Annotated in this window: 53 protein-coding genes, 1 tRNA gene and 5 pseudogenes (2 of these 59 cut by a window edge); 27 read left to right on the top strand and 32 right to left on the bottom strand. The window is 50.3% G+C overall.

Features of this window, described 5'->3' with window-relative positions; genetic code table 11:
- Both SIB74_RS00555 and SIB74_RS00550 read right to left on the bottom strand, forming a co-directional pair.
- Positions 1–80, bottom strand: the beginning of a protein-coding gene (locus tag SIB74_RS00555; RefSeq protein WP_063395222.1) for a metallophosphoesterase. It extends 706 nt beyond the left edge of the window; only the first 80 of its 786 coding nucleotides appear in the window; it begins with the start codon at positions 78–80; the stop codon falls past the left edge of the window.
- A gap of 1,538 nt (positions 81–1,618) precedes the next feature.
- On the bottom strand, positions 1,619–4,429 hold the full coding sequence (locus SIB74_RS00550) for an FAD-dependent oxidoreductase (protein WP_197463255.1): 2,811 nt from the start codon (positions 4,427–4,429) through the stop codon (positions 1,619–1,621).
- 565 nt (positions 4,430–4,994) lie between these two features.
- Between SIB74_RS00550 and SIB74_RS00545 the strand changes: the two genes are divergently transcribed.
- The 4 genes from SIB74_RS00545 to SIB74_RS00530 all read left to right on the top strand — a co-directional run bounded on the left by SIB74_RS00545 (position 4,995) and on the right by SIB74_RS00530 (position 7,981).
- Positions 4,995–5,639, top strand: a complete 645-nt coding sequence (locus tag SIB74_RS00545; protein ID WP_063395224.1) for an SHOCT domain-containing protein — start codon at positions 4,995–4,997, stop codon at positions 5,637–5,639.
- Between the two features lie 719 nt (positions 5,640–6,358).
- Entirely contained in the window at positions 6,359–6,472 is a 114-nt protein-coding gene (locus tag SIB74_RS00540; protein ID WP_082818441.1) for a chlorophyll a/b-binding protein, read from the top strand.
- 1,023 nt (positions 6,473–7,495) lie between these two features.
- The gene (locus SIB74_RS00535) at positions 7,496–7,648 is read left to right on the top strand and encodes a hypothetical protein (protein ID WP_413681759.1); all 153 of its coding nucleotides are present in this window, start codon (positions 7,496–7,498) and stop codon (positions 7,646–7,648) included.
- A gap of 63 nt (positions 7,649–7,711) precedes the next feature.
- Entirely contained in the window at positions 7,712–7,981 is a 270-nt protein-coding gene (locus SIB74_RS00530; RefSeq protein WP_011825044.1) for a hypothetical protein, read from the top strand.
- Here SIB74_RS00530 and SIB74_RS00525 read toward each other — a convergent pair.
- Together SIB74_RS00525 and SIB74_RS00520 are read right to left on the bottom strand one after the other, a co-directional pair.
- Complete coding sequence (locus SIB74_RS00525) at positions 7,978–8,166, bottom strand: hypothetical protein (RefSeq protein WP_063395226.1); 189 nt, start codon at positions 8,164–8,166, stop codon at positions 7,978–7,980. The two genes, SIB74_RS00530 and SIB74_RS00525, sit on opposite strands and share 4 nt — an antisense overlap.
- A 196-nt stretch (positions 8,167–8,362) precedes the next feature.
- Positions 8,363–8,653 carry a hypothetical protein gene (locus SIB74_RS00520; protein WP_071817963.1) on the bottom strand — a complete coding sequence of 97 codons (291 nt, stop codon included), beginning with the start codon at positions 8,651–8,653 and terminating at the stop codon, positions 8,363–8,365.
- Positions 8,654–9,861: 1,208 nt separating this feature from the next.
- Here SIB74_RS00520 and SIB74_RS00515 point away from each other — a divergent pair.
- Positions 9,862–10,101 (top strand): hypothetical protein, encoded by a 240-nt coding sequence (locus SIB74_RS00515; protein ID WP_063395228.1) that lies wholly within the window; start codon positions 9,862–9,864, stop codon positions 10,099–10,101.
- A 910-nt stretch (positions 10,102–11,011) separates the two neighbouring features.
- On the opposite strand, the gene SIB74_RS00510 is transcribed toward SIB74_RS00515, so the two are convergent.
- Complete coding sequence (locus SIB74_RS00510; protein WP_063395230.1) at positions 11,012–11,479, bottom strand: thermonuclease family protein; 468 nt, start codon at positions 11,477–11,479, stop codon at positions 11,012–11,014.
- Positions 11,480–11,630: 151 nt separating this feature from the next.
- On the opposite strand from SIB74_RS00510, the gene SIB74_RS00505 reads away from it, so the two are divergent.
- Both SIB74_RS00505 and SIB74_RS00500 read left to right on the top strand, forming a co-directional pair.
- Positions 11,631–11,873, top strand: coding sequence for a hypothetical protein (locus SIB74_RS00505; protein ID WP_156486049.1), 243 nt, complete (start codon positions 11,631–11,633; stop codon positions 11,871–11,873).
- 352 nt (positions 11,874–12,225) lie between these two features.
- Positions 12,226–12,699, top strand: a complete 474-nt coding sequence (locus tag SIB74_RS00500) for a cupin domain-containing protein (RefSeq protein ID WP_063395232.1) — start codon at positions 12,226–12,228, stop codon at positions 12,697–12,699.
- 457 nt (positions 12,700–13,156) lie between these two features.
- On the opposite strand, the gene SIB74_RS00495 is transcribed toward SIB74_RS00500, so the two are convergent.
- Positions 13,157–13,438: a hypothetical protein gene (locus tag SIB74_RS00495; protein ID WP_063395233.1), complete on the bottom strand. Its 282-nt coding sequence runs from the start codon at positions 13,436–13,438 to the stop codon at positions 13,157–13,159.
- Positions 13,439–14,791: 1,353 nt separating this feature from the next.
- Here SIB74_RS00495 and SIB74_RS00490 point away from each other — a divergent pair.
- The 3 genes from SIB74_RS00490 (at position 14,792) to SIB74_RS00480 (ending at position 18,194) form a co-directional block, all read left to right on the top strand.
- Entirely contained in the window at positions 14,792–15,028 is a 237-nt protein-coding gene (locus tag SIB74_RS00490; RefSeq protein WP_063395235.1) for a hypothetical protein, read from the top strand.
- Positions 15,029–15,302: 274 nt separating this feature from the next.
- Positions 15,303–16,601 (top strand): cytochrome P450, encoded by a 1,299-nt coding sequence (locus SIB74_RS00485; protein ID WP_063395236.1) that lies wholly within the window; start codon positions 15,303–15,305, stop codon positions 16,599–16,601.
- A gap of 1,272 nt (positions 16,602–17,873) precedes the next feature.
- Positions 17,874–18,194: a DUF805 domain-containing protein gene (locus SIB74_RS00480; RefSeq protein ID WP_063395237.1), complete on the top strand. Its 321-nt coding sequence runs from the start codon at positions 17,874–17,876 to the stop codon at positions 18,192–18,194.
- Positions 18,195–18,552: 358 nt separating this feature from the next.
- Here SIB74_RS00480 and SIB74_RS00475 read toward each other — a convergent pair whose 3' ends face one another.
- The 4 genes and pseudogenes from SIB74_RS00475 to SIB74_RS00460 form a co-directional block, all read right to left on the bottom strand.
- Positions 18,553–18,975, bottom strand: a complete 423-nt coding sequence (locus SIB74_RS00475; protein ID WP_063395238.1) for a Nif11 family protein — start codon at positions 18,973–18,975, stop codon at positions 18,553–18,555.
- Positions 18,976–19,047: 72 nt separating this feature from the next.
- Positions 19,048–19,323: pseudogene (locus SIB74_RS00470) on the bottom strand (Nif11-like leader peptide family RiPP precursor).
- A 1,643-nt stretch (positions 19,324–20,966) separates the two neighbouring features.
- Positions 20,967–21,215 carry a hypothetical protein gene (locus SIB74_RS00465; RefSeq protein ID WP_063395240.1) on the bottom strand — a complete coding sequence of 83 codons (249 nt, stop codon included), beginning with the start codon at positions 21,213–21,215 and terminating at the stop codon, positions 20,967–20,969.
- Positions 21,216–21,299: 84 nt separating this feature from the next.
- Positions 21,300–22,157 (bottom strand): acid phosphatase, encoded by an 858-nt coding sequence (locus SIB74_RS00460; protein ID WP_231905999.1) that lies wholly within the window; start codon positions 22,155–22,157, stop codon positions 21,300–21,302.
- A 560-nt stretch (positions 22,158–22,717) separates the two neighbouring features.
- On the opposite strand from SIB74_RS00460, the gene SIB74_RS00455 reads away from it, so the two are divergent.
- Both SIB74_RS00455 and SIB74_RS00450 read left to right on the top strand, forming a co-directional pair.
- Positions 22,718–22,873: a hypothetical protein gene (locus tag SIB74_RS00455; RefSeq protein ID WP_011825022.1), complete on the top strand. Its 156-nt coding sequence runs from the start codon at positions 22,718–22,720 to the stop codon at positions 22,871–22,873.
- 23 nt (positions 22,874–22,896) lie between these two features.
- Entirely contained in the window at positions 22,897–23,358 is a 462-nt protein-coding gene (locus SIB74_RS00450) for a hypothetical protein (RefSeq protein WP_063395242.1), read from the top strand.
- On the opposite strand, the gene SIB74_RS00445 is transcribed toward SIB74_RS00450, so the two are convergent.
- Positions 23,330–23,575, bottom strand: a complete 246-nt coding sequence (locus SIB74_RS00445; RefSeq protein ID WP_011825020.1) for a hypothetical protein — start codon at positions 23,573–23,575, stop codon at positions 23,330–23,332. The two genes, SIB74_RS00450 and SIB74_RS00445, sit on opposite strands and share 29 nt — an antisense overlap.
- Between SIB74_RS00445 and SIB74_RS00440 the strand changes: the two are divergent.
- A pseudogene (locus SIB74_RS00440) lies at positions 23,565–23,755 on the top strand (nucleoside-diphosphate kinase); the annotation flags it as partial. The gene SIB74_RS00445 and the pseudogene SIB74_RS00440 overlap by 11 nt on opposite strands.
- 23 nt (positions 23,756–23,778) lie before the next feature.
- Here SIB74_RS00440 and SIB74_RS00435 read toward each other — a convergent pair.
- Entirely contained in the window at positions 23,779–25,035 is a 1,257-nt protein-coding gene (locus tag SIB74_RS00435) for a CHAT domain-containing protein (RefSeq protein ID WP_011825019.1), read from the bottom strand.
- 41 nt (positions 25,036–25,076) lie between these two features.
- On the opposite strand from SIB74_RS00435, the gene SIB74_RS00430 reads away from it, so the two are divergent.
- Positions 25,077–25,811, top strand: a complete 735-nt coding sequence (locus tag SIB74_RS00430) for a hypothetical protein (protein WP_011825018.1) — start codon at positions 25,077–25,079, stop codon at positions 25,809–25,811.
- On the opposite strand, the gene SIB74_RS00425 is transcribed toward SIB74_RS00430, so the two are convergent.
- The 4 genes and pseudogenes from SIB74_RS00425 to SIB74_RS00410 all read right to left on the bottom strand — a co-directional run bounded on the left by SIB74_RS00425 (position 25,747) and on the right by SIB74_RS00410 (position 29,120).
- Positions 25,747–27,684: a CHASE2 domain-containing protein gene (locus SIB74_RS00425; RefSeq protein WP_011825017.1), complete on the bottom strand. Its 1,938-nt coding sequence runs from the start codon at positions 27,682–27,684 to the stop codon at positions 25,747–25,749. The two genes, SIB74_RS00430 and SIB74_RS00425, sit on opposite strands and share 65 nt — an antisense overlap.
- A pseudogene (locus SIB74_RS00420) lies at positions 27,681–28,270 on the bottom strand (FAD-dependent oxidoreductase); the annotation flags it as partial. The gene SIB74_RS00425 and the pseudogene SIB74_RS00420, both read right to left, overlap by 4 nt.
- Positions 28,237–28,737, bottom strand: a pseudogene (locus SIB74_RS00415) (transposase); the annotation flags it as partial. The pseudogenes SIB74_RS00420 and SIB74_RS00415, both read right to left, overlap by 34 nt.
- Before the next feature lie 74 nt (positions 28,738–28,811).
- Positions 28,812–29,120 (bottom strand): hypothetical protein, encoded by a 309-nt coding sequence (locus SIB74_RS00410; RefSeq protein WP_041374679.1) that lies wholly within the window; start codon positions 29,118–29,120, stop codon positions 28,812–28,814.
- Between SIB74_RS00410 and SIB74_RS00405 the strand changes: the two genes are divergently transcribed.
- Together SIB74_RS00405 and SIB74_RS00400 are read left to right on the top strand one after the other, a co-directional pair.
- A complete protein-coding gene (locus SIB74_RS00405; RefSeq protein WP_063395244.1) occupies positions 29,110–29,463 on the top strand; it encodes a hypothetical protein in 354 nt (117 codons plus the stop codon). The two genes, SIB74_RS00410 and SIB74_RS00405, sit on opposite strands and share 11 nt — an antisense overlap.
- 471 nt (positions 29,464–29,934) lie before the next feature.
- Positions 29,935–31,059, top strand: coding sequence for a THUMP domain-containing class I SAM-dependent RNA methyltransferase (locus SIB74_RS00400; protein WP_011825013.1), 1,125 nt, complete (start codon positions 29,935–29,937; stop codon positions 31,057–31,059).
- A gap of 584 nt (positions 31,060–31,643) precedes the next feature.
- On the opposite strand, the gene SIB74_RS00395 is transcribed toward SIB74_RS00400, so the two are convergent.
- Complete coding sequence (locus tag SIB74_RS00395; protein WP_063395245.1) at positions 31,644–32,030, bottom strand: phage holin family protein; 387 nt, start codon at positions 32,028–32,030, stop codon at positions 31,644–31,646.
- Entirely contained in the window at positions 32,030–32,494 is a 465-nt protein-coding gene (locus SIB74_RS00390; protein ID WP_011825011.1) for a DUF883 family protein, read from the bottom strand. Before SIB74_RS00390 ends, SIB74_RS00395 begins: the two co-directional genes overlap by 1 nt.
- Before the next feature lie 378 nt (positions 32,495–32,872).
- Between SIB74_RS00390 and SIB74_RS00385 the strand changes: the two genes are divergently transcribed.
- The gene (locus SIB74_RS00385; protein ID WP_156486052.1) at positions 32,873–33,040 is read left to right on the top strand and encodes a hypothetical protein; all 168 of its coding nucleotides are present in this window, start codon (positions 32,873–32,875) and stop codon (positions 33,038–33,040) included.
- Positions 33,041–33,545: 505 nt separating this feature from the next.
- Here SIB74_RS00385 and SIB74_RS00380 read toward each other — a convergent pair.
- Positions 33,546–33,761 (bottom strand): Nif11-like leader peptide family natural product precursor, encoded by a 216-nt coding sequence (locus tag SIB74_RS00380; RefSeq protein ID WP_063395247.1) that lies wholly within the window; start codon positions 33,759–33,761, stop codon positions 33,546–33,548.
- 391 nt (positions 33,762–34,152) lie between these two features.
- Between SIB74_RS00380 and SIB74_RS00375 the strand changes: the two genes are divergently transcribed.
- From SIB74_RS00375 to SIB74_RS00365, 3 genes are all read left to right on the top strand, one after another.
- A complete protein-coding gene (locus SIB74_RS00375) occupies positions 34,153–34,509 on the top strand; it encodes a hypothetical protein (RefSeq protein ID WP_063395248.1) in 357 nt (118 codons plus the stop codon).
- Positions 34,510–34,560: 51 nt separating this feature from the next.
- On the top strand, positions 34,561–38,169 hold the full coding sequence (gene smc, locus SIB74_RS00370) for a chromosome segregation protein SMC (protein ID WP_063395306.1): 3,609 nt from the start codon (positions 34,561–34,563) through the stop codon (positions 38,167–38,169).
- Between the two features lie 61 nt (positions 38,170–38,230).
- Positions 38,231–39,340, top strand: a complete 1,110-nt coding sequence (locus SIB74_RS00365; protein WP_063395249.1) for a PRC-barrel domain-containing protein — start codon at positions 38,231–38,233, stop codon at positions 39,338–39,340.
- A gap of 13 nt (positions 39,341–39,353) precedes the next feature.
- Here SIB74_RS00365 and msrB read toward each other — a convergent pair whose 3' ends face one another.
- The 3 genes from msrB to SIB74_RS00350 all read right to left on the bottom strand — a co-directional run bounded on the left by msrB (position 39,354) and on the right by SIB74_RS00350 (position 41,235).
- Positions 39,354–39,788, bottom strand: coding sequence for a peptide-methionine (R)-S-oxide reductase MsrB (gene msrB, locus SIB74_RS00360; protein WP_063395250.1), 435 nt, complete (start codon positions 39,786–39,788; stop codon positions 39,354–39,356).
- 48 nt (positions 39,789–39,836) lie between these two features.
- Positions 39,837–41,114 (bottom strand): glycosyl transferase, encoded by a 1,278-nt coding sequence (locus SIB74_RS00355; RefSeq protein WP_156486053.1) that lies wholly within the window; start codon positions 41,112–41,114, stop codon positions 39,837–39,839.
- A gap of 39 nt (positions 41,115–41,153) precedes the next feature.
- Positions 41,154–41,235 (bottom strand) — tRNA-Leu (locus tag SIB74_RS00350).
- Between the two features lie 123 nt (positions 41,236–41,358).
- Between SIB74_RS00350 and accC the strand changes: the two genes are divergently transcribed.
- Complete coding sequence (accC, locus tag SIB74_RS00345; RefSeq protein ID WP_011825000.1) at positions 41,359–42,705, top strand: acetyl-CoA carboxylase biotin carboxylase subunit; 1,347 nt, start codon at positions 41,359–41,361, stop codon at positions 42,703–42,705.
- 17 nt (positions 42,706–42,722) lie between these two features.
- Here the strand turns inward: accC and SIB74_RS00340 are convergent, their stop codons facing one another.
- The gene (locus SIB74_RS00340; RefSeq protein WP_011130956.1) at positions 42,723–43,043 is read right to left on the bottom strand and encodes a YggT family protein; all 321 of its coding nucleotides are present in this window, start codon (positions 43,041–43,043) and stop codon (positions 42,723–42,725) included.
- Positions 43,044–43,131: 88 nt separating this feature from the next.
- Between SIB74_RS00340 and psbX the strand changes: the two genes are divergently transcribed.
- From psbX to SIB74_RS00320, 4 genes are all read left to right on the top strand, one after another.
- On the top strand, positions 43,132–43,251 hold the full coding sequence (psbX, locus tag SIB74_RS00335; protein ID WP_011130957.1) for a photosystem II reaction center X protein: 120 nt from the start codon (positions 43,132–43,134) through the stop codon (positions 43,249–43,251).
- Positions 43,252–43,355: 104 nt separating this feature from the next.
- Positions 43,356–44,336 carry a Ycf66 family protein gene (locus tag SIB74_RS00330; protein ID WP_063395252.1) on the top strand — a complete coding sequence of 327 codons (981 nt, stop codon included), beginning with the start codon at positions 43,356–43,358 and terminating at the stop codon, positions 44,334–44,336.
- 29 nt (positions 44,337–44,365) lie between these two features.
- Positions 44,366–44,881 carry a hypothetical protein gene (locus tag SIB74_RS00325; RefSeq protein ID WP_156486054.1) on the top strand — a complete coding sequence of 172 codons (516 nt, stop codon included), beginning with the start codon at positions 44,366–44,368 and terminating at the stop codon, positions 44,879–44,881.
- A complete protein-coding gene (locus tag SIB74_RS00320) occupies positions 44,878–45,384 on the top strand; it encodes a hypothetical protein (RefSeq protein WP_063395254.1) in 507 nt (168 codons plus the stop codon). The genes SIB74_RS00325 and SIB74_RS00320 overlap by 4 nt, the downstream gene beginning before the upstream one ends.
- Positions 45,385–45,401: 17 nt before the next feature.
- Here SIB74_RS00320 and SIB74_RS00315 read toward each other — a convergent pair.
- From SIB74_RS00315 to SIB74_RS00305, 3 genes and pseudogenes are all read right to left on the bottom strand, one after another.
- Positions 45,402–45,563: pseudogene (locus SIB74_RS00315) on the bottom strand (chlorophyll a/b-binding protein); the annotation flags it as partial.
- 104 nt (positions 45,564–45,667) lie between these two features.
- Complete coding sequence (locus SIB74_RS00310) at positions 45,668–47,671, bottom strand: ABC transporter ATP-binding protein/permease (RefSeq protein ID WP_063395255.1); 2,004 nt, start codon at positions 47,669–47,671, stop codon at positions 45,668–45,670.
- A gap of 25 nt (positions 47,672–47,696) precedes the next feature.
- Positions 47,697–48,038 (bottom strand): histidine triad nucleotide-binding protein, encoded by a 342-nt coding sequence (locus SIB74_RS00305; protein WP_063395256.1) that lies wholly within the window; start codon positions 48,036–48,038, stop codon positions 47,697–47,699.
- Between the two features lie 61 nt (positions 48,039–48,099).
- Here SIB74_RS00305 and SIB74_RS00300 point away from each other — a divergent pair, with 61 nt between their 5' ends.
- Entirely contained in the window at positions 48,100–49,674 is a 1,575-nt protein-coding gene (locus SIB74_RS00300; RefSeq protein WP_063395257.1) for a YifB family Mg chelatase-like AAA ATPase, read from the top strand.
- A 526-nt stretch (positions 49,675–50,200) separates the two neighbouring features.
- On the opposite strand, the gene SIB74_RS00295 is transcribed toward SIB74_RS00300, so the two are convergent.
- Entirely contained in the window at positions 50,201–50,944 is a 744-nt protein-coding gene (locus SIB74_RS00295; protein ID WP_413681758.1) for a DUF3747 domain-containing protein, read from the bottom strand.
- A gap of 255 nt (positions 50,945–51,199) precedes the next feature.
- Positions 51,200–51,805, bottom strand: a complete 606-nt coding sequence (gene def / locus SIB74_RS00290) for a peptide deformylase (RefSeq protein WP_063395258.1) — start codon at positions 51,803–51,805, stop codon at positions 51,200–51,202.
- A 66-nt stretch (positions 51,806–51,871) separates the two neighbouring features.
- Here def and SIB74_RS00285 point away from each other — a divergent pair, with 66 nt between their 5' ends.
- Entirely contained in the window at positions 51,872–53,830 is a 1,959-nt protein-coding gene (locus SIB74_RS00285) for an alpha/beta hydrolase family protein (RefSeq protein WP_063395259.1), read from the top strand.
- On the opposite strand, the gene SIB74_RS00280 is transcribed toward SIB74_RS00285, so the two are convergent.
- The 4 genes in view from SIB74_RS00280 to sufB are tightly spaced (at most 49 nt apart) and all read right to left on the bottom strand, a layout consistent with a single transcriptional unit that may run on beyond the window.
- Positions 53,827–55,131 carry a SufS family cysteine desulfurase gene (locus SIB74_RS00280; protein WP_063395308.1) on the bottom strand — a complete coding sequence of 435 codons (1,305 nt, stop codon included), beginning with the start codon at positions 55,129–55,131 and terminating at the stop codon, positions 53,827–53,829. The two genes, SIB74_RS00285 and SIB74_RS00280, sit on opposite strands and share 4 nt — an antisense overlap.
- Before the next feature lie 7 nt (positions 55,132–55,138).
- A complete protein-coding gene (locus SIB74_RS00275) occupies positions 55,139–56,389 on the bottom strand; it encodes a SufB/SufD family protein (RefSeq protein WP_063395260.1) in 1,251 nt (416 codons plus the stop codon).
- Positions 56,389–57,177, bottom strand: a complete 789-nt coding sequence (gene sufC, locus SIB74_RS00270; RefSeq protein WP_011824983.1) for a Fe-S cluster assembly ATPase SufC — start codon at positions 57,175–57,177, stop codon at positions 56,389–56,391. The genes SIB74_RS00275 and sufC overlap by 1 nt, the downstream gene beginning before the upstream one ends.
- Positions 57,178–57,226: 49 nt before the next feature.
- Positions 57,227–57,671, bottom strand: partial view of a Fe-S cluster assembly protein SufB gene (sufB, locus tag SIB74_RS00265; protein WP_063395261.1) — the 3' end only. It continues 998 nt past the right edge of the window; 445 of the gene's 1,443 nt are visible here — the last part of the coding sequence; its start codon lies beyond the right edge, outside the window; it ends in the stop codon at positions 57,227–57,229.

Genomic DNA, 57,671 nt, shown 5'->3' with positions numbered 1-57,671 from the left:
TTCAAAAGCGGATTGTGACCTCGCACCAATTGATCATTAAAGGCAACAAGGTGAGGATCACTAAGCTGTACTAAGCGCATTTCTTGTGGAGCGGATCTACGCAGAGGTTTGGTTTTGGAGGCTATCCCCCTTGTTCAAGCATGAAAAACAAACCATAAGCTGGTTTCTGCCTAATCATAAATAGCTTACGTAAAATATTTGAAGCAACTATCAGGGAGAAAGCACGGTTGACTGAAGATTTTTGGACTTCTAAATCATCAGAAATAACATGGTTCTACATTTACTTTCTTGCTATGCAATCATCATTTAATGAGCTAGAGTAAATTGGGAAACTGATGGTGGCCTTACCTTAAGGCGATGCTGCCAGATATGCCTGCAAGAATCGTAGGCAAGGATCACTAGAGTGACCATAATGGCCACGAGCTGAATCAGAAACAGACGGAGCGGACCATGCAGGTATCGCCAATAGAAGATGCCAAAGGTGCGCCCTGACACATAGCTGCCTCTCACCATCAAGCGCATCAGGCTCTTCAGGCTTGAAAGCAAAGCGAAGTCCGCTACAAGTGTCATGATCACCTTTGACAAGAAGACCATGCCAAGGACGACGATCAGAGCTGTTGAAACTTGAGTAAGAGGAATCATGATCAGTAGTCTAATATTCATCTTATTGCAAAGCGAGTCCGCAAGAGAAAATAAGCCATTTAGGCGGTTCTTCTATGGTGGTGGACTGGTGTGTGGACTGAATCATCTTCCAAAACCGCCTTGAGTGCTTTTTGTGGCCCTAACAAGGGCTTATTAACAGTTCGAGGCCTAGGCTGATTCAGTAGAACATCAAGGCCTTGCAAGTGAGCATATGAACATCCACAAAGTGCTTAATCTGATCTCTAAATCAAAGCCGCATCACATCGCGAAAGGTTTAGTACTTTCATACTAATATCAAAGCCATTCTCAGCCTATTGCAAAATCATTTTGTTTTAAAATTCATCTTATGGTTTATATTGCAATAGTGTTCCAGGTAGTGTCAGCAATTATGACTAAAGTTGCTTCAAAGGCACTCTAGGCAGCAGAAGACACATCGAAGAATGATTCAACATCGTAATGAACCTGACAAAAAAGACTTTAGGAAAGCCGACTTATCTCTGGTACTGTGAAGGAATATGATCATTTACATGAATTACTTATGGAAACATAGTTAGCAGAAAAGACATGAGATACGTTCAGCATTTCACGGAGACTCTCTATCCATTCGGCGCTTAACAAAGCTTCTTTATAATATCATTATTATCAATAATAAGCATCAAAACCCTTTAACCATTGGGAATGAGAAAAGATCTATGATGATCAGCCTCTTCTTCTGCTAGCTGCTTGAGCTCTACATCCAACTCAACCTCTGATTCGATCCGTATGCGCAATTGAAATAATTCCCTTTCAGCTCGGGAAAAGCGGTCTTGGCCTTCAAGCATCGTTACACTAATAACACTCATATCGGTGGTAATTAGAAAGATCGCGAAAAATTATTCAAGCCGAGGGGAGAATCGCTTCATGTTGATTGACCTCTACAACATACTCTCTTTTCAATGGTGCTATGAGTTGAAGTGTGAAATCTCTATTCTGAGAATCAAGCTTGATTCTTCATTAAGGCATGATTGATTTCTACTGCTGCCTTGCGACCGTCTCTAATTGATTCTTGCATACTAATGGAGCCTCTAATGATATCTCCACCCGCAAATACATTGACCTGACCCTGAACCTGAAGCGTCTCTAAGTCAACAAAGTCATCCATATCTACCACAAGGCTTGTACTTAGATGGTCCCTTAATTCAGACTGAATACGCTGTTGCTCCAAACCTGCCATGATCACCTGATGAGAAGAGCTACAGAGTTCAGATAAGGCGATTGGATCTATTCTGGAATGGATCTCTATTCCAAGTTCTTGCATTTCTTTTAAACGCTTAGCCTGAGATTTCGATTGAAGCTTAGCCTGTTCGTCTATAAGGTAAACCTTGCTTGCACCGTTTTGAATTGCCAACCTTGCTATATCAGTAGCAAGGTTGGTAGCACCAACTATTGTCAAGGTCTTATCTCTAACAATAGTTGGCTCATGAGTAAACTCGTCTAAAAACATCAGGCCATGAATCAAGTTACAAGCATGATCAATATCATTGGGCTGGATTCGCATCTCTCCTAGACCACAGGCTAAAAAGATTGCATCATATTGAAGTCTAAGCTCAGCAATTGTGATATCTTCACCTAAAGATTGATCAAAATAAATCCTAATAGAAGGCAATAATAGGTTTGATATTTCACGATGCAATACTGACTGAGGAATCCTTGATGCAAGAGTAATCCACTTCAAAATCCCTCCAGATTCGCTTTGCTTCTCGTAGATATCTATTTGGTAGCCTAAACGCGCCAAATAGTGAGCACATGTTAGACCAGCAGGCCCAGCCCCAACAATAGAAATTCGCTTACCATTATCCGGAGCTACATCTGGTATGTAATTGGGGACTTTCTCGCACACATAGCGATTTAATGACGTAATAGGAACAGAGGAGTCAGGACATAACAATTGGGAACATGAAGGACCACAAAAATCGTCTGATTGAGAAAGGTACGAGGTTATTTCTGAAAGTGGATTAACGGCTCGTAATGACTGGGCAGCACCAAGCCAATTACCGGCTTCGACAAGACGTGCAATATGGGCTTGATGAGTACTGTCTGGACCAGCACGAACGCAGCGAGGAGACAGACAAGCTCGGGGCTCTACTTCCACAGTTTTTATAATCTGACTGTCTGGGAACAAATCCGCAGAGTGTTGTTCTTGAGATAGAGAGGCTTTAGCAAAATGCACATAATTTTGAGGATAATGTTTTAATGGCAGATATTGAGGTTGACGAAGATCCTTTAAAATTGCATTGACTGCACTTATTGCGGACACAGTCACAGAGACTACGCCGATCCCTTGACTGGTGGAATCCCCTACACAATAAAGACCTTGCCAATCACTGCGAGCAGCCAGCCGACTCATATAGCTTTGGCTCATATTCACCTGTGGTCCACCAATAGAGCCATGACTTTTAAGGGTATAGCGCTGAATCGTCTGTGGGGTAGCTATTTCCTGAACCAAGATATGTTTTTTTAGTTCTGGGAAATAGTTCTTTTCTAAGTAATCAATAATTGCTGATGCTTTTTTCTGCTTTTGATCTCGATATGTACGGCTATGATATTTATCTTTACCATCTGTTGGCACTGTAATCTCTGGAGTAGATTCCGGTAGAAATATGCAGAGTGTATGGGTCCCTGGCGGAGAAGCGTCAGGATCCAACATCGACGTGACATAGACTGTCAGATAACTTGAAGAACCTTTGTCGTCATAGGGCAGTATTTGTGTAGGCTTAATCGTCAGAGGGACAGCTTCTGCTTTCACACCGAGATAAACACCAAATACACTATAACTTGGCCTAAATTTCTTTGCCCACTTTCTTTTTCTGCGGGAGATATGCTGGGGATCGATCAACTTACCATAGAGATTCCAGATCGTTGTGTTGGAGATTACTGTATGAGCTTTAATCTTAAGACCATTTTCAAGTTGACAGCCAATCGCCTTACCTTTCTCAATTAAGATCTTTTCAATGCGATTACGATATAATATTTGCCCACCATATTTATGAATAGCTTTTTCTAGTTTATTCGCCAAAATCTGAGGTGAGCCTTGAGCATAATAGCAACCACCTGTGTAAGATTCCACGTGGATCATTGGGCCGGCGATGGCAGGAGTCTGATCCAATCCACAAGTGGTCATATTTTGATTTAAAAGCGTAAATAGTTTGAGAATCTGCGGGTCTCGCGTAAAGCGGCGAAATAGCTGCTCTTGAGTTGAAAGCAGGTAATTGAGCAACCTTGCCAAATAGAACGGGCGCGTAAGCATCAAATTGATGCCATGTTGCGGTGGTGTTTCCGCTGGCGCAAAAAACTGACCACCATAGCTATCCAATGAGTCATGATAAAAAGATTCGAATTCCCTTAGTAATGCTTTGATTTGTTCTGATTGGTGTGGGAAACAAGAACACATTTCTTCCCAAAATCTTTCCCGTTGTGTATACATAGAGACTTTAGTTTTCTGATCTAGATGGATAGTAAAGGTTTCATCCATCGGCACAAGAGTAATGTCTTCCTCCAACTCATTCATCACAAATTGATGTGGGTTGTAGCCTTTTTCTCCAAACCCAAAAAAGAGAGAAGCTCCCACATCAAATGTAAACCCTTGACGGCGAAAGATACTCGCGCATCCACCAGGGAGATAATGCTGCTCTACTACCAAAACTCTGTAACCACGCTTAGCAAGAAGTGCTGCTGCTGTTAGTCCGCCAATCCCAGCGCCAACTACTAAGACATCATAAGAGGGCAACAAAATATCGCGGTCAAGCACGTGCATTAGCTATAGGATACACAAGCCAAGTAAATTATCTCACTATTTCATGAAACATTCAGGCTACAAGCGCAAAACGTTGCATGGAGCTTGCAAACAAAAGATGCATAAAATCCAAACCCTCTAACAAAATCATTTATTACTGCAAATTATAGAAAGCATGAGAGGCAAATCAAGGTCTTTATTTTATTCTAACTTCAGAAGTTGAGATGCTAATCAAACATGAAGAATGCGAATTTTTAACAACTACTGGATGAGGGAATGTATTGACGAGAATGTCATCCAAGACTGCGGGAATAGACTAAAGATGCAAGAACGTTGATTTCATTTTCTCAACAATAGTTGAATCGCATATATGCTTACAGCCAGAAACTTATTAACCACCCAAAGGGTTCAGGAGTGTTCAGCTAACAATTGAGCAAAGAGTTGAAACAAAGTTACACCATTATGAATAACAGTAACTGCGATTCAGCATCTACTGCCTGCTCTACTATTCTTGACTTGCTTCACTATGTAGCAAGACAATAAGGATATTGTGCTATTAAATAGTTCTTGATCAGGCTAAATGGTCCATCCAATCTCAGCACAAAAAATCCTAGCTTTCAGAAAGCGTCAACAAGACACTGGCTGGGGTTATGCATTGTCATCTGCTTGGGTTCCTCTTGTCCAGATACATTACGCCATATCAAGAAGATCTATCACCCCAATAATTTATGGGATTGCAGGAACAGCACTGATATGCATAATCATTGGAGCATGTATGAATACTTTCGGAGTCTCAGGACAAGGGCCTTCCTCAGAACAATGGATAGTAGTCTTCTATTTGACTACATATGTTGCTGGACCATTCCTGTACAAATTGGGAATCCGTCAAGCCAAACGAGAAGCGATGTCTATTCTGATGCGAAATGGAATTACTAATGGAAAGTTGCGTAGACCATGGAATCCATCAATGCTTCCTCTAAATCTAAAAGTAAAAGACGGGGTTCACGGCGACGCCATCGCCAAAACCAAAATACCAAAGAATGAGAAAGCAGAAACGCTTTTACCAGAGCGGTCGCAAAAATATTTGGTGCGATGCTGGCTCTTTGCAACTGGAGCCAAGCGGCCTTTTCAAAAGCTGGAAGAGCTAAAGCGGCTATATGAACAAGGCTTGATCAGCAAAGAAGAATATGAGAACTCGAAAGAAAGGACGATAAGAATCAAATAGGTCTTATTGTAAATTATATCCAAATAAATCGCTAAGAATTGATGATTTTCTTTAATAAGTCTAACTCGACTGTAAATAATTTGAATTTTCTTATTATAGAAGAATCGAATTAGTCATGCCAGAAATTTGCTAGAGATTACTTTAAATGCCTACTCATCTTGTGCAAAAGTTTAAAGACAAGAAGATATATTTTCTGGGATATATTTCTTAGCCTAACTTTCGACAAACTCTAGAATTATCACCGGAATTGACTGACCAGCTTTAATCACAATTTCTAGTTCTGATTTGGTTAGGATTTGTTCTTTTCTCAAAGCTCTCTATGCACTCGAACTCATCAAGTAAGGCACCTGCTCCGATCTCATTCGAATTCTAATTAGCTTTGGCGTTGATAGACTGTATCAAGAGGCTAGCAATTAACGGGTCAAGAGTCGACAACCTCTGCAGACCCCCAATTTTAAGTGCTGGATATGCGCAATCTTGCAAGAAGAAATCGGTTGAGTCGAATGAAAACAAGGTTGCAAGCCAGATCTAGCTGAAGCACGTTGGTGTTGGATACTTTTAATGCATTGCTGCACTAGACAAACGACCGGTCAAACTAATTGTCCAGTGCATTGACCTATTGACCCAGATTGAGAGACCTGTCTTTATGTAATGGAGATAAGCCGCCGCCTTTCTGCACCGACGGCTCTTCTCTTTGATCGTTAGGGGGGTTTTCCATCATGACTTTCGCCCGATTGAGCCAAGTTGAGATCTTGCACGGGAGATTTGCAATGGCGAGCCTGGCATCACTTGTGGTGATTGAAGTCATCAAGTTGCAATTGACCTCCTCCTAGCAATGCTCACTGAGTTGTTTTAACGCTGTCCCATCTGGACAAGAGGACCAACCCCAACCAATGGGTTGATAAAGCGATAAGTGAATGTGACTGGATCCATTCGCAGTGGATCCACATGAACGCAACTAACTCTAAGGTTTTGAACGAAAGCTAAATCCACACAAGGAGTATCACTGGTAGGCCAGATTGATGGATCTAATCGCCCTAGACAGAAGAGACGCACTAGAACATTCAGAAACACTTTCGATTGAGCAGCTACCAGAGGCTCTGGCTGAGCTGGGCGATTGGCCTTTTAACTGACTTTGTGTTCGCATTCATCCTCAACTGTGCAGTATGACTCCACACCTTTTAGCCCTCTACCACCTCCAACTTCAATCAAACTCTTTGCAAATTTGCAGATACTTGCCAACGCACTTATAAAGGAGAGAAGCAACGAGCAACTCAGAGTCGAGATATGCAAGTAGACCATTGCAATATTTTACTCAATACATATGAATAAAAGCCAAGTTGCCAGAAGACATGAATCCTGGTGTTGATCTTGCAAATTGGTGATCAGCTTTTGCAAGCACTTAATCCCATAACTAAATTAGTAGAGCCATCTTTCCACATTCAGATTTTGAATCCAATCTCAATGAGTAATTAACAAAGGTACCGGCCATGTCAATTCACATTTGAAACCATTGCAAAGTCATTGCATAAGACAAAAGCTTCCTCTATTCATTAAAAAAACCGACCTCCTCTAAAAAAGGGGCGGTCGGTTTTTAATGTCGTTTAGCGATTAAGCGAAGCTTCTGAGGATTGGCACCTGGGGCCATTTGTCCAGGTGTGTGGCTGTAAATACTCCTTTCAGGGCACCTAGAACGATGCAGAGAAGTATCGACTGGTTTGACGCACAAATGAACTTTGTCGCACCAGACGATTAGCCCACGATTTTTTGAGACTGTTGGAGCAGGGGCCAGAAGTCAGCTTGCTTCTTCTGCGTACTCAGGTGGCGTGTCGTCCAATTAGGCGCCTCCGTGTTCGATGGACTCACTTTGGCCCTGTCAGTCATTGATGGCAATCAGTCTTAATGCTGATTGCGGGGAGCTCGGATCCGGAGCAATATTAATTGTTTGGGCTTTTGCTTGTTGGTTGATCTCTAGATCAACACCAATCCCTATTAGCAGCAACCTCTGAGAGAAGAGGTTCCTCTTAAAAACTGCCACTCCCTTAGTCTCTTTGCTGGATCTAGAGGGAGAGATGCCGAGGAAGCGACGCAAACTCAACAAGGAGATGGAAGCAGAGATCGCTGCTGCGCAGAGAAAAGTGGAGCTGGTGATGGCGATGATCTACGACATCGCCGATGAAGAAACTCAGGGCGAATATTTATCTGGCTTCGAGCAGATCAACGCCGCAGCCTCTCACCTTTCAGAGAGCTATGTCTTGAAGGGCTTCTGCGAGGAGACAGAGGGGACCCTGGCCCTCTACAGGGGTCTGCTGGAACGTTTTGAGCAGGAGTATGAGCTCTAGGCCTTCTCCACTTCAACTACTGGCATCTGCGCAGGCCGAGCCAACTGACGTGGCTGATCAATTTTGACGGTCTGTGAACTGGTCAACTCCTTCCCATATCCCTTTACGGCTGAATTCTGACCTGGCGTGATCCATTCACCAAGAAATGGACAATGCAAAGAAATAGAAGCAGAAAGAACACCCACTCAGCAAGGCAGGTGAAGTTCATAGGCAGAAAAAACTTAATCAATGTTCGCTGCTAATCAATACTTGGCGCCTCCGACAGATGAATAATCGCAAACCTATGTCATTAGTGCATGAACATCAAAACAAGAAGAACATCTTCTTGTTTTGATGTTTCCCCCATAAACCACCCCAAACAAAAGAGATACTTAAAAGAATTCAACTTCGGTAAGACCAAATATCGACAGAAGCAGTCGAAGTAACAACTGCCATTGTAGACAAAGGACGCTTGAGCTTAGGGCGTTGCTGGTCTTGGATGAATACAAATACCATCAGCAGCAAGGGGGCAATGAATGCTGCAGCGGCTACTAAACCAACGATCTGTGTCGGCCTAATTAATGGAACCTTGACTAAGGGGTCACCACATTGGCCGCAGACCATAACACCATCCGCCCGTTGCTGATGAATCTGATAGCGATGTGAGCAGAAAGGGCAATGGTATCTAGTCATCTGAATCTGAATCTGAATCCACTCGAACCTGAAACTCAATCCCCACGCACACGCCAATCGCAATGAGCAAAAGACCTAACCAGACACTGAGCGGGGGGAAAGTCAATGCTTTTCTCAGGCATGCTAAGCCGCACAATACCCCGCTCAACAAATTGTCCCAGTAGCATCGCCCATAGAGGCCATGAAAAAGGAGTCTTGCCTGGAATGATGCTTGAAACCCGCTGAGCCTGACTCCATTCAGATCGCCCCCCGAGCAGATGCCCAAAAAGGATCCTGCATTTGAGGGCCTCCAACTCGGGGGGTCTTGATTATCTGCTAAACCTAGTTTGAGACTTGCTTAACTTCCAATCTTCACCATTCAGCGCAAGCAAAAGTCCTGTCCAACTTGTTGACTTGTAGTCACTGGCTGGTCTTGTCCAGCTTAAATAAACCAGTTCACGAAAGCAGAAAAGAGATCCATCATTGGTTATATCAAAGTTAATTCTTCAATTTTCACCTGTCCCTCGATTACCTAGACCTCAATACGTTTTAAATATGATGTAATGGGAACTGTAACTAGACATACGTTCTGACAATGCATTGAGTAGCAAGAACTACGTCTTAGAGCGTTTTATTCGGTTTTCAAGATACAACTATCGTCAAAGTGGTTTAATTAATGCATGCCTAACAAAAAAAAGAAGATCTCTTACCGCTTGGAAGTTGATCCACTAGACAGCGCACAACGGAAAAGATACTTAAAAGAGCTGAACTGTTCTCAAGCCCCAGCAGGTTATTCAGCTCCCAGGCGCAAACAATCAAAGCAAAAGGCTGATCTGATGCAACAGCCTTACTAAAACCTCGATTAGCACACTGGCGAGATCAGCTAACAGCTGATTTGCACCACCTAAGCATAGTGAATAAGCATTAATAGAAATCAGAGATTCCAGCAAGAAGGTTCGCCGGAGGATTTCATTTTAGAAAGTGCCAAGCATCAAAAAGCTTGAAGAACCAACTAGCAGAGTCTTTGGACACACTTTAAGAAGAAGAAGTTATCACAAAAGTAATATTCGCAATACTATAATAACGTAGAGATCAAAAAAGAAGGGATAAAGGCTGCTCATGATTCATGATAAGTAGCATGCTGGACTCCCTTTATATCTAGATGTGCTGACTATATCGAGCCCAAGCTAATGATAGTGCCTAGATTTTATCTATATATATAGTGCACCATGTACACCATTAAAGCGACGGCCCTTCCTTGCAACAGCGCAGACCTCACTAAACTTACAAAAGAGGAGCTGGTTTATGAGTACCAAGCCAAGATCATGGCAATACTGAGCAATCAACATTCTGAACTCGACTACCTAGATTTCGGATATCAACTCAATCAAGTCATCGAAGAAGCTCAGGATCGAGATATCTCTGAAAAGGATCTTAAGGTCGCCTCAGGACTCCTCAAGGTCGCCTAAAGGATTTCTATCATGCCTTAGGTAGAGGTTATCCAAGTTACACTCTTGAAAAACTTCGGGTTGGTTTTAGGCCCTAACACTATTTTTTTCGCGTTGCTACAGTTGACTGAAGCAGCGCTCATGGATCAGCCAGGTGAGTTGAGTCATGCAATGCCTAAGTTGACCACCTAAGCAAGACTTAGTTGAGATATGATCTCATTAATTTTTAACTTAGCCAAAATATCTCATTCAATTTTATGCCAGGCATGAAGCTCTATTTCACTGGAACTTTGAGGACAGAATGATACGCCAATTAGCAACAAGACAGAGCAAGGCAGCATTGACTTTTAAGCTGATTTTAAAATATCTCTTTCCAAGCCGAAAAGATTATATTGTCAATGTTTTAGAGACTGAAGTGATTACTAGCATCATTCACATCCATCATTGTTTTGGAGGTTACCTATTTACTGGGAAAGGGATGGTCGAGGTTCTCCTTTGTGGCTAGAGTTATTAACGAATAAAGTTTTTAAATCTGGGCACGTGGAGCGATCGTTATGGCTGTTGTTTCGCTAATTAAGTCTACAAACGATGATTTAAAAAAAGATTACATGCTTTCAAAGCTCTATCCCCAAGTTATTCAGTCGTTTATTCATGACAAAACCTGCTTATCCCAGATAGGATCTAGCCATTATCTGAAGTGTTTTCTTTAGAAAACACTTCATGAGTTTCTTGCTGAAAAGTGAGAGGGAGATTCAGCTGAACTTCATCCCAACAGCAAAGACCACAACTGCCCATGCAAGAACAATCCATAGGGCATCTTGCATCACTCAGAATAATCTCCGCCTAAAGGGTGACCTGTATGAGACGTGCTTGTGAGGAACTCAAGGACAAATGTTGCTTTCAACAATACGAATTTGCAGCGGATATTGATCTACCTGTTTTGCCTGTAATCCCATGGTCGCTGGATCCCGCCTGGGACAGACCACACCCCAGAGCCTTGTAAACGAGCCATGGTCTCTAAGCGAGCATAGTCCTGACGATCACACCCATTGATGTATTCCCAATAAACAAAAGAATCACCTGACTTAACCAAGAGTTTGTTGATGTTGTTGTCGTTGTGAAAAACTTCAGCAACAGTTCTGCCATAACGATCGTTTGGATTGATTCGTAAGATGACCTGAGAACCATTAGGTAAAAGATGCTTTAGTGCTTCTCGAGCTGATTTTCCATAGGAAGACTGGGAGATTTCTTGGGCATCAATGTAAGCAAGACGCACTTTAATTGCTCGAGTAGCTTCAATAACAGTGAGTGTGTCGCCATCCTCAATAGAGAGCACTTCTACTGTGTTTACAGGGTCTGTAAAGAGAGCGGCGAGGATGATGAGGAGTACCTTGCCCATATTCGATGCAGAGCTTATAAGGATCTCTTGCCAGCAAAAATTTGGCAAATCCGGATTCTTCTAATTCTAAATTCTCCTTGTCTAAGTGAAATTAAAAAGTTGTCGCTCAGGAGAGGTGTTTAATGATTAAATCTCCCATCCCAAAACTCTAATGGCCAACATAAGTCAATACGGACAAATCCAAGATTATTTCTTCAAATATCAGCAGTATTTTAATGACTTTTCATCGGTTCATAAAATTCCTTTCTTTGGCTTATCCTTAAATGGTTGGGCACCAATATTGGGGGGTACATTTTTACTCTTCTCAGACACAACTGCAGCTCCCATACCTCCCATTACTCCTTTGATCCAATTAATGAATCTTGCCAAGGGCGACTCCACATCGCGCTTTTGATCAGTCATCATAAATTTCCGACTGTTCAAATACTACACGATCACCCTTGCCCATGCAAAACCTTCTGAAGGATTCCTTATTCACTTCATGACTGAATTCTGAATGTGCATCTTTACCGTTATTCATCGAACAAGTTCTCTTGAGTACGTTCTTCTCATCATTATAAATCAACCCTACGACAAAGGGCCCTAATATCAAACTGATTCCGTGAGCATTAATTTCCTTCACCACACAGTCCAACACCTTCATTCTTATTGAAACAAGTGAAATGACTGACGAAAAGAAATAAAAAGGCCTACACCTCCTCCCACCAAGAACACTCTGCCTACTCTGAGGACATGCGAGAAATCTCTTGGATCAATTGAAAGACAACAGCATCTTGAGGCTAATTGACCAATTCCAGTTATCCCCACATCCAGAGGGAGGCTGGTACCGTGAAGTCATCCGAAGTGGTCTGACAATAAAACGAAGTGATGGTAATCAACGCAATGCCATCACAGGGATCATTTTTCTCTTAGGTAAGGATGATAAAAGTTGTTGGCATTGTGTCGATGGTGCAGATGAAATCTGGATTCACCTTCAGGGAGCACCACTCTCTCTTTGGCGACTAGATCCAAATAGCAATGAAATAATCAGATTAAAGCTGGATACAGCACAGCCAATGCAAATGATCCCCGCAGGATTTTGGCAAGCTGCTTGCAGCCAAGGTTCCTATACCTTGGTGAGCTGCTGTGTTAGCCCAGGTTTTGACTTCGAAGACTTCAAGATGCTTCGAGACATTCCCAAGGAATGCTGGCCAGAGGAAGCCCTTAGTGAACTGATTTAATGCTGCCGTATTCACCTAAGCGCCGATGCCTGAAGGCTAAAAATTAAGCGGTAATTCCATTCATAGGCGACCCTCTAGCACCTCTAAGGTTTGCGTGTTGAAAGCGCAGCCGAAGGTTTACCACCGCCACCTCACCCAGCATTTCAAACTTGAATAAGCGTAAAGCCAATCTATGAGGCAGAGTTGCTTCCTCTTGAAGCGTCTTTAGCCGCAGAGCTCCGTGACAAAAAAACCTTGGTTTACCGCAAACATCCATGCACCTGGCACGGGACTGGCATTGGCCGTGCTCGCCCTAACACAAATTCCAATTGCAACTGAGGCAATCCTGAGGGTTTATTGCATTATTGAGATGCACGGTTACAAGGAATACGATATTCCCAGGGCGACTCGCTTTTGCAACGGTGGCTAAAGGCTCGGGATCCCCTTGGTCCATTCCATCATTGCTGCTTGGAGGAACCTATGTGGAGCTCTTGTGCTCTTTACGAAGGGCCTCTGGCGTGAAGATCCACTCGGGCTGCTTAGCTTTGAATGTTTTGGCCTTGAATCCGAATGTGATGCCATTGATGTTGACCAGCCCTTTGAACTCATAGAAGTTTTTCTGAGCACTAACGATGAGGTACTTGTTGTCCCTACAAGGTGCTCTACCTTGTTCGTCTCTAACTCTTGTAACTTCAGCATCTTCGCCAAACTCTTGCTCAGCGCAGTAGGTGATGAACTGCGTGGTTGGCGTAGGGTCCATAAGCAAACGGTAGCCAATGTTGTGTCTATCATTCAAGCTCTCTCTTCAACACCACGCAATCGGAATAGTAGGGTCCACGATAAGCCATTCAGGTGTTGAAGAAAAGCTAGATAGCTTCCAAAAAATGTTGACAACCCCGAAGGATGAGTTAAACATAAACAACTAAATTAAATGCGAACCTCCATCGGCCAAAAGCTGAAGACTAAACTTTATCAAAGCCAGCCTTGAGCACCAATAACAAATGGTTTTGAGACTTTTAAAATGCTGAGATTGGTCACCACAATCTGCAAAGAAATTCTCAATCTCTTAGCCTTTCAATACCTCCGTCCCAACAACTTCATCATCAAAGTTTAAACTAATAATTGTTATCTAAGATGTCATTATCACTGCGGAGCTTGAATGCAAGTTAATGACAGTAGACTGTCATTAACTTGCAAGGCCATATCGATCACAAGCCAGAAGATTAATCCTAAACATAACTCACTATTAATATAAATGCAGGCGTGCCTAATCGGATACCACGGGAAGCAAGAAGAACAAACAAAAAGCAAATGCCCTGCCTTAATTGACCCCAAGGCCTCATCCGCCAGTTCAATTCAAGACAAAGAAGCCTAACAAAAGGGAACAATCGGCAATGATGATGAAGTTGAAGACCCTGAGAATTGGATTAAATAAACAATCCCCCCAATCGCTAGTCCTCATTGTGATCGGTCGGCATTAGTAATAGGAAAATCCAAGCACTTATCATTAAGGCCATAATTGTTTCTACTACGCCGGGAGACACCTCTGGCAATTGATCCATCGTCCCAATTCTCCATTAGCATATCTAAAGCCAAAAGCTTTTCAAAGAAAACGTATAAATCTCTAAAGTCTATTAACGATGCAGAGGGTTTACTAGAAGCCTTATAACCACCCTCCAATCCTTTGCTTATGTCTTTGAGGCTTGGCCTGTTAGAGCGAGCTTATTGCGTTGAATCGAGCCTGGCATCCAGCCAAAGCACCATTGATATATGTGTCTTAAGCCTAATCAGCTTCTCTGGAGACAACACCTGATGAAAGCTACCTCCTTGAGGAACTGGTTGCCAGAGGTGATCAAACTAACTATCCAAACAGGAATCTTGCTATCGGTAAAAACAAATAATATTAGGCATAGATATAGTTGAAAAAGAGTAGTTGATGCCTGGTAATTGATCAATACTCTGAGGTGAGGAGATTTGTTAAAAGTTGAGCCCTGCGGTGCTGTATAAGCCTCCATGATGATTAGAAAGCCCATGAGTGTGGTTATTACTGCCTTCTGTATCCCATATTTAAGCAATTGATCTGCATAGGCTATTTACAGTCATTTCCTTATCCATGACTGAAGAGACCACGACCAAAAAGGATTGCATCAGCAAAAAGAGCTCAATGCTTGCTTATGGCATCATTCAGATCACCGCCACCGTTGTCTCCGCAATCTCCCTGGCTGCAATTGCTCTGGGTGTCTGCTCCATCAAACAAGAAAGCAAGGTATTCAACGGCTGCGTAGAGGAAACCATCGCCACAGGCAGAAGCAATGCTGAGGCGGTTCGCTTCTGCAATGGAGGCAACTGAAAAGAAGCAGTTATTCCTCCTGCGCCTCTATTCAAACCTGGTTCAATTTGAATGAGGAGTCTGAGGACGCAGATACCCTGAAAATGAGTCCTGGACTTGAGGGCATCCAAAGCGGGTGCCCTTCTTCATGCCAAGGGTCTGCTGTTTTTATCATTGGGACGAGTTGGATAGACATAGAAGAGTATTGAGACCCTGTTTGGCTTCAGGGTTTTTCATCGATTCTTCAAGGTTCGCTCTACCGCCCCATTAGCTTTGCTGTTGGATAGCAAATGTCATGGCGAGTTCTGATGATGCCAAGCTTCGCCCTCTTCCCAATACAGCTGCCCTGAGTGGGGTACTTGAAGCGTTTGCATTTTTTCGCGATCCAGCCTTCGCTCAGAAGCGCTTTAAGCGTCACGGGAATGTTTTTGAGACATCACTGCTCGGACAGCCAATGGTGTTCATTCAGGGCGGGCAAGCGATTAGCGATCTCCTAGCTCAACCCAACGCAGTAGAAGGTTGGTGGCCGGCGAGTGTTCGGCAGCTGTTGGGCAGCCATTCGCTGGCTAACCGCAACGGAGCATCCCATCGAGCACGCCGAAGGGTGATAGGCCAACTGTTCTCGGCCTCAGCACTACAACGCTACAGCGCTGGCATCATCAGCATGGTTAAGGATCTTGCCGACGAACTACAAGCTGCAACAACAGCTCTGCCTCTCGCAGAGAGAATGCGTCGTTTCGCTTTCTCGGTAATCGCCACGACGGTTCTCGGATTGGAGGGGACTGATCGCGATGAGTTGTTCGTTGATTTCGAGATCTGGACCAGAGCCCTCTTCTCAATACCGATAGCTCTTCCAGGTAGCTCCTTTGCTAAAGCGCTTAAGGCACGGGAACGGTTGCTGAAGAGGCTTCAGAAGGTGCTTTTAAAAGCCTCCAATGGCAACGGTGGTCTTGATCTGCTTGCGGGAGGTCTCGATGAAGCAGGTATTCCTTTAAAGGACGAAGACGTAGTTGAGCAGCTTCTGCTTCTTCTGTTCGCAGGCTACGAGACCACGGCTTCTTCGCTCAGCTGTCTGATGCGGGAGCTCCTTCTCAACCCGCAAGTGGAAACGTGGCTGCGAGAGGAAATCGATGGACTTGACTGGCCTCCAGCACCCGAGCAGGCCACCACTGCCTACGACCAGGTCAACGCACCAAAACTTGACGCTGTCGTTTCTGAGGTCATGCGACTCACGCCAGCGGTGGGAGGTTTTTTTCGCCGCACTAAGTGCGCCTTGGTAATCGACGGTGTGGAGGTGCCAAAAAACCGTGTGGTACAGGTTGCTCTGGCAGCTTCTAACCGTCATGGTGCTGGCGATCTGGAAGCCTTTCGTCCCCAGCGCCACCTAGATGATGGCTGTTCAGCAACCCTGCTGCCTTTTGGGGGAGGAGAGCGAGTATGCCTAGGCAAACCACTAGCGGAACTTGAAATACGTTTGATGGTGGTCGGCTTGTTTCACCAGTTGCGACTTCACTTGATCCCTGATCAAGACCTCACTCTGCAAATGCTGCCTAGCCCTACACCCCGAGATGGCCTGCTAACGAAGGTGCTGTAAAAAACTCCACAGTTGTTCTTGGTTTTGCTGCTGCTTTGCTGAACATAGTTAAACCCATCAAAACTGAGCAAAAAGCCCTTACACAATGACCTTGCTTCTTATGCTCTGGGAAAGTAGTTAGCAATCCTATGATCAACAAGCAATTACCAACACAAGATTTCAACCAATGAATACCAACAGAACCAACTTGCCAAAGAGGATAAGCAAAGGCTTTATCTCATTGACTACCTATCAAAAATGGGTCGTTATTTTACTCGGATGCCTTGTCTTGTCTCAGATTCCAACAGCAGTGAATCAAACAGCAGGAACATTCTCAGGCATTAGGTGTCGTCACGCCTTTATTAACGGCCGCATACCACTTAGGTAAAGACAGCCCCGTAAAGATAGCCAAGCCAATGAATCAGCTCAAGATCAAGAAACTATATATTAACAAGTCAAGGGAATACTAACATCCCTTCAATAGCGTATCTCTTTATTGCTAACACCCTCAAGGGCAGCAAACTGATTACCTGAGTTCACAACACTGAGCGTCATTCCCCTTACAGAGTTTCACATCAAAATGTCACTGAGTATCAGATCAATAACTTGCCATCTTTTTGTCGATGAAAGAAGCTTTTATCCACCCCCTGATATCAAAATAACAACCTGAGGCATTTAAGAGTTTTTTCTGCTTCTCGGAAGCCTGGATTTAAATCGGGTTAGCATTGAACAAAGACAAGGCAAATCTTTGCCTCCACACCTTTGAGCGATTAAGTAATATTTATTGCAATAGTTTAATTGCAAACTGGGTAACCTCAGGCACAACAGGTCTTGGAGGTTTACCGCTAACGACACAACCAGCCAGCCTCAATCTCTTTCTCAGAAAGATTTTATCGGTATAGATTGAGACCTCCTAAGCTAATCAAGGTTTTAGCAGCCTCGATGGTTACTATAGAGTTCGTACTTACAGATTTTCGTTCTGCTGGTAGTGTCAGACTATTTCTGCAATGCAATCACACGCATACACAGCAATCTCAGGATGAGCTATATATTCATCAAATGATCTAGGTAGCAACCTATTTCATCATGCTAAGCAAAATTAAAATCAATTCATTCATTACACGCTTCTAGACAGGCTTACTTTCTTAACTGCGGATTTTTCCTCCATGGGAACGTAAAGGCTCAGAGTCAAATAAAGGTAAATAATTTTATAAAAATATTTTTGATTAGTGGTTGCATGAGTGAGTAAAGAGTCGAAGGATCTACAATTGATTCATATTTTGACTTTGAATAGTGTCCGTTTTCGATCGCTACAGCACGTTCTGGACTCAGGGTTTTGACTTCAAGGGTCGAACCAAGCGCATTGACTACTGGACCATTGTTCTCGTCAATATTCTGCTCGGTCTTGTTCTCGCCCAGCTGCAAGGAGGCTTTTACTCGATTTACGCGCTTTTTGCTGTTGCAAGCATCGTTCCTGGAGTTGCCATGCAGGTTCGTCGAATACGCGATACCGGCCGTCAGTGGCAATGGATATTTATCGCTCTGATTCCGTTCATTGGAGCCTTATGGCTGCTTTGGATTGTGATCGGCCCTTCAGCTGAGAGTTCGCAATAAGGATGAATCAAGGATACAACTTGATAATGGATCCTAAAAGACCTTATTTTTAACCTTGGTGGAAATAGTTGGTTGCAGCAAAACCCTAGCTTCAAATCTTTACTTTTAAGCAGCTGCCACCTCCACAATTTGATCCCGCCAAGCCTTCGACTTCTATCCTGAAGGTTGCGCTTACTTCAGCATATTTATTTTGAAATCTTGTTCATGCTCTTTGGCAAGATTAACTACATAATGGCACTTATGGTTACTATCAACTTCTATTAAGCCGAAGCCCTATCTTTATCAACATCAAGCAGTGTTGCATGAATGCGATTTAATGTTATCAATAAATTATGCCCAACTTACTGGCAGGAAAGCTCTACTTCTTCAGATCAAAGCTCTTGACTACCTTCCAGTTCTCTCTTATTGCGTTGTCCTGCTTATTATCACCTGTTTCATATTCTCCTTGATAACCTAAGATCATTGTCTCGGCTTCATTCAACTTACATTCTCTGTTAAACAGGGTATATTCCATCCCAAGTCTCTCAATCTCTCTCCTGGTTTCTTCCTTCCACTCATAGCACCTCTCATCTGCTTCTATACTCTCCGCCATCTTGTCGGGAGAAATAAAGTATTGACAGCCTCCTAAGCATACAGAAAGGATAATAACTGTAAGGAGCTTGGCAGGAATATTCATTTCATATTTCTCATTTCTCTGAAAAACACCATGACTTAGCTTGTCTTGGAGTGATTTGTCGCCTTTGACCTTGGCGATGAATGCCTTGAGTTGTTCTTGTGACATTGATTAAATCTTTGGTAGTTACCTTAAGTTTAGTGTGCCAGGCAGCGGATTACTTTTGAGAGCTTGAAGTGTCTATTTAGATGCTAAAATTACCCTGTAACTACAAGATGATTTGGGAATGTAACAGGAGCTAGTTAGTGGATCGGTTGCTGCCATGCTAGGTTGCCTTGATATTGCCCCAGCCACGCCTTTTAGATCCTCATCAGACAGGCTTTGACGATCAGTGGTTCAGTCTTCTGAGGTAATCGCTAATCCAGCAGCTTTGGCAATAGCAACTTGATCTGCACCATCTGCTTTTAATTATTCCTGCAAAGAGGTGTCGACTTGAAGCCCGTCGATTGAATGCATTACAACTCACAGATATGGCTGACAACAAGACAAAGTGGAACCTTCAAACAAGATTCGCAGCAGGGGAGAGATAACCACCCTTAGGGAGGATGGGCATGACGCAAAGTCATTCACCACTTACCTAAAACGTTGAAAGCTATGGCAACTGTTAAGGGAAGAAGCAAAACATCAAGGTGAAGTTCTGACGGCAAATGCCTTTCGTTATCGCTACGCCCAAACATCTTATGCAGCAGGGCTACCCGATAGCGAACATTGCCCAAGCAATAGGGCACGCGCTTTAGATGCACCTGAGTAGATATAGCTCTGCACCCTTGACACCGGATGCAAAGTCAGACCTCTATTCAAAGGTGAATGCTGAAACTACAAAAGTCAAATGAAACCAGATCCCCTCATTGAGGTGATGCGTTCTCAACCCTCGCCAAGCGTCGTTTGAGTGCTATCGATGCATGGGATATACACCTGACAACAGATCGCTATCGCTGTTCAGCCAATCAGGCTAGGAGGTGGGCTATCGCTTGATGGGTTGCCAATTGTTTGCGGGGCCCGAGAAAGTAGGGCCCCTAAGCCACCTCATCCGGGAATCCCGCCCAGGTCCCCTCGAGCCCAAGGGGGTTGTAGTGGCTTTCTTTAGGTCTAGATCTGGATGCTTGGGGAGTCATTGGTGCTAACCAGACAGTTCTCTTACTCCCTCTGCAAAAATGCCTGGCGCCATTGTTCGTCGGGCTCAGCGCTCTAGATGTAAGGGCAAAAAGAAACCCCGCCAAAGGCAGGGTCTCAAGACTTCTCTTTGGGCGTGTTTCCTTGTTTCCACTCCGAGGAGAAGTCCTCCTCACAAATGAACCATAACGATCGCAACTGTCACTGTGCCAGTTGACCGTGTCAGTTCCACATCCGTCACTAGCTGTTCGCTTGGTGTTGCTGTATTGAAAACTATTCAGCTCAAGTCACGACTTCCACTGAGTTGGTGGTCCAACTTCACTGCGCTTTTCCTTTGTCAAAGCCTGCTCAGCTTGGTGCATTGCAACGAGAGAAGCCTCAATACGGCGCAACTGTGCCTCTCGTATGGCTGTGTTCTTATCCAAAGTGAAAATATTGTTTGGAGTGCATATAGCAACCCTGCGGTTAGCACTCTCAACTTGCGAACAATAAAGAGTTCTTGAGGGGCGACCATGAGCATTGATGCTTATCCATTTCCAGCAAGCAGCCAAAATGCTGGACTAATTAGAAAATGGCTGATACAGATGAGCATTTATCCCTGCTGACGGCTTGTTCTTGCTTGCTTAGACCTAGATCAGGAGTCCGAGGACGTAGAAACCCTGAAAACCTGTCCTGGACTTGAGGGCATCCACCGCGGGTGCCCTTCTTAATGCCAGTGTTTTCTCTGCTTATCAAAAGCTAAACATGTCTTTGATAAGTGTGTGTTCAAACTCATCGATGGCATTGAGCCAGGACACTGCTTTCTTAAAAAGGTTGAGTCAACTTATGGATAGCGGTAAAGGATGAAAACAAAAAGTCGTCACCGCCTCAGAGAGAAAAAATAAATAAGAAAAGCCCTGCTCTCAGGCGGGGCTTCACTGGCCAACAAGGGCAGCACGTGATCACCCTTCTGTTGGCCATTCCTGGGGATACCGATAGGAGGGGTCTTAACACTGAGGGATTTGAGAGTCTTCTTCTGATCTGTCGACTGTGGGATCCCTATAGCAACGCTCTTCAATGATCGGCTTGATCCCTTCCTCCAGCTCTCTTAAAAGCTCTTCTCTAAAGCTGTCGATATTTTCCAGTGTGGGGTGCACAAACCCCGCCTCTTTTGCATCCCAAAACAGCGCCTGAATCGTTCGATGAAAGAGGGGGTGTCTCAGAGGCATGAAGTCAATTGCAAGGGAGCGCCCCACCAGGAAAACATCAACTCAGCGAGTAATCCCTGGCCACACATCCAGGGGAAGAGAGCGGGCTGGATGCTGGACGCTCAATATGGGCTAACGAATGGTGTCCTGGGCCAGCGCTGCAGCCTCAACGCTGCAATCACGATTTGGTTGCAATCCCCTTGAACGAGCTTCTGAAACCTCAGCTTGCGCAGCTGCGAAGTCAGAACGGAAGTCGGCATTGGCATGTAGCAGCGCTACAGAGGCTGCGCCCATCAGTTGACCGTTGACCACATCGCTATACCAGTGCACATTGCACAAATGGCGGCTCTCCCCGAAGGCCAATCCTCTGGCAAGAATTTGGTCACGGCGCTCTGGAACCATTTCAGTGAGGATCAGAGCCCAGGCCCAGCCAATGGCAGTGTGACCTGATGGATAGGAGGGATCTGTCGTCAGCCCTGCGGTGTCTTGAGGTGAGCAGATCATCTTCTTATTCACCAAGAAGGGTCTTCGGCGGTTGTAGTTATTCTTGGCTGCATAAGTGGACAAACCCGCATCAGTAAGGCTCCGGCGTAAAAGCATGTAGAGCCTCGGCGTTGCTTCTTCACTAATGGGTATACCTATTGCGCAGGAAAAGGTGCCGGCTACCCCAGGGAAATTCAAATCAGCATCAGTAGCAGCAAGATTCCAGCGGGGTGTCCCAGGGAGCGAGAAACTTCTCTGAGAGATTGTGCTGTCTAGAGCGTGATCAGAATTGCCAAGCGTTGGCGGTGCAGGCAGCAACTGCAAGCTATTCGGCCGATCCTCCTTGTTTAGATATCCCTGAAGTAGTCCATGCCCAATTTCAGGCACATCTGCACTCGCGATAAGGCATTCCCGATATGGCTGAGGCCCAGCGACTGCAATATTCGGGTAACTAGTGCCGATCAAAGCCATCCCAAGGCTAAGAAATGTCGCAGGGGCTAATTGCATGATTTTGTTCATTCCTTACAACAAGGTCTCTATGGATAGCTCATTAGGCAACCAATCAACCAACACGCCTAGGAGGTGGGCTATCGCTTGATTGGTTTTCAATCGTTTGCGGGGCCCGAGAAAGTAGGGCCCCTAAGCCACCTCATCCGGGAAATCCCGCCCAGGCCCCCTCGAGCCCAAGGGGGTTGTAGTGGCTGTCTTTAGGTCTAGATCTGGATGCTTGGTGAGTCATTGGTGCTAACCAGACAGTGCTATTACTCCCGCTTCATAAGGCAAGGCTTTTAAAGGAGAAACACCTCGCTCTTTATTCATTCCTGCAGTTGCTCTGACCTAGTGAATGCAACCAAAAATATCCCAAATATTGCCTTCTGTAATTGGTGAGAGGGGGGACTTCCACCCCCCAGTAGTCATTTGGGTAATACGGGTGATTCCTGGCTAGTGCATGACTGATGTTTTACCCAAAAGCCCTTTATTTACTAGGAACTTAGAGGAATTCAAAGGAGTGTAGAGATAGCCAGAGGAGCTAATCTGACCGGAGATTTGACCGGAATCCAATCCCCATGGCTGCAACCTGGGAGGCAGGCTTTAGAGCCGCTGTCAAAACCGGCAGAAGCGGATGGACAGTGGTCAATGACTACGGACGAATGCGGCTCAAAGAACTCTTGAAAGCAGCAAGCCTCGGCCAGAAAACTACTACGAAGATATTGCATCAATAATAAAGTACTGTACACAAAAGGAATTGCGTTGGCCATTAAAAAACTGGAGAAAAACTCTTGGCTTTGACGATGTTGATTCCTTGATTGTGATAGGTGGATCACCGCCAGGATTGAGATCCTCGACTCCCTATCGCGAACATGTCGTCCCTGCCTGTTTAATTAAGGACGAAGCAATAAGGCTTGCTCAAGAAGGAGCAGGAATAAATACAATAGCAGATTTCATAAAACATCATTTATATTTAGTTCTTTTAACTGAGGATGAGGCCAAGCAACTCAATGAAAAGGTAGATCAAGGGGGGTTAGGCTATAAGACTTCAATGCCAGAAGGCTGGATTTTTGGTGACAACCCTATTGAAAGAATCACTACTGCTGGCATTCAAGTAAATTACAATAAATCAATTCCACTGCATTATTGGAAGCCTTGGAATAAGCGAAAACGAGACAAGTTAAAAGATTTCATCTCAAGACAATTGGGATTTGATTGAGGCGAATATCGAACGCAAAAGGCAGTAGTTGTTGGCCTGGTGAAACCCTCTTCTGCTTGCTTTTAGTTCTTGAATGACTGACTAGCCGTTTGAGCCTGCGACTCCCCCAATGGCACTTGGGAGCGCCTTTGCTCTTGTGGCGATAGCGCTGGCAGAAACGCTCATAGCGCTTAGCGCATCCATCCAGAGAGGCAGAGAGCTTTAAAATCGGTGCCATCAAGCCCCTCGAGGCTGAGCCCGCTCCATTCGTGGCGATCTGGCCGTCAACATTGGCCGCAACGTCATCCACGGTTCGGATGCTGCGAAAACCGCTGCCTTCGAGATCGGCCTCTGGTTTGAAGCATCCGAGCTGAACGACTGGTCTCCATCCGACCAGGAGTGGCGCGTCGAAAGCTGAGCTTTAACTCGGCTTCAGTCTGATCACCAAGGTGTGCTGATCAGGCTGAAGCCAGCCCAGTAGTAGGGAGCAGCGCTCGACGTTGACGACGATGGTTGTCGGATCGCAGTGATCTGTGCCGTTTGCAGGGCCTGAGCTTTGGTGCGGCTGTCCGGCAGTGCGCCGTAGAACGATGTCATCAACTCCGTGGTCGATTGATCGTTGACCGACCAAAGGGTGCCGATGGCTGAGGGCACCCCGGCTTTGAGCGCGAGTCCGGCAAATCCATTGGCGGCATCGGTGTCTCCCAGAGCGGTCTGACAGGCGCTGAGCACGATCAGATCTGCCTTGGACTGGTCCCAGTCGATTGCATTGAGAGCGTTCAGCTTCAGCTTCTGATCCCAGAGTTGGATGTAGGACTCCTCCACCTGGCCAGGCTGAAACTGGGCATGGGTGCTCACGTGCAGAGTGGTGTAAGGCTTCTTGGAGAGGTTCTGGTTGATCCGCTTCTGCGTGAAGGCCCTGTTCTCCAACCGTGTTACCCCCCATGTGCTTTGCCCTGCAGACCCAAGGCTTTGGCTGAGGGCTGCGATTTCTTGTGCTGTGCCTGGCAAGGTTGGAATCGATGGATCTTGAAACTGGCTGGCTCCCATGGCCAACAGCTGACCGCTTTTAAAGGGTTTGTAGGTCGTCTCGATCAGGTTGAACGCGGGGATCCGCGCCATCGCATAGCTCTCGATCAGGTAGGAGCCGTTGTTGAACAGGGCTGGCAAAGCCAGATCCTTCACGCCATCACCCAGGCAGAACAGAAGTAGGTCAATCTCTGCATCCGCCAGCTCCTGCTCATACGGCTTGATGATCCAGTCGTACAACTGCTGGCCTGCGCTTTGACTTTGGGTTGTATCCATCCGCAGGATGCCCTTGTGAAAGCGGCGCGAGACCGCGAACAGCTCGGGGTCGGTGACTTCATAGAAGTCTTTGACGATCGGAGTGCCACTGGGCGGAATCAGCACCAGGTGCAGGTGGCTTTTCCGCGGAATCACATACAGCAGCGCTGAGCGTGTTCCGGTTTCTGCACTCAGCCGTTCGAGTTCGGCGGCAGTTTCATCAGCCGTTTTGCTGACGGATGCCAGGTCTTCACCGAAGTAGTTTTCAAATTCTTGTTCTCGATCGCGCTCCATCTGCAGCACCTTTTTGGTGAGCTCAGGTGATGTTTGGCTGTGGCTGGGGCCTCCACTCATGAGCAGGGCTGTTCCCACAGCAACGGTGAGCGAGAGGGCTTTCAACATGCTGCGCATCATCAGGGGTTGGTCTTGCTACCCAGTTAGCTCCGATTGCTGGGATGGCCCACTTTTGCAAGGTTTTGGTTACGGGACGATTTCCTCGTAAGGGATTCAGCACGATCCTGCGGACAGTGTTTCCTTTGCGTTCCGGGGTCATGGGATGTGCCGGTCTGCTGCAGCGCTTGCTGTGCGTCCTGATCCTTGGAGCCGTGCTGCCTGCTGCAGCGAATCCACAACTGCGTTCGAATTTCCCCGGGCGCCGCGTGGGGGGCGGAACGCGGGGTGAGTGCACCGCTCGCCTGTTGGTGCATCTTGTGCCGGAAAACAGTGTGTTTGCTCCGGATCAGGGGCATCTGCTCGGGATCTTGCAGGGGCCCACACAGACTCCGAAGCCACTGCTGATCGATCTCAGACGCCTGGCCGCTGCAGGCACGGTGGCCGTCGCCAAGGATCGGATTCAACGGCTGCGCTTCGACCCCGCCGTGGCGGGTGTCACCCTATTCCGCACTCCGGCCCGAGATGGCGTCGTCTGGGAATCCAGTTATCAGTGTCAAGAGCCGCAGCCCGTTGTGGATATGCAGAGTTGGGATGGTGGTTTTGACGCACCGCCCGCCATCACCTTGCTGTTGGCGGAACCAACGGCGGTCGACCGTGGTCATCAGGAGCGCCTGAATGCCCTGGTCGATCGGTGTGCCAGCTCTGTGTCCAAACAACATCTGATCAATGACTTCAACCTGGCAGCTCTTGATCTGCGCTCCTGGCCCGATCGTCTGCCGGTGCGCTGCCTGTTCTGACATTGGCGGCTGGTTTGGTGCCCTTGAGTTCGAGAACGTCCAGCTCTTGCTGACGCCCTTTCACCTGCAATCGCCCCACCGAATGCCAGAGCAGGTCGTCGCGCTCACACCGCATCAGGGTCTCTTGGCTGAAGAGGGTGCGGCAGCTGTCGTCGGCTGGAACCCTGGCCAGGCTTTCCAACCGCGACGCGCAATTCACCGTGTCCCCCATCACCGTGAATTCCAGCCGCGCGCTGCTTCCCATCGAGCCGGCGATCACCGGACCGGAATGAATGCCGATCCGCATGCGCATGGCTGGCGCCTGCTCCAGTTTCAATGCTTGATTGAGCTCGGCTAGCCGAGCCGTAATCGCCAAAGACGCATCAATCGCATGGCCTGCATCCACGGCCATTCCCTGGCTGATCGGTGCTCCAAAAACCGCCAGAAGTCCATCACCGGTGAATTTATTGATGATGCCGCCGTGGTTGGTGATCTCCTGCACCAACAGGCTCATGCCACGGTTGAGCCATGTCAGCAGCTCGGAGGGTGACAGCTGTTCGGAAATGCTGGTGAAGTCTTGGGTGTCGGTGAACAACACTGTTGCGGTGACCTGCTTCCCTTCGAACTGGCCATCCCGCAGGAGGGAGTCGCGTTGTTCCCACAACTGTTGTGCCACGGCAGGGGAGGTGGTTTGGCCCAGCAGGCGTTCGATTTGTTGTTTTTGACGTTGCAGGAGCGCTCCGCGGCGCAGCCAACCCACCCCAGCCATCACGGGTAGGGAGATCACCGGCAGGGTGAGGCCAATCCAAAGTCCTTGCGTCCAGAGCAAAGCGGCACCGCAGCCCGCCAGAACGACCGTTAGCACTGTGGTGATCGTGATGCTGCGTTGCAGCTTGCTGCAGCTGGCACCAAGGCTGATCCCGACGAGGATGGCGATCAGCTCCAGGCCCTGCTCGTTCCAGGGCGGCAGTGTTCGGAGCGTCCATGGCTGATCCAGACCATTCAGCAGGGCGGCGACGCGCAGAGCATGCACTTCCACCCCGGGCATGAGGAATTTGTTGCTTTGGCTGAAACGGCTGTGCGGGATTTCGAACAGATCTTTCAGGCTGGGCGCGGTGCTCCCGAGCAGCACAATGTCTCCCTGCTGCAGGGCCTCTGCAGCCCATTTGCCATCAGCCAGCGTACGCAGGCTGATGGTGCGGAAGCTCCCGGGTTGATGAAACGGCAGCAGTCGCTGGTAACCGGCAGCATCGAGGTCGCGGTATCCCCCGGAATGGGGCAGCAGCCATGGTCCGAGTTGTTCTGCTCTGTCTGGCTTCTTCAGCAGATCGAGCAGGCCGGGCTGCAGACCGGATGTCTCGATCAGTCGGACCGGCAGGCTCACGGTGGCGGCGTCCTGACCGCTGACATGGATCAGGTCCCGACGGATTACGCCATCGGCATCGACCACCAGGTCATTGAAAGCCTGCTGGGCGGCAGGTGTCCCCGGTGGAGCGGTGATGCCCTCGGCAGCGTTGAAGATGGCCACGATCTCGGAGTTTTGCCGGATCAGCTCCGGCAGACAGCTCTGCTGCGGACCAATTCCCTGGTCGCGGTAGAGATCCAGGCCGATAGCACTGGCGTTGGCTTGCAGGGCGTTCCGAAGGGCACGACAGAGCACGGCATCGTCGATCGGCCATCCGTAGTGGCTGATGTCGTCTTCGTCGATTCCGACGATCGTCACCGGATGTCGTTGGGCGGAATCGCGCGAACGCAGGGTGATGACGCTGTCGTACAGCAGCCAATCGATCGATGCACTGATTCCCGTTGTCGACAGTCCCCCCAGGAACAGGGCCGCGGCGCCGATCAGCCCGGCTTGAACGAGACCGTCGCGGATGCGCTGGCTGAGCTTCAAAACCGGCTCCAGTGAAAGCTGTTGAGCAAAGCGTCATTCTCCGGTGAAAGAGGCACTCCCAGCACGCTGGAGGCGGTGAGTTCCGCGGTCATTGCCGCCAGCAGCACGCCATTGCGGTGGTGGCCGCAGGCCAGCCAGAGGCCAGGCAACGGCCCGGGGCCCAGGAGGGGGCCTTCGTCAGGTGTGCAAGGCCGGAAGCCCCACCAACGCTCCATTGGCGGCCAACTTGTCGCGACGGGTAGCAGCGCGGTGATGCCGCGCTGGAGCTGCTTTTGGCCATCGGGGGTCAGGCCCTCGGCGAAGCCCGCATCTCGCTCACTGATGGCGCCCACCACGATCAGCCCGTCCTCCCGTGGAACCATATAGGTGCCGGGGCCGAAGATCACCCGTTTAAGTGCTTCCCGGGGGCCTTGCAGGGACAGCATTTGCCCTTTGACCGGGAACACCGGCAGTTCAGGTGTTGTTGCTCCCCTTCGGCACTGCGCAGGCTGATTCCGCAGAGGTGTCCCGCGGAATCACGCCCCAGATCAAGCACCTCGGCCCCTTCCATGAACTGCACGCCAAGGGACACAAGGCAGGGCTCCATTCACTGATGTCGTCTGATTGCAACCTGATGTAGTGGCCATAGTTGGAATAGGGGTCATAAAAGCCTTTTCTTACCCCAGCCGCTTTGGGGTTGGCATGGATATACCTCAAGGTATTCAGCATTCGCCGGTGATCTTTGGGGTGGATTGGCGTTGAGAAATACCTGGCCTCCCAGAAGTGCCCGCAACGACCGCTCAAGCGGTTCAAGGCCATGGCGGAGTACCAAGCAAACCAATGCATCAACCTGGGCAAATCCTTTGCATCCTCTGGTTTAAGCAGCAAGTGAAGGTGGTTAGCCATCAGGCAGAGCCCATAAACCTTCACGGCAAATTTCTGCTGGGCCTTTTTCAGTACCGCCAACAACACATCTCGCCTAAGGGCTTTAGAAATTAAGAACTGCCTGCTATTGCAGCGCAGCGTGATGTGAAAATTGCATCCATGCGGCAATAGGCGTTTTGCTCGGGCCATGGGCTGACGGCATCAGAGCTCGATCATCAACAAGGGAATAACCAATAGCTGATCACTAGAAATAGAACCCCTAACTATTTGCTCACTCCTAACCCACATAACTTGTCGAGTTGAGCAACAGCCCCAACAACAGCTCCTGGATTGTTCTGCTTTAAAGCAACCCTTGCGCTCTCCATCAATAGGTGAATGGCTTGAGCAACAAGATCTGTTCTTTGGATATTCGCCTGATCGATGTCTTCACGGATCAAGGCATAGGCCTGTTGAACAGTCCGTTGAGAGGTACGGCGACTCACCCCCTTGCTCTGTGCCAAGTGCGCCACCACAGCTGTAACTTCAGAAGGACTTGACTCATTGCACATCCGTCCTCGAGCTATGAGGTCCATTTCTGTTCTTACAGCTGCGGTGCTTGCAACTGTTGTTAGTCCCGCCAACGCCGAGAAGTTGAAGCTCCGCTGCGAAAGCCCTCTAGTCCCGTCCGCCAGTTCGACTTTGTATATCGATGAAGTGAATGGTCGAATCACCCAAATTTGGGATGCCAGCGGTTACGAGGAAACCAGCCCGGCCACATTCAAAGACGGGGTCTGGAGGTGGGTGGGCACTATCCCTGTAGGAGGAGAGCCAGACATTCCTATCGACAGGAGCCTTGATCGTCGAACGGGAGAAGTTTTCGCTGCAATCCAAGTGGGATCGGAAAGGCTCTTACCAACCGGGGCGTTTTGTCGTTGACATAACGATCCTTCCGTCAACCAGAAAATACGCATGTACCAGTACAGGTTGAGGAGGCAGTGCAAGTTATCCGCAGACCGTTTTATCCGCAAACAGCTAATCCCTGGGATCGTTTCTGGTGGAATGGTTTGAGGGGCCTTCCAGCCCCCATGAGTCATTTGGGTGATAAGGCTGACCTCACCCCATCTCCCCTAAGGGTCAGGCAGCCACGAGGGCAGGCTGACGGGAGAAACGAACGATGTTGTTCGCAGTTACGTAGTTGCTCATACCGAGCAGGCTTCAGTCACCCTCCTCATACCCCGTCGAAACCATTGCAGCCCCAAGAAACCTGAAAGAGGAATGGAGCTGAGCGGAATCGAACCGCTGTCCGAGACACTGGTGTGGATCACCTAGTCCGCCAAAAGGTGGACAATTCCATTCTGACAGGGATGCTGTTCTTTCGCTCAACAACCCGTGGGTGGTAAAAGCTCAATGCAAGCGATCGCCGTACTCCCCCAAGGATTAGAAGAAGAAGGCGCCAAAGAGCTCACCACGCTTGGGGCCAAAGCCGTGCGCCCGCTCAGACGCGCTGCTGCTTTTGAAGCCGACATGGCCTGCTTCTATCGGCTGCATCTACAAGCACGCCTGCCATTTCGCCTTCTCAGGGAGATTGCCCAATTCCCTTGCCAAGGGCCAAAAGAGCTCTACGCAGGTGTGCAATCAGCCTTCAACTGGGAGCGCTGGCTGCATCCATCAATGAGCTTTCGCGTTGATGTCACCGGCAGCGGCCCTGGCCTCACTCACAGCCACTTCACAGCCCTGCAAGTGAAAAATGCACTGATCGATCTGCAACGGCAGCTATGGGGTGAGCGATCTGATATCGATCTGCAAGACCCTGCACTCTGTTTGCATCTCCATCTCAGTCGAGATTGTGCGGTCCTGAGCTTGGACGGTTCAGCTGGCAGCCTGCACCGCAGGGGCTACCGAGCTGCAGTTGGCGCTGCGCCACTCAAAGAAAACCTTGCCGCCGGATTGATCAAACTCAGCGGCTGGGATGGCTGCGTACCCTTAGTTGACCCCCTGTGCGGATCAGGCACCCTGCTGATCGAGGCAGCAAGTATGAAGCTTGGCCTTGCACCAGGGATACAGCGTTCCTTTCTCCTGGAAGGTTGGGCAGATTTCGATCCTCAACTCTGGAGCGAGGAACAAGCACGAGCCAAGCAACGAGAACGCAGAGATCAATCACTGCCAGTGATCATTGGTTGCGACCGAGACCCCAGCATCACAACACAAGCAAAAACCAATGTGGCCGAGGCAGGCCTCGACCATGTTGTAGGCATTCAAACCTGTAATTTTCGCGACCTAGAACTGCCAAAACAGCCAGGAGTAATGGTCTGCAACCCTCCCTATGGCATCCGAGTTGGCCAGGATGAAGACCTAACCGCTCTCTATGAAAGCCTCGGTCAATACGCCAAGCAATACGCATCAGGTTGGCAGCTATGGCTGCTGAACGGCAATCCCAGCCTCAGCCGATCACTGCAGATGAAAGCGAGTCGGCGGATTCCAGTCAGCAATGGCGGCATCGAATGCCGCTGGCTGAACTACGCCATTCGCTGAACCGCAGGGCAACTTGATCTATCAGCAGCAATCTTCAAATTCACGGCACTTTTTATAGGCTCTAATCATCCAATAAGGACCACGAGGTATCAAAGAAAACATCAGTCTGCAATCTGCCAAGCTCTTGCCCTAAGATAAAAGACAAGCTCAAATGGAAAGATGCTTAGCCACCTCTTAACTCCTACCAACCTAGTCATTTTTGCTGTTGCATTTACAATCAAACTCCTTGTGGCTGGCTACGTGATCTTGAAAGTACGCAAAAGAATTGCATGATCACTTGGCTGCCATTATGAATGATGATGCGAGGTGATCTTAAAAATAAAGTCCTAGAGCTAAGAAGAAGATAGTTTTCCTTTGGCAATTAACGTCATACATCAAATCTTGCTGTGCTTATTAATCCATATTGAATTAAAAGCCTAAAAAGTAGGAGCGGTGACTCATTGAAGACTGATTAGATCTGTTCATGATGTGTTGATTTGATGCAATCTTTGCTGATTTTCGACTCTCATGCCAAGCCCTCCCTTCAAGCAAGAGAGTGCATTGCTATGCAGATGTCTCGAATGACAACTTCGCCATTCGCTGAATCACTGGCGACCGAGCACCGCTCGAGTGGTTTTCGACAAACCCTCCAACGTCTGTGGCAAATACGGCCCTTTGGCGAGCTGACCACCAATGCGCAGGCTCACTCCTGCCAAAACAACATCAAGAACTGCCATAGCCAGCAAACCCTTCATCAGGCTCCAGCCCCAAACCTCCTGCATCCAAAGCACCAAAGCCACTTCCACTGCCAACAGCGCCAGAAGCATCAACGTGCCTCCCATGGCCAGGAAAACGCCTCCACTAATCAAACGGCGTTTCTCTCGATCCACCTCCTGCAAAGCAATACGCACATGCAGATCCATGACTGAAGCAGCAATCGCAGTCACGCGCGCACCTGCTCCTGATCCGCTTGAACGTTGCTCGTCGCTCATCAGGACCGCCGACCTCCGGCAAAAATAACTCCAATCAGTACACCGATTCCAGCAGCCATTGCAACAGCAAGCAACGGTCGCTGCCGCACAGGACGTTCAATCCGCGGCCGCAGAGTGCTATTCAGCTCATCGAGAAGCTGCTCGAGCTGCTTCTCCAATGGCTCCAGGCTGTCGGCCAGATTCCTGGTGCGGTCACCAGCAACCTGAAACAGGTCCTCCAGCTGATCACGCACACCATGGCTCGTTAATCCCGAATGCTGTGAAATCACACGAACCATTTCATCAAGGCTGCCTCGTGTCGCTTCCAGTGTGTCCCAAGCCAAATCTGGCCAATACTCTTGGATCGTGGGCAACAAGCTTTCAAATCGTTCACGGAACCTCAGTTCAGAGGGATCTGCAGGACGCGAAGGCTCAGTGTTGACTTGGGTCTGTTGATCGCCGGATGCGGAATTCTCTGATTCCATGTATTCCAGACGGTTGATCTTAGCCTAGTTAGACCTGTGCGAGAGCGAAACCCCCTGTAGCTGGAATGCATCCACGCCTGCTGCCTGAATACCAACTGCCACTGCAACCATCACCCACCTCCGAGCAGTGACATTCATAAGCGTCATTGATTTGCAGAGGATCTGACCTTCTCAAAAGTTGATCAACAATCCTTGGGTATCTCAGAACTCAAAAGATCCTGAGCACTACCCCTTGAAACGAATCGCTCTTTCCAGAACGACTCCTCTAACAAGGCTTTCGCTCAACTTGCCAGATATGGTGTAGCTGTTGCTACTACCATCTCCACATCTAGTGCGTTACAACTCCTATATGAACACAACTCTGCATTGATGGAGTCTATGAGCGATTCCGTAGCTGAACGCTTAGGGACTTTGCAACCCATTGTTCCTCCTCGCCTAGAGCGCATCCGGCAGCAAATCAGCATCCAAGAACTTGAACTAAGCCTGGCTCGCCTTGGCCTCAGCTCACCAACCTCTAATGAGCTATCTGAAGGAATCGCGAACTAAAATATCTACTCCACCAGCACGACAATCTTATCTACATCGATGAGCAGGGCTTGACTCGAATCAACTCCAACATTTGCTTGCTGTCTATAATCGCTGAATCAAGCTGATCGATAGCCCTAGATTTTTTTGCTGCCCCCAGCAATCAGACTGAAACGTCCTTTCCTACTCGTGATCATGTTCAAAGAACGCTAGCCAATACAACCGTTTGCTCAAGCTCATGAGCTGACCTCTGGCGGCATGATGATGATCTTCATTAGGTCAATCCGCGTATCTGGCAATCTCGGCAGAGATCCTTCTGGAGCTTCATCAGCTCGTAGCAGAAGGGAGGCAATTCATGAAGTCGTCAATACAGTAAAGGGAGGACAGAGCAAACAAGAGAATGCCAAGATTCCAACTAAACATATTAATTTTAACGCCCTAGTTGAATAAAATATACGCCTAATTTTTTACTCTGCTTGGCAAGAATTAGAGCCCAGATCAAATCAAGCAATCTTCCGAGAAAATATTAATTATATTCTCCAGGCACGTCCTGTTTCCTTACGGTCACTCGGTCCACCTTTTGTCCAGAGATACGTAGCAGCTCGTCACCTGAAAATTCATAACCAAAGCCAACAGCAAGATTGGCCACCTCATCCGCCGTAGAAGCACTTAAGACCTGCTGCCGCAGGTCAGCATCATCCTGCATTTTGATAAGAAAGGCTCGGAGTTGCTCGAGGGACAAAATTTAGAGAACAAAGGCTTCAAGCCATGATATTCAAAACCATCCTGCGATGCTAAAAAGATCAAGTTTTACAAGGTCAGATAGCTTGAGCATCCATTTGCAAAGAGACATGCCTTAAGGCTGCCCAAATCCGGTACCAAAGCAAGGGCAGTCAATGTAATCGCTGGTTAATATGATGAAAACCACAGAGAACGTATATAGCCAACCGCGAGTACAACATCAATCATTAGCACTGGTCAATTGCACTTCTGCTCTCATAAAGGACAGAGGGATGTGAGCTATTAAAGATCGCAAACATCAATACAATGCTGATCAATACTTGCTCTATTCCTATTACTGATTCAACTAAGCTATTGCAATTAGGTTTTTCTCTCTGAATAGATTCGTCCTATTGGAACATCGTGGAGCGCCGAACGATCCGCTCGGATGTCATTTTGATTTGCTCTTGGAAGACGGCCCGGCATGCAGAACCTGGCGATTGCCGCAGATCCCACGATTAGATGGTCCAGCAGTAGAAGCCATTCCTATAGCTGTCCATAGGCTGGCTTGGCTGGACCATCATGATGCCGCCGTCTCAGGAGGACGCGGTTGGGCTAAACGCATCGTCGGCGGACTGTTCAGCGGCTCTCTGCCGATCAACTGCGACGATCGCTTGAGTGTGCGCCTACAAAGCACTGATCTGAAGGGGCACTTGGAGATCGAACACAGACTCTGCCGGATCAGATCCAAGCCGGGTGCCAACCCTTGAGCTTCAAAGAAAATTCGGTAAAGTTGCCTTGTTGTGAGCCCGTGCAACCTGTTGGTTCACATCAATCAGGTTGGGCTTACGCAGTTCAAGTCCTTTGGGGGGTCGATGACCATCCCCCTCGAAGAGGGCTTCACAGTCGTCACAGGCCCCAACGGTTCGGGCAAGAGCAACATCCTCGACGGCGTTCTCTTCTGCCTTGGTCTTGCCACAAGCAGGGGTATGCGAGCAGATCGACTGCCTGATCTTGTCAACAGCCGAATCCTTCGAGCAGGCAAAGCAGCTGAAACCGTGGTGAGTGTGCGCTTCGACCTCAGCGACTGGCAGCCCGATCCAGCCGAGGCAGGTCTAGAGCCACCAGAGGAAGGTCCTTGGATCAAAGCTGATCAAAAAGAGTGGACCGTCACGCGCCGCCTGCGGGTCATGCCTGGCGGCTCCTACAGCACGAGCTACAGCACCGATGGCGAACCCTGCAACCTGCAGCAACTTCAAACCCAGCTGCGCCGACTGAGGATCGACCCAGAAGGCAGCAATGTTGTGATGCAGGGCGATGTGACCCGCATCGTCTCGATGAGTAACCGCGATCGCCGCGGCCTGATCGACGAACTGGCTGGTGTAGCACTCTTCGACAGCCGCATCGAACAGACTCGCGCCAAGCTCGATGATGTTCAAGAGCGGCAGGAACGCTGTCGGATCGTGGAACAGGAACTGCTGACCACACGGCAACGCCTAGAACGAGACTGCGCCAAAGCCCGCACCTACCAGGAACTCCGCCAGCAACTTCAATTGGGTCGGCAACAGGAACTGATGCTGGCCTTTGAAGCAGCCCAGCAAGGTTTGCGTGATCTTCAAACCCGACACCAACAACTTGGCGAGCAAGAGGTACACGACGCTGCGAACCTCAAAGAGGCCGAAGAAAAGCTGGCCAAGGCCGCCGCCAACCTGAAGACTCTGCAAGAGAACGTGAAGGCCCTCGGCGAAGACCAGTTGCTAGCGGTGCAAGCCGAGCTGGCGGGACTGGAGACCCAGGCTCGTGAACTCGAGCGCCAAGCAGAGCAACACCAAAATGAAGGTCAGCGCCTCCAAGGCGTTCGCCAAGACCTAAGCAACCGCCGCAAACAACTGCAACAGGAGGCTCACAGTCAGACCGAAGATCCCCATCGCACGGCCTTAGAAGATGCTGAGAAGACCTGCAGAGATGCCGAAGCCGCTGTAGAGGTCTCCCGTCGCCGCCTTGGAGACGTCGCCGGTCGCTCTGGTGCTTGGCTTGAGCAACAACGGCAGCGCAGCTCTCGCCGTCAGGAACTTCAATCCACCCTTACACCACTGCAGCAGGAGCAACAACAACTTCAAGAACGCCTGCGACAAGACGGAGAGCGGCGAGTCGAACTCGAAGCAGAGCAGCAGCGTGACGGCACCGAAGACCAGCAGGTACAGAAACAACTGGATCAACTCGAAAAGGAATGGCAGACACTCCTCCAGAACATCAGCGAGAAGAAAGAACAGGTTCAGCAAGCCGCTGAATCCCTGGCAGTGCAGCAACGTACCCGCAGTCGACTAGAGCAAGAACAAACCCGCTTGGAAAAAGAGATCGCCCGGCTAGAGAGTCGTCGCGAGACACTGCAGGAGAGTCGTGGCACTGGAGCTCTAAGGCTGCTACTTGAAGCCGGTCTGGAAGGTATCCACGGGCCCGTTGCCCAGCTTGGGGAGGTAGACGATCGCCACCGACTTGCTTTGGAAGTCGCTGCGGGTGCACGACTCGCTCAAGTCGTCGTAGACGACGATCGCATTGCCGCCAAAGCCATCGAACTGCTCAAAAGCAGGCGAGCAGGCCGGCTCACCTTCTTGCCTCTCAATCGCATCAAAGCACCTGCAGCTAGCAGCAATAGCGCCCTCATGCGAGGGCGAAAGCCTGACAACGCTGATAGCAGCACTGGCCTGATCGGCAAAGCCTTTGAGCTGGTTCGTTTTGAGCCCATTTATGCCGAGGTTTTTGCCTACGTCTTCGGCGAAACTTTGGTCTTTAGCAACCTGAAATCTGCCCGGCTGCAGTTGGGACGAACTCGAGCCGTAACTCTTGATGGAGAACTGCTAGAGAAGAGCGGTGCCATGACAGGCGGCAGTTTTTCCGGTCGTAGCAACAGCCTTAGCTTTGGTAGCAGCAGCGAGGGAGATGAGGCCGAACCCCTACGCCGCAGGCTTCTTGAACTTGGAGAAACCTTGGTGGCTTGCCGCAGAGAGGAAGCTCTGCTCAGCCAAGTCCTCGAGGAAGCTCGCCCCTGCCTCAGGAATCTTGAACAGCGCCAAGCCGCTCTGGAAGCCGAACGCACTGCAGCCCGCCGCTCCCATGGCCCCTTGATGGAAAGACGTCATCAACGCTCTCAAAAAGTGGAGGGGCTACAAGCTCATCAAGAACAACAGCAGCAGCGACTGAACGCTCTCATCGAAAAGCTGTCTCCCCTCACCCTTGAACTGCAGCAACTTGAACAACATGAGCAGGAAGCCCAAGCGAATGGCGATGCAGAGACCTGGCAACGATTACAAGCGGATCTTGAAACCGCCGATGACGCACTGGGGACAGCCAGAACGAATCGGGATCAGTTGCGGACTGCCCAGCAGCATCGCCACCTCGCCCTCGAACGCCTAGGCGATCAACAAAAGGGCCTGGAGGCTGAGGAAAAAAGACTGCAGGAAGCTGTCCAGGCGCTGGCAACTGCCCATGCTCAATGGCGTGACCAGCAGCAAGAACTGCAAGCGCGAAGACAAACACTAGAGAGCCAACAACAAGACCTGCAGACTCGCTTTGGCGAACAACGGCGCGCCAGGGATGCGGCTGAAGCAGAAGTAGCAAACCAGCGCCAAGGCCTACAAGAGGCCCAGTGGAACCTGGAACGCCTCCGACAGGATCGCCAGGCCCTTGCCGAAGAGCTTCGCAGCGGCGGCCTCCGACTCAAAGACCTCCAACAAGCCTTGCCAGACCCTCCCCCGGAGATCCCCGCAGAGCTTCGCAGCGCAGGACTTGAGGCCCTTCAAGCCGATCTGCAGCAGCTTCAAAGCCGTATGGAAGCCCTGGAACCAGTGAACATGCTGGCCCTTGAAGAACTCGAACAACTCGAACAACGACTCGGAGATCTGGTCGAAAGGCTTGAAGTTCTCTCCCAGGAGCGAGAAGAGCTCCTGCTCCGCATCGAGACCGTCGCCACCCTTCGTCAGGAAGCCTTCATGGAAGCTTTTGAAGCAGTTGATGGTCATTTCCGTGACATCTTCGCCAGCCTCTCTGAGGGCGATGGCCACCTACAACTCGACAACCCTGACGACCCCCTCGAAGGCGGCCTCACCCTGGTAGCACATCCGAAAGGCAAAGCAGTGAGACGCCTTGCGGCTATGTCTGGTGGAGAAAAATCGCTTACGGCACTCAGCTTTCTATTTGCTCTGCAGCGCTTCCGCCCCTCTCCCTTCTATGCCCTCGATGAAGTGGACAGTTTCCTCGATGGGGTGAATGTGGAACGCCTTGCTGCTCTGATCGCCCGCCAAGCAGAACAAGCCCAGTTCATGGTTGTGAGCCACCGCCGACCAATGATCGGCGCCTCCAACCGCACCATCGGGGTAACCCAGGCCCGTGGGGCCCACACTCAGGTCGTGGGATTACCCAATGCGGCGTGAGCTGTTTCCTCAAGCCCTTGAGTCAAAATGACTCGATTCGCCCCCTGTTGAGGGCCTGCGTTTGACGACAAACCCATCCCCGAACGATCCACTGGACAAGGTTCCTAGCGACCGCCTCTGGCTGCGCTCCGAGCTCATGGGGACCCACGTGATCACCCGTGATACCGGACGTCGTCTCGGCGTCGTGGGAGAAGTCGTGGTCGACATTGATCGCCGCGAAGTGGTGGCCCTAGGCCTGCGAGACAATCCCCTCACGCGTTACCTACCCGGCCTCCCACGTTGGATGCCACTTGATCGGATCCGTCAGGTGGGGGACGTCATCCTCGTGGATTCCTCTGACTCACTCAAAGAGGGTTTCACCCCAGATCGCTACAGCCGAGTGATCAACTGCCAAGTGATCACAGAATCTGGCCAGCAACTAGGCAGAGTCCTGGGCTTCTCCTTCGACATCGAAACAGGGGAACTCACAACCCTGGTGATTGGAGCAATCGGTGTGCCCTTATTGGGCGAAGGGGTCTTGAGTACCTGGGAGATGCCTGTAGACGAGGTGGTCAGCAGCGGCGCAGACAGGATCATTGTGTATGAAGGCGCAGAAGAGAAGCTCAAACAACTGAATAGCGGCTTCCTCGAAAAACTCGGAGTCGGCGGCCCCAGCTGGGAAGAACAGGAGCGAGAGCGCTACAGGATGAATCTTGTGCCAGTGGAAAACCAGCTCAATTCAGGACAGCCCACTGAACAGGAGCAGCGCCGGCTCCAACCTTCCACAACTCAAACCTTTGAGCCGGAAGAGGAACTTGAATACGTTGAACTGGAAGAGCGTCAACAGGAAATCATCCCCCAACAGCGCTATCTCGACGAAACACCCTCAAGCTCCCCAACGCGCTACCGCAATGACAGAGAAGAAAGAATGACCTTCGAAGAACCTCCTGCCTATGAACAAAGGCCAGTCTTCGAAGAATCAGCTGCCTATGAACCAAGACGAACCTTTGAAGATCAACAACCCCAAAGACCAAGGCCAGCCTCACGTCGACCTGTTCAGAGCCTTGGTGATCCTCTTGATGTGGAGCCCCTCGACTTTTCAGGACGTGATCAAGCTGGCCGAGACCGAGATGCAGAGGTGGAGGAGCCCCCACCGCGCCGTAATGGCACCGAACTGGACGACCCTTGGTGACGTTCGATTCAAATCAAACTTCTGACTGCTCCGAAAAATCAAGCGAAGCACTGTTCACGCAGTACCTCTGACCTGTAGGAGCTGGTCCGTCGTCAAAGACATGGCCCAGATGAGCCCCACAACGAGCACAGTTGATCTCAGTACGCTCCATTCCATGACTCGTGTCCCGATGGGTGGTAATCGCACCTGCCTTGACTCCATCCGAAAAGCTCGGCCAACCAGTGCCTGAATCGAATTTTGTCGCTGAGCTGAAGAGTGGGGCTCCACAACAGACACAGCAATACATCCCTGCTGCCTTGTGGTTCCAATAAGCACCTGTAAATGCTCGCTCCGTGCCTCCCTTTCGGGCAACCTGATACTGCTCACGAGTCAACCTGGCCTGCCATTCCTCAGGGCTGAGCTTGATCCAATCCACTGAATCGGAAGCGGAGGAATCAGACCTGGACATGGAAGGGAAAAGACAGAGGACCTGCAAGACCCTAAACAGCCTTCGAATCTAAAAAGCACCGAGAGCTTTGGGCAGCAAACGACGCACCTGCTGAACCAGTGCAGACACAGCCCCAGGCTGCCCACGCAGGCTGCGCAGATCCTCGCGCAGCCCCATGAGCCGTTCAGGAGATTCCAGCCAAGCTGACGCCTCATTAGCAATGTCCTGTGGCGAAATTGAGCCCACTCGCTCCGGAACCACCATGCGTCCAGCAGAAATATTGGGCCAAGCCAGGAATCCATGGCGTCGCAGCCGCCATGCACTGAGCAAGACACCAATGCACCAACGCAATCCAGGGAGCCGAGCCAGCAAACCAATCCAGCCATCCCATGCCTGCATCACAGCCAAATGCTGGGTGGGCACGATCACAATCATTGGCAAACCGAGCGCCCCCAATTCGGCCGTATTTGCCCCCACAGTGGTGAGAGCTAAATCACATTGGCTCAAGGGACCATGCGCAGGATGGTCCTCTTGGAGATAGATGACCGTACCGGCCCTGGTGATCAATCTTCGCCAAGGCTGATCAAGCTCAGCTGGCCTGACCATGGCAATAGCGGAGCGATAGGCAGCAGCAATCGGATTGCTCGAACTCATAAAGCTTTCCAACTCCTTAACGCTTGTGGTGGGTGCAACAGCAAGCAAAAACCGACATCCAGGTCGCAGCCGAGCCAATCGATCAGCCGCCTCCAAAAGGAAAGGAACCCCCACGCAGAGCTTGGCCCGTTTAGACCCCGGCAATAAAGCCACCCAGTCGCCTTGGGGCAGCGGAGCTTCAGCTCGTGCAAGACAAGACAAATCCGCCATCAGGTCTCCCACCACAGTGCAACGTTCCCGGAAACGACGCGGCAGCTGATCCCGCACTTTGGGAGACATCGCAGCAATGCAGTCATTCCAACGAGGCCAGCGAGCCACCCACTCGGCGTAGGTGAGATGGCGGTAACCCAAGCGGCCTGAAAGAAGCACGCTCCAGAACTGATCACCACCAAGGAAAACGACCACTCCTTGGCGAGGCCATGGCCCATAGCGGCGGGGAAAGAACAACAAATTCCAAAACTGATTTGCTGGCGTGATCTGCTCAAACTGAATCCATCGCCTAGCCGCATCAGCTTCCTGTCCTGTGGCATTCGGGCAAGGCACCAACACCAGCCTCAGGTCAATAGGGGAGCTTGCAGCGCGAGGACGCATCAATATGCTGCGATGCAGGCTCTCAGCAATGGGTCTAACCCAAGTCGCTAGTTCCCCTGGACCATTGGAAACCAGAACAACCGCCAGCGAAGTGTCCGGCATGACAGCTGGAGGGAGTGAGGTCAAGTTGTAAGGAAAGAATGCGGATGGCGAGACTTGAACTCGCAAGGCCGAAGCCACACGCCCCTCAAACGTGCGTGTCTACCAATTCCACCACATCCGCGTGGCCGACTCAACCTCGCGGGCTTCGTCGATCGAGGATCATACCGGCCAATGGTCCAACGTTTTGCAAAGTGGCCTGGCAGGGAGCGCTGATACGATCCGCCCAAAGCCTGATTACTGCGGGATGACCATCGGCAAGGTGCTGATCGCCAACCGCGGCGAAATTGCCCTCAGAATTCTGCGTAGCTGCAGAGAGCTGAATATCCCCACAGTGGCTGTTTACAGCACCGTGGATCGCAATGCGCTGCACGTTCAACTTGCTGATGAAGCCGTCTGCGTTGGCGAGGCCCCTAGCAGCAAGAGCTATCTCAATATCCCCAATATCCTCGCGGCTGCAACCTCCCGCGGGGTCGATGCCATTCATCCGGGCTATGGATTTCTAGCCGAAAACGATCGATTCGCCGAAATCTGTCGTGACCATGGCATCACCTTTGTCGGTCCTTCACCCCATGCAATCCGCTCCATGGGAGACAAGTCGACCGCTAAGGCGACCATGCAACAAGTCGGTGTTCCGACTGTGCCAGGTAGCGAGGGCTTGCTCGCCAGTCCAGAAGAAGCAGCTGAGCTGGCGAAGGGAATGGGCTACCCAGTGATGATCAAAGCCACAGCAGGTGGGGGGGGGCGCGGCATGCGCCTGGTCACCACGCCAGACCAACTGGAAAACCTCTTCAAGGCCGCCCAAGGAGAGGCCGAAGCGGCCTTCGGCAATCCTGGGCTCTACATGGAGAAATTCATTGACCGGCCACGGCACGTCGAAGTGCAGATCCTGTCGGATCGACACGGCAACGTCATCCACCTCGGCGAGCGTGACTGCTCCATTCAGCGACGTCATCAAAAACTGTTGGAAGAATCCCCCAGCCCAGCCCTCACCCCCGAATTACGCCTGCGCATGGGTGAGGCTGCAGTGGCCGCCGCAAGGAGCATCAACTACGAAGGCGCTGGAACCGTGGAATTCCTCCTTGATCGCAAGGGTGACTTTTACTTCATGGAAATGAACACCCGTATTCAGGTTGAGCATCCCGTCACAGAAATGGTGACAGGCATCGATTTGATCGCAGAACAACTGCACATCGCCGGAGGCGATCCCATCAGCATCAAACAAGAGGACATCCAACTAAGAGGCCATGCCATCGAGTGTCGAATCAATGCTGAAGACTCCACCCACAACTTCCGCCCTTCACCAGGGCAAATCACAGGCTGGTTACCACCAGGAGGACCAGGAGTACGCATCGACAGCCACGTCTATACCGGCTACGACATACCGCCTTTCTACGATTCATTGATTGGCAAAGTGATCGCCTGGGGGCATAACCGAGACGCGGCCCTCAAACGAATGAAAAGAGCCCTCAATGAATGTGCTGTCACAGGAATCCCCACCACAGTTGCATTCCATCTCGAACTGCTCAATCGGGAAGAATTTCTTAGAGGAGATGTTCACACCAAATTTGTCGAACAGGACATGCTCGACTGAAATTCCTTCGCTCAATCTCAAGCAATGGCCTGGCTCTTAAGCAGCATCTGAGAGAGCAGTCCTTGCTGGCCAACCAACAACTCCCTCAACAAACTGATCAATCCAGCCCATATCACTGGAGTGACATCAACTCCACCAATGGGAGCCACCACACGGCGGGTCATCGCCAAAAGAGGCTCCGTAGGCCAACTCACCAAAGGCCAAAACCCCTCGCTGAGCTTTACCTGGGGATACCAAGAGAGCACGATCCGAAAAATAAATGTCAGCGTCCAAAACGCAAGCGCAAAGGCCAGAACCAGATGCAGCGTTGGCAGCGCTTGAATCAGAACTGGTGTCACAAAGCTCAAAGCATCAGCAGTTCCATCGTAGAAAGTCACCCCTGATCATTAAGATCATGATGGCCTCGCCCAAGTCAGAACCACTGCTATGACCGCTTCTCTCGCCAATTATCTAAGCAGCCTCGTTTGGGCCGCAGTAATCGTGGTAATACCAGCTGCCGTTGCCCTGGTGTTGATCAGTCAAAACGACCAGATGTATCGCAAGTGATCGGGTTGACCGAAACTTCAAAGCACCCTTGGCGCACTTCGTAGACTGAGCTCAACGAGGTTGGTTTTCAACCTCCTGTTCAGGCGTTTTCAGGGGGCGCAATTGTGGTCAATGCCAGTCTTAACTGGGGCAGCATTGTTGGAATCGTGCTTGCAGTAGGCGGTGCTCTGCTGTATTTCATGCGATCGTTCAAGCCTGCCTTAGCACGCGACTACGACGTCTTTTTCGCAGCTATTGGCCTGCTTTGTGGAGGGGTTTTCTTTTTTCAGGGGTGGCGCCTGGATCCGATCCTGCAGTTCGGCGTGTTCCTACTAGCAGGAACCACAATGTTTTTCGCCTACGAAAGTGTCAGGTTGAGAGGCGTAGCTGTCGAGGGGGCTCGGCGTTCCTCCTATTTCGATGATGAGCCAGTCCCGCCTATCAACCAGGGGAGAGAGGGAGGCCTAAGGGGTGGCTGGGATGAACCCTACGACCGCTTTGAAGAACCCCAACCGGTTCGAAGACGCTTCTCCAGTCGAGACAACGACGATGCTGATCGCCCTCAAGAAGACTTATACCGGCCCCGCAGAACCACAAGAGCTGCAATACCAGAACAAGCAGCAAGCCGTCGCCGCAACAAGGAGGAAGAGTCCTGGGGTGAAGACTCAGAACGCTCTCGACGCATGGCCCGATTCGGCCGCCAGGATGATGAACAGAACAATCGTTCTGACTTTGGAGAACGCCGCAATCTTCGCCAAGATCAACGCCGGGGCAGCCGTCCCTCAGCCAATCAACAAACCAGCAATCGAACCCAATTAAGCAACGAGCCAAGGACTACGAGTAGAGGGGGCTACGCCTCATCAAGAAAACCTGGTGTACCTCAGGGGTCTCAGATTCGTCCCGAGGCTGAAGATGCGGCCTACTCTCCTGCAAAGTCCAGGTCGACAGGATCCAGGCCCACAGCATCAAAACCCTCCCGACCCCAAGGCAATCCCTCAGCCACCAGAACAGAAGCCGCGCCTCCTTCATCATCAGTGCCTGAGCCAGGACGCTCAGCTCCGCGAAGTTCAAGACCTCGCGACAACAGTTCCCGTTTTGACGACTAAAGCCCATTGCCAACAACCTGCAGCAACTGATCCTGCTTTTTGGCTGCCTCGGCCTTGGGAGCTGCATCAATTCGATTGAGAAAGCACCGGGAGGCCTGCTTCAGCGCAGCCAACAAGACCCGGCCCTCAGCGGCAATGGCGAAATGCTGGCAGTGATCGTCGATCAGCGAGGCCGGCCAACCGTTCAGCTCCGCGAGCTTAGAGACGGAAAGATCCTGCCACTACGCCATTTCTCCCGTCACCAACCTCACAGTTCTCCCTCCCTGAGCTGGAATGGACGCTATCTGGCGGTGATCACACAAAAAGGCAATCGACGCCTAACGATCATCGAAGATCGTCTAACCGGAAGAATCCACCCGCTTCCCCTACCGGGGGGGAGAGATCCTGTGAGCCTCAGCCTGTCACCAGATGCACGCCAGTTAGCTCTGCAAGTGGCCGATCAGGGCCATTGGCGCGTAGAGCTCTTCGATCTATCCCAAATCCTTGAGCCTGATCCAATCAAAAGGCTGAAGCGCTCAACTCCAACGAAAGAGGGTAGACCGTGAGATATGGGCTCTTACGAGATCTGCCGAGTTGGCTTGTAACTCTGCTTATTTGCTTTGGGCTGGTTGCTTGCGGAAGAGAAGCATTGAGGCCACTCCAAGGCATCAATCGCTCACTGCTCCAATCCGCTAGCAGTCGTCGCCAACCGGCCCTTGGCAAGCGTTGGTTGGCCACTCTGGCCAACCATCAAGGAAAAGAAAGAATTGAATTGATCGACCTACGTAATCGCAGACCGGTACTACTTCCAGGCCTGAATCGACCTGATGCTCAGCCAATCAGTGTGAGCGTGAGTGCCAATGGCGAACGCCTGGCACTGGTAAGACAGCGTGACGACCAAACGGAACTGTTGCTCTATCACCGCAGTATGGGCACTGTTCATCGGCTTGAGCTCAGCACCAAAGGGATCCCTCGTCATGTGATTTTAGATGGATCTGGTCGACTGCTAGCCGTTCAAGTCAGCCGAGATGGTCGTTGGGATGTGGACCTAATCCGTTTGCCAAGCTGATTAGACAACCCAACCACTCAGGACAGCAAGCCGGCCCAATGCAGGAAGGTGTCGCGACTCACCACTTCGATGAGCAGCACAGCGGCCAATCCAATCATCGCGAAACGTCCGTTGACCCGCTCTGCATAGGCACTCCAACCAAAAGCGGGGGGATCTCCCGTAGTCGCACTATTGACGGGTGGCTGTACCTCTGAACTTTCAGAACCCTGCTCGGATCCCTCGAAGACAGCCTGTTCGCTTGGAAGGTCCTGATCGCCTGGAAGGTTTTGCTTTGTTGAGGTCATCAAACCAGGCCAGGATCTTGAGACAATAGATAGGTGGCGGTCGGGATCAAACGCCATTTGCCATTCCCTAAAAGTTCAAGCACGGAATCGTGGAAGTCGATAAGGGTCGAGCGATGCCCGACGCTGATGACAGCCAAATCACGATCCTCGAGAAGCTTGTAGAGATGCTTCTCGATCTTGACATCCAAAGCACTGGTCGCTTCATCAAGAACAACAAAACGAGGCGCATTCAACAGCAAACGTCCAAAAGCCAAACGCTGCTGCTCTCCCAGCGAAAGGATCCGCGGCCAATCTTGCTTGACATCAAGATCTGGATAGCGCTCAACGATCTGAAGAAGCCTGACCTCCTCCAAAACTGCTTTCAATTGATCGTCGCTAAAACGATCTTCATCAGCTGGATAACAAAGCTGCTCACGAAGTGAGCCCAAAATCATATAAGGCTTCTGAGGGATGAATAACAAGTCCCCCGAGGCAGGTCGTTGAACACTCCCCTGACGCGGATTCCAAAGACCACTAATCATGCGTAGCAAAGAAGTCTTTCCACAGCCTGATGGACCAACCACAAGAAGCTTCTCTGACTCCTCAACATTCAAGCTTAGGTCATTAATAATCTGCTGACCTCCATTAGGAGGATATAAATCGGCGTGCTGAATCAAGATGGAGTTTCCACTAGAGAAAGTCGGCGAATCAACAACAGCAGTCTGCCGACTAATCTTCTCAACCTTCGATTGAAAGCCTTCCAAGCGACTAACACCTGCCGTAAATTGCGCAAGCTCATCAATTCTATTGACAACAAAAAATAACGAGCCCTCAACCATATTAAATGCGAAACCTGCTTGAACAAAACTGCCATAATCAATTTCGCCCGCAAAGTACGGGACAGCCATAATCACATACGGGAAGAAAACCCCAGCATAAGTTGACGAACGCTGCATAGCGCTAATAATCACCTGCCAAACAATCAGCAGGTTAAAGTTTTTCACCACAGACCCAAGCCTTCTTTGCGTCTCTTCCTGCTCAGGCTCTTCCCCTGAATAAAAGGCAATTGACTCTGCATTATTACGGATATGAACCAGTCCATACCTGAAATCAGCTTCAAAGCGCAACTGGTCAAAATTAATTTTGACCAGTTTTCTCCCAGCCACAATCAAAACAGCAGTGGCAAAAGAAGCATATCCAAATAAAGAGAATGTCAGCATTCTGCTAATACTCCAAAGGATAAGTATATTCAGAGAGAATGTAAGAATCGCATCAAATACGCCCAGGGTAAATTGAAGACTCTGTGCCGTAAACGAGCGCGTATCATCTGTAATGCGCTGATCGGGGTTGTCAACGTCCGTAGCCTGCTCGTCATTTGGGTCTAATACGTAATACGCACGATTGCTCATGAAGTCAGAAATCAGGCTACGCGAAAGCCAATCCCTCCAAATGATCCCGAGCTTCAATGTGAAAAAGATCTGCGAAACTCTTATTGGTAGTGCAACAACAAAGCAACAGGCATAAATAATTAAAATCCGGTAAAAACCGCTTTCCTCTCTTTCCACGAGAGCATTGGTGAGATCCCTAGCAATAAATCCAATACCCGCATTAATGCCATTCACAGCCAATAGCATCAGAACAATGACAGCAAGCATCAACCAATGCAACCAGCGTTTGTGACGCAACTGCTGACGCATGCCAAAAAAACTGCCTGCTCCAATCACGAACAAGCCAGAGAATGCCCAGCCCCACCAGCTCGACCAGATCGTCTCGATCGTGCGAGCAACGCCTCCGAAATAGTTCTCCGTTAGAACTGGCTGAAGTCGTTCAAGAACTGCAATCAGCCCCGTAAGGGCAACGAGGACAAGTCCACCAACACAAAAAATCAGCGCAACCAGCAGCCCAATAAATTGCCATCCGTTGGCTTGGTCGAGCGGCAAAAAGAAAGGCTGAGCAAGCCTCTGGAACTTGCCGAGCTGATTAGGGAGGCCCTTCAGAGCCCCCCTCCTGGTAGTGGTTGTCATCGCGTCATTCTTGCCAGTTCAAGCTTCAACCGGGAGGCCAGGCCAGCGGACGACCACCTATCACATGAACATGAAGATGAAAAACGGTTTGTCCTGCCTGAAGACCACTATTGATCACGGTGCGAAAGTCATCAAGGCCCTCCTGCTTGGCAACCCTGGCTGCCACCAGCAGCAAATGCCCCAGCAACTCCGAGTCTGTGGAATCAGCGGCCCGCAGACTTTCCAGCGGTTTACGGGGGATCACCAGCACATGAATCGGGGCCTGAGGCTGAATATCGCGAAAGGCCAAACATCTCTCATCGCTATAAACCTCATCACAAGGAATCTCACCGCGAAGCATCTGGCCAAAAATGGTGTCACCAGCCATTGAGTCACAGTCTGAGGATGGGACGGCTGGGGCATGAAATCCATGCACCGTCTTATTACAAATGCTGGCACGTTGCCTGAGTGGTTCTCTGCATGGCATTGAGGCCCTAGCCGTCACTGTGGAAGTGGATCTAGTGCCTGGGCTGCCAGGGCTGCAACTGGTAGGGCTACCCGACGCCGCCATACAGGAGTCTCGTGAGCGAGTGCGATCAGCACTCCGCAACAGTGGCTTTCGCGGGCCACTCGTGCGAGTCGTGGTGAACCTGGCTCCTGCCGATCTTCGTAAAGAGGGACCTTCTTTTGATCTACCTATCGCCCTGGCCCTATTGGTAGCCAGTGGCCAGCTGGATGGTCCGTTGCTTACCAATCTCTGCTGCGCTGGAGAACTCGGACTCGATGGCAGCTTGCGGCCCTGCAGAGGAATCCTTGCCATCGCCAACCTGGCCGCCGCGCAAAACGTACGAGCGCTAGTGGTGCCATCAGCCAATGCCGCAGAAGCAAGCCTTGTGCCTGGATTAACAGTACGAGCTGCTCATTCCCTCAGCGAGGTTGTGGATCTATTGCACCAACCCCAACCACTAGCACCTAAACACATCTCCAAAGCGGCCGTCACGGCAAAAATCACGCGCAGACCAAACGATCAACTTCATCCACTGCTTGGTTGCGCCTTGGGCCACAAAGCCCTTGCCTTGGCTGCTGCCGGGGGCCATCACCTCCTGATGGTGGGGCCACCTGGCTGTGGAAAAACCCTTTTAGCTCAACATTTAGCCCAACTGCTGCCGCCGCTCACGCGCCAAGAGGCCTTGGAAATCACCAGTATTCACTCTGTGGCAGGAATGCTGAAGAGCACTCCCCAGTTAATGCAACAGCGACCCTTCCGGGCTCCCCATCACAGTTGCACGATTGCTGCCCTCGTTGGAGGCGGTACAAACCCCAGGCCAGGAGAACTGAGCCTCGCCCATGGTGGTGTGTTGTTTCTCGATGAACTAGCTGAATTTCCACGCAAAGTTCTCGACCAACTTCGACAACCACTCGAGGAAGGAGTCATTCGTCTGAGTCGAGCGAGGCAGACATGTGCCTTCCCTTCTCAAATCACCCTTGTAGCAGCAACCAATCCCTGCCCATGCGGGTGGTTTGGAGATGAAGAGCATCCTTGCCGCTGTAGCCAATCTCAACGCCAGCGGTATTGGAGCCGCCTCTCTGGCCCCTTATTGGATCGCCTGGATCTACAACTGCGCCTCAAGCACCTACCCGCAGCTCAGCTGCGCAAATCGGTTACCGGCTTCACTCCCACTGATCTGAATGATCAAGAGTTAATAGGCATCGAGCAGATCTTGCGGGCGCGCGCACGGATGCTTGTTCGCAATCCTGATGGAAAGCTCAATCGTGACCTCTCGGCCCAGGATTTAGGACAAATCGGCCAGCTGGATGAAAAGGCTCTAGAGCTCTGGGAGCAAGTTGTGAATCACCGCAGACTCAGTGCACGCAGCGGTCTAAGGATTCTTAGAGTCGCTAGGTCTCTGGCAGATCTTCATGATCAAGACAAAGTCAATAAAAGTGCGATAGCGGAAACAATGTGTTTCCGTAGTTTTGATTGTGGTGATGCCAAAGAAGATTTCGCCATCATTGCCAAGTAACTCGCTAGCTAATTTCCTTCGCCTTCAGCAATCATCCGTATCAAGCTTATTCCTACAAGGCCAAAATCGAATCAGATAGAGTTGATCATTAATCTTCGCTAAGATCATTCAAGCTGTATTCCAACCCATAGGCAAGCCATTTATTTACACAAGCCATTAACAATATGCACCATAGCGAAGAGACTGTTGAACTAATTTTAGTTACGCCATAACAGCCAATCAGGCTGCGAATAATATCAACAGGCAACCACACTGACCAATCAACTCTAACAAAATTATTCGACTTGGCAAAACTCACGCTAATGGAATGCACTGTGGCTACTATACTTATGATTCTTTTACCTGTAATTCTCTACAGGAGTCTCTTGATAAAGGATATTCTTCAGACCAGCAAAGATAATGGCCTTAGATACTTGCCACTAAAACGGTGCCGACAAGTTAACTTCACCAATTCTCTCCAACAATAGCCTAGTTCATTGAGCAAGCAACAAATTTTTAGCAAGGCAGAGCAACAGGCTGAATCTACTTATCGATCAAGAGATTCAACAGTTGAGGTCTCAGGGGTTATTTCTTCAACCGTTTCCTCCTCAACGACTACTTCCTCAACATCTACCTCCTCCTCTGCAGTTACCTCCTCAACGACTTCCTCAACGACTACTTCCTCAGCCGTGACGTCTTCATCTGAACTTCCAGGCCAAGTTTCGCTGAACACATACAGATGGCCAAGCGTACGTTGCCCATATTGGCGACGCATCAATTGCCAACCAGGCTCGAAGTTCAACTTAAGGAAATCACTACTAGAAACCCCAGCACCTCCAGCCCTGGCCACGATCAGGGCTGGACTAGAGGTATCCCTAGTGGGGATGGCTAGCAAATGCATATCCCCATCAGTCCTCACCACACTCAAGCGATAGTGAGTTCCTAGGTCATCGCCCCCTATCCGCAACGAATACCCATTGCCGTCAATGTATCGATTGCAAATCCCGGTGAAATCAAACCTCGCAAGCAGAGGATCAACAACAGCCGGCAAACTTCCATCGACTGCAAAACAGGCTCGTTTGCTACTGCGTTGTTCGTAGATATTCAACTGCGACCTCTCACCCTTGCCAATCGGGGCCCCCACCAAAATGAATCGGCTCTGCTCAACAGGGGCTGCTGTAAAGAGAGATCCCTGAGCCTGGACAGATGACGACCATCCAGTCAGGCCCGTCGCACCTACCAGGACCAGAGCAACTGCAGAGGGGAAATAACGAGCCATCAAGGCCTGCAAGATTCTGATCGAATCGTAAAAGTCTGCCGAGCAATCGGCTGCCCCCTCAGGCCGGTTTGTTGAGTCGAATCATGACCAACAGTGAATCCACCATGCCTGAAGCTGCAACAAGCAGAAGCTTGCCAGTCGCTAAAGCCACAAGAGATGGATCTCAAGCGCTTCAAAGCAACGCAAAGAAAGAACCACTCAAAGCGCGACGCCAAACACACAAGAAACCGTCAAGGGAAGCATCCTCAAAGGCTTCAGCCAACGCATTCAAACAAGCGGACGAACATCAGCTCGCTTGAAGCCATGCTCCTTTAACTCAAGGCTGAGCTCATTCTCATCGGTGACCCTGTCAACAAAAAGGACACCTTCAAGGTGATCCATCTCGTGCTGGATGCAGCGAGCCATCAGGCCGTCGGCCTTCATTTTGCGTGGTCGTCCCATCTCATCGCGAAAACTGAGCACGATCTCACTAGGCCGCACCACATTGAGATAAACGCCTGGGATGCTCAGGCAGCCTTCCTCATAAGTTTCAACAGTTGCACTGGAGCTAATGATCTCGGGATTGATCAACACCACTGGCGGGGTTGTAGGGGTTTCCAGATCAAGATCAAGGACCAAGAGCTGTTTATGAATTCCCACCTGAGGGGCAGCCAAACCAATCCCCTTAGCTGCGTACATGCTGCGAAGCATGTCCCTCACCAAGTCCCTCACAGATTCATCAACCTTGCCAATCCGACGGGTGGATTGCCGCAAAACCCCATTGCCCAAAGTGTGAATTTGCAGAGGCGGATGATCAAGCGGCTCCTTCGGGACTGCAACAGACCCCTTGTTTTTTTCGGCCGTACGTGCCAGCTGCGCGAAGCTTCGAGCCAAAGAAAAGTCTCAGCATCAGTTGATTGAGTTTAGGCAACTCCACCGCACATCAGACCCCAAACGGCCATGGAAAGCACAAGCCATCACCAGCGAAACCCGAAGCAAACCACTCAACCTCTTTCTGCCAGACGCGCTCTCGGACAAACACCCACCCTCAAAGAACCGCGCCTGATTGATGACTGGGTGCTTTGGCTGGAGCAACGTCCTCAGGAACATGGTCGCACCACTGCCCTTATCCGTCCCTGGGGTCAATCTGACCACCCCCCCCAAGAGCTAACACCTGCCCCAGCCAACCTGCGTAGTCGTATTCACGATTACGGAGGAGGGGTTCTAGCAACAGCCTGCCAAGACAACCAGCTACTGATGGCCTGGATCGATGATGCCGATGGCTGCCTCTGGTTCCAGCGCTGGCAGGGCCTCAACCAGGCTACAAAAGGTAAGAAGGCATTATCTCCGCTCAAGCCGCCGCTTCGCCTCTCAAAACCAAACGATGCCCAACTTGCTGACGGTCTGATTGACCTACCAAGACAGCGCTGGCTCGGAATCATGGAAGCAGACAAGCGGGACTGGCTGGTGACCTTCTCCCTCAACCATGAGAACCAGGCTGCCACGGTGTTGCATCGCCCTGCTGATTTTGCTGGTTACGCGATCCTCAGCCCCAATGGAGATCAACTGGCCTGGGTGGAATGGCAACAACCGGCCATGCCCTGGGAGGCAAGCCAACTCTGGTGGGCCAGCCTCGACCCTGCGGGTTTGATCCAAAGCTCGGCTTGTCTAGCTGGTAGCAAACCACTTGATCACAAACAAACATCCGTTTTCCAGCCCCTTTGGCTACCCAATGGAGAGCTGGTTGTCAGCGAAGACAGCAGCGGCTGGTGGAATCTGATGGTGGCAAAGCTGACGACTGACCCCACTGACCAACCCACTTGGCGACGCCCCTGGCCACTTTCAGCCGAAACCGGCATGCCGCAGTGGGTTTATGGCATGAGCAGCAGCGCATGGGATGGAGAACAAATTCTGACCGCCGTCTGTGACCAAGGTTCTTGGAGGCTGAGCCGCTTGGCCGATGATGGACAGATCAGCACCATCAACCAACCTTTTGATGATCTAAATGGTCTGCAGGCACAGGAAGGTCGAGCCGTAGCCATCGCTAGCAATGCCACCACGAGCCCTGGGCTACTAGAGCTCAATCTCAACTGTGGCAGCTGGAAGCACACCCCAGCCAATGAGCCTTTACTGAATGCTGATGCAATCAGCGTTGCGGAGCCTATCTGGTTTGAAGGCTGCCATGGCCAGGCAACCCATGCCTGGTATTACCCGCCAATCAATGGCAGCAAAGGCCCTGCGCCACTGCTTGTCAAAAGCCATAGCGGCCCTACCAGCATGGCCAACCGCGGTCTAAGCCTCAGCATTCAGTTCTGGACATCCAGAGGCTGGGGAGTGGTGGATGTGAACTATGGCGGCTCCACTGGATTTGGCCGTGCATACCGCGAACGCCTACGGGGAGGCTGGGGTGAGACAGACGTAACGGATTGCGCCGAAGCTGCACTGGCACTAGTGAAATGCAACAAGGCAAACCCAACACAAATCGCCATTGAAGGAGGCAGTGCCGGTGGATTTACCACCCTGGCCTGCCTTTGTTTCACAGATGTCTTTCGCGCTGCTGCCTGCCGTTATGCAGTGAGTGATCTCACCGCCATGGCAGAAGACACCCATCGATTTGAAGCGCGATACCTCGATCACCTAGTAGGCCGTTGGCCCGACCAAAGACAACTTTACGAAAACCGCTCACCTCTCCTGCATGCCAACAAGATCCAATGCCCAGTGATCTTCTTTCAGGGACTTCAAGACAAAGTGGTTCCTCCAGATCAAACAGAACGGATGGCCAATGCCTTAAAAGAAAACGGCATACCAGTTGAACTACACATTTTTGAGCAGGAAGGCCACGGCTTTCGCGACAGTGCTGTCAAGATCAAAGTCTTAGAAGCAACTGAGCAATTCTTCCGCCGCCACCTAAAGCTCTAGCTGTGCTCTCTTAAGAAGCCGATCGTCGCAACCAATTCCTCAGCAAAACGATCCACTTCTTCTGGTGTGTTGGTGAAGCTCAAGCTGGCACGAGCTGATCCAGGGATCCCATAGTGACGATGCAAAGGCTGGGTGCAGTGGTGGCCACTACGAATACAGATCCCTGCTGAATCAAGCAAGGCACCAATATCATTGGGATGCAAGCCATCCACCGTGAAAGCCGCCAGGACCGCCCGATCAGGCTCCTGCTGAGGAGTTGGGCCCAGAATCGTCAACCCATCGATGCCTTGAAGGCGATCAAACAATTGCAGCGTGAGCTGCTGCTCCCAAGCGTGAATACGATCTAAGCCAACCTGGTTCAGGTAGTCGAGAGCAAAGCCCATACCAATAGCTTCCCCAATAGCAGGGGTACCTGCTTCAAACTTGTAAGGCAGATCAGCCCAGCTGCTGTGGTCGAGATAGACATCCTGAATCATTTCGCCACCGCCTAGGAAAGGCGGCATGGCATCAAGCAACTCCTCTCGAGCCCAAAGAAAACCCATCCCGGTAGGACCACACAATTTGTGGGAAGAACCCACGAGAAAGTCACATCCAAGCCGGGACACATCAACAGGCATATGTGGCAAGCTCTGGCAAGCATCCAGCAACACCAGAGCACCGAAGCGATGAGCCTCTGCAGTGACCTCAGAGATAGGGTTAAAACAGCCCAACACATTGCTCAAGTGAGCCAGGCTGACCAAACGAGTGCGCTCTGAGAGCTTTTGCCGAAGATCATTTAAATCAAGCTCCCCGCAATCGGTGAGGTCGACAAAGCGCAGCACGCAACCTGTTCGCTTGGCAAGCATCTGCCAAGGAACAATGTTGCTGTGATGCTCCATCAAGCTGAGCAGCACCTCGTCACCTTCATGGAGGTTGGCATCACCCCAACTGCGAGCCACCAGGTTGATCGCCTCACTTGCATTCCTGGTGAAAACGATTTCCCGCGCGCTTGAGGCAGCGATGAAATCAGCCACCTTCTGACGTGCTCGTTCAAAATCCTCGGTAGCCCGAACACTCAACTGATGGGCACCACGGTGCACATTGGCGTTGTCATGGTCGTAGTAATGCTGTAAGGCATCCAGCACCTGCCGTGGCTTCTGACTTGTCGCCGCATGGTCCATGTAAATCAAGGGCTGACCTAAGCCGGCTGTCTGCGCCAGCAGCGGGAAATCCGCTCGCGTGAGCTCTGCCAGGTTCGTTGAAGCTTCTACAGCAGCCATCGCCAACGGCATGCTCTGCTCTGAACTAACGGGAGAGGTCATGATCGGCTCAAACCCCATCCAACAATCGAGCCAACGGCCGCCAGGCCTGTGCAGTAGATGGGAGCATGCAAATCACCTCATCACAAAACGCGCGCAGTAAAAGCTGTGCGGCTTGACCAGGTGAAATTCCGCGACTTTGAAGATAAAAAAGGGCCTCTGGCTGAAGCCGGCTCACTGTGGCCCCATGGGCGCATTTCACATCGTCAGCAACAATTTCCAACTCAGGTTTGGTGTCAATTCGGGCCCGATCTGAGAGCAACAAGCTACGACTTAGCTGAGCGGCATCGGTACGCTGCGCCTCACGAGGCACCTGCACTACCCCATTAAAAACACTGCGGCCATGACCGGCTGCTACTACCTTGTGAAGTTGATCCAAGGTTCCTTCCGGGCCATTAAAACGCACGCAGGAATGAGTATCAGCAAGCTGATTGGCCTGCACCAGTTGAAGGGCCCGCAATTGACTCTTGGCACCACCATTCAACTGAATCAATTGGGGCTCATGACGAATCACACCCCAACCTTGACAGACACTAACCAGAGAAACATCACTGCTTGGTTCCTGCTCAACAGCAAGATGAGCCAATAATGCAGCTTGAGGATGGCCGAAAGCTAGAAGGCCATGACGCAACTTGGCCTCACTTTGCAAGTGAGCTTCCACCAAAACGCTGGTGAGATTGGCACCTGAACTCAGCTGAACTTGTAGCAACTCAAGCTTGGCCTTTTCCTCAAGAACCAAGAGCACACGCACGGCAAAAACACCCCGATCGGCGCCGGCATCACACACCAATTCAAGAGGGCTATCCACTATCCCGTGAACCCGCAAGCCAATGACTTGTGACGCGATGGCCTGATTAAACGCCACAGGCCATTGGCCTTTGGATGTCGCCAGGTTCAAAGTGTGCCCAAGAGAATGCTTGAGTTCCGCATCGCTAAGCGGCGACAGGCCCTTCGGGAGAGTCACTCCTGCAAAAGGATCCTGCCCAGTCCCTAAGACCAGACGTGTCACCTGATCAGAAACACCAGGAGCCGATGGCTCACCTAGAGAGCAAATCTGTCGAGGCTCAAGCTCAGCGATGGGTGCAAGATCACAAAAACGCCATGCCTCTTGTCGACGATGAGGAGCAGAGAGGGTTTCAAGGTGATTGCGCGACTGAGCCTGGCAGGCAGCCATCGGACCTGATGGGGCGTCAAGACTGTGCAAGAGACGCTCACACCAGTCATCGAGAGCTGAGGAGTTCTTGATGGGGGCTTCCACCATCAGGTCATCTCCAATGCATCCAATTCACGATCAACCCATTCATAACCTCGTTGCTCCAATTCAAGTGCCAGCGCCTTGTCACCGGAGCGCACAATCCTCCCCGCCGCCATCACATGCACGTAGTCGGGTTGAATGAGATCAAGTAGACGCTGGTAATGAGTAATCAACAGGGTGGCATTATCAACATTTGCGAGTTGATTGACACCCCCAGAAACGATCCGCAAAGCATCGATATCCAAACCGGAATCGGTTTCATCGAGAATCGCTACAAGAGGTTCTAATAAAGCCATTTGCAAAATCTCATTGCGCTTCTTCTCTCCACCACTGAAGCCCTCATTCACCGAACGATCCAGAAAAGCTGGGTCCATCTGCACCAAACCGAGACGCTCACGCACAAAGTCTTCGAACGCAAAGGTGTCCAATTCCTCCATGCCTTGTTCTAGGCGACGGGCATTCGTGGATACCCGCAGGAACTCAAGATTACTCACACCAGGAATCTCAACCGGGTACTGAAAGCCGAGAAAGAGCCCAATTCGAGAGCGCTCATCTGGCTCAAGAGGGAGTAAATCCTCACCGCGATAAAGAACACTGCCCTCGGTGACTTTGTAAGCAGGGTGCCCTGCCAAGACCTTAGACAAAGTGCTTTTACCGCTACCATTACGACCCATCAAGGCATGAATCTCGCCTGCACGGATGGTGAGATTTACTCCATTAAGAATAGGCTGATCATCAACGCAGGCACACAAGTCGCGTATCTCTATCAGTACTGGAGCGTCGAGAGAAATCACTATGAGAAACGAAAAGAATTAGGAGGGGTTAAGCCAACGAAGAAATTCATTATCCAACCGAACCCTCCAATTTAAGAGCCAATAGCTTATCAGCCTCAGCAGCAAACTCCATTGGCAACTGACTAAAAACATCTCGACAAAATCCACTAACAATCATCGAAATTGCAGCTTCAAAATCTATGCCCCGGCTCTGAAGATAAAAAAGCTGATCTTCTGAGATTCTGCAGGTACTGGCCTCGTGCTCAATACTGGCATCAGGCTGTTGACTGCGTATATAAGGATAGGTGTTGGCTCCAGCCTGGTCACCAATCAGCATGGAATCACACTGGCTGTAATTCTTGGCATTGACAGCCTTTGGGCCCATCTGCACCAGACCGCGATAGCTGTTCGCCGAATGGCCTGCGCTGATGCCCTTGCTCACAATCGTAGAGCGAGTACGAGGCCCTAGATGGATCATTTTTGTGCCAGTATCTGCCTGCTGACGATGATTTGTG

Source organism: Prochlorococcus sp. MIT 1306 (assembly GCF_047304515.1).
Classification (GTDB): Bacteria; Cyanobacteriota; Cyanobacteriia; order PCC-6307; family Cyanobiaceae; genus Prochlorococcus; species Prochlorococcus marinus_D.
The sequence above is the reverse complement of the archived record's forward strand: the minus strand, read 5'-3'. Positions and strand labels throughout refer to the sequence as shown.

What these genes read in the sequence shown, in the direction of transcription:
- SIB74_RS00545 (WP_063395224.1), top strand. Translation starts at nt 4,995, where the DNA reads ATGGTCCATCCAATCTCAGCACAAAAAATCCTAGCTTTCAGAAAGCGT.
- SIB74_RS00540 (WP_082818441.1), top strand. Translation starts at nt 6,359, where the DNA reads ATGACTTTCGCCCGATTGAGCCAAGTTGAGATCTTGCACGGGAGATTT.
- SIB74_RS00535 (WP_413681759.1), top strand. Translation starts at nt 7,496, where the DNA reads ATGGACTCACTTTGGCCCTGTCAGTCATTGATGGCAATCAGTCTTAAT.
- SIB74_RS00530 (WP_011825044.1), top strand. Translation starts at nt 7,712, where the DNA reads ATGCCGAGGAAGCGACGCAAACTCAACAAGGAGATGGAAGCAGAGATC.
- SIB74_RS00520 (WP_071817963.1), bottom strand. Translation starts at nt 8,653, where the DNA reads ATGACTAGATACCATTGCCCTTTCTGCTCACATCGCTATCAGATTCAT.
- SIB74_RS00515 (WP_063395228.1), top strand. Translation starts at nt 9,862, where the DNA reads ATGTACACCATTAAAGCGACGGCCCTTCCTTGCAACAGCGCAGACCTC.
- SIB74_RS00510 (WP_063395230.1), bottom strand. Translation starts at nt 11,479, where the DNA reads ATGGGCAAGGTACTCCTCATCATCCTCGCCGCTCTCTTTACAGACCCT.
- SIB74_RS00505 (WP_156486049.1), top strand. Translation starts at nt 11,631, where the DNA reads ATGGCCAACATAAGTCAATACGGACAAATCCAAGATTATTTCTTCAAA.
- SIB74_RS00495 (WP_063395233.1), bottom strand. Translation starts at nt 13,438, where the DNA reads ATGGACCCTACGCCAACCACGCAGTTCATCACCTACTGCGCTGAGCAA.
- SIB74_RS00490 (WP_063395235.1), top strand. Translation starts at nt 14,792, where the DNA reads ATGACTGAAGAGACCACGACCAAAAAGGATTGCATCAGCAAAAAGAGC.
- SIB74_RS00485 (WP_063395236.1), top strand. Translation starts at nt 15,303, where the DNA reads ATGGCGAGTTCTGATGATGCCAAGCTTCGCCCTCTTCCCAATACAGCT.
- SIB74_RS00475 (WP_063395238.1), bottom strand. Translation starts at nt 18,975, where the DNA reads ATGTCACAAGAACAACTCAAGGCATTCATCGCCAAGGTCAAAGGCGAC.
- SIB74_RS00460 (WP_231905999.1), bottom strand. Translation starts at nt 22,157, where the DNA reads ATGCAATTAGCCCCTGCGACATTTCTTAGCCTTGGGATGGCTTTGATC.
- SIB74_RS00455 (WP_011825022.1), top strand. Translation starts at nt 22,718, where the DNA reads ATGGCTGCAACCTGGGAGGCAGGCTTTAGAGCCGCTGTCAAAACCGGC.
- SIB74_RS00445 (WP_011825020.1), bottom strand. Translation starts at nt 23,575, where the DNA reads ATGGCACCGATTTTAAAGCTCTCTGCCTCTCTGGATGGATGCGCTAAG.
- SIB74_RS00435 (WP_011825019.1), bottom strand. Translation starts at nt 25,035, where the DNA reads ATGATGCGCAGCATGTTGAAAGCCCTCTCGCTCACCGTTGCTGTGGGA.
- SIB74_RS00430 (WP_011825018.1), top strand. Translation starts at nt 25,077, where the DNA reads ATGGCCCACTTTTGCAAGGTTTTGGTTACGGGACGATTTCCTCGTAAG.
- SIB74_RS00405 (WP_063395244.1), top strand. Translation starts at nt 29,110, where the DNA reads ATGAGGTCCATTTCTGTTCTTACAGCTGCGGTGCTTGCAACTGTTGTT.
- SIB74_RS00410 (WP_041374679.1), bottom strand. Translation starts at nt 29,120, where the DNA reads ATGGACCTCATAGCTCGAGGACGGATGTGCAATGAGTCAAGTCCTTCT.
- SIB74_RS00400 (WP_011825013.1), top strand. Translation starts at nt 29,935, where the DNA reads ATGCAAGCGATCGCCGTACTCCCCCAAGGATTAGAAGAAGAAGGCGCC.
- SIB74_RS00395 (WP_063395245.1), bottom strand. Translation starts at nt 32,030, where the DNA reads ATGAGCGACGAGCAACGTTCAAGCGGATCAGGAGCAGGTGCGCGCGTG.
- SIB74_RS00390 (WP_011825011.1), bottom strand. Translation starts at nt 32,494, where the DNA reads ATGGAATCAGAGAATTCCGCATCCGGCGATCAACAGACCCAAGTCAAC.
- SIB74_RS00385 (WP_156486052.1), top strand. Translation starts at nt 32,873, where the DNA reads ATGAGCGATTCCGTAGCTGAACGCTTAGGGACTTTGCAACCCATTGTT.
- msrB (WP_063395250.1), bottom strand. Translation starts at nt 39,788, where the DNA reads ATGTCCAGGTCTGATTCCTCCGCTTCCGATTCAGTGGATTGGATCAAG.
- SIB74_RS00355 (WP_156486053.1), bottom strand. Translation starts at nt 41,114, where the DNA reads ATGCCGGACACTTCGCTGGCGGTTGTTCTGGTTTCCAATGGTCCAGGG.
- accC (WP_011825000.1), top strand. Translation starts at nt 41,359, where the DNA reads ATGACCATCGGCAAGGTGCTGATCGCCAACCGCGGCGAAATTGCCCTC.
- psbX (WP_011130957.1), top strand. Translation starts at nt 43,132, where the DNA reads ATGACCGCTTCTCTCGCCAATTATCTAAGCAGCCTCGTTTGGGCCGCA.
- SIB74_RS00310 (WP_063395255.1), bottom strand. Translation starts at nt 47,671, where the DNA reads ATGACAACCACTACCAGGAGGGGGGCTCTGAAGGGCCTCCCTAATCAG.
- SIB74_RS00305 (WP_063395256.1), bottom strand. Translation starts at nt 48,038, where the DNA reads ATGGCTGGTGACACCATTTTTGGCCAGATGCTTCGCGGTGAGATTCCT.
- SIB74_RS00300 (WP_063395257.1), top strand. Translation starts at nt 48,100, where the DNA reads ATGCTGGCACGTTGCCTGAGTGGTTCTCTGCATGGCATTGAGGCCCTA.
- SIB74_RS00285 (WP_063395259.1), top strand. Translation starts at nt 51,872, where the DNA reads ATGGAAAGCACAAGCCATCACCAGCGAAACCCGAAGCAAACCACTCAA.
- SIB74_RS00280 (WP_063395308.1), bottom strand. Translation starts at nt 55,131, where the DNA reads ATGACCTCTCCCGTTAGTTCAGAGCAGAGCATGCCGTTGGCGATGGCT.
- SIB74_RS00275 (WP_063395260.1), bottom strand. Translation starts at nt 56,389, where the DNA reads ATGGTGGAAGCCCCCATCAAGAACTCCTCAGCTCTCGATGACTGGTGT.